This is a genomic window from Vulcaniibacterium gelatinicum, from assembly GCF_008033445.1.
Taxonomy (GTDB): domain Bacteria; phylum Pseudomonadota; class Gammaproteobacteria; order Xanthomonadales; family Xanthomonadaceae; genus Vulcaniibacterium_B; species Vulcaniibacterium_B gelatinicum.
The window spans coordinates 54,176-110,023 of record NZ_VNKO01000002.1 but is presented as its reverse complement, the minus strand read 5'-3'; the positions used below and the strand labels follow the sequence as shown (position 1 = coordinate 110,023).

The following is a 55,848-nucleotide window of genomic DNA, read 5'->3' as shown; positions in this document are numbered from 1 at the left end:
GCTGCTGCTCGGCTTCACCGGGCTGGTGGCGTGGCTGGCGTTCACCCTCGGCGGCTCGCCGCTGTGGGCCTTCGCCAGCATCAAGTTCGGCAGCTTCGGTCTGCTGCTGCCGATGTACATGACGGTGGCGCACCGGATGTTCCCGTTCTTCGCCGGCAACGTGGTGCCCGGCTACCGGCCGTGGCGGCCGTTGTGGCTGCTGGCGGTGTTCTGGCCGCTCGCGCTCGCGCACCTGGCGCTGGAGCTGGTGCACGCCTACCCATGGCTGTGGCTCGCCGACCTGCCGCTGCTGGCGCTGGCCGCGACGCTGTGCTGGCGCTGGTGGCCGCGCGGGCCGAAGCCCGGGCTGCTGACCGTGCTGTTCGTGGGCCTGGCGTGGCTGCCGGTGGCGTTCGCGCTGTACACGGCGCAAAGCCTGACCTATCTGCTCGCCGGGGAGTTCACGCTCGGCCGCGCGCCGGCGCACGCGCTGTTCGTGGGCTTCTTCGGCAGCGTGCTGGTGGCGATGGTGACGCGGGTGACGCAGGGCCATTCCGGGCGCGCGCTGGCGATGCCGAAGGCGGCGTGGTTCGCCTTCGCCGCGATCCAGGCGGTGGCGGTGCTGCGCATCGGCGCCGAGTTCGCCGGGGACGGCCTGCGCTGGCAGACCATCGCCGCATTCGGCTGGCTGCTGGCCCTGGCGCCGTGGGTGGCGCGGATCGGCCGGATCACGCTCGCGCCGCGGGTGGACGGCCGGCCGGGGTAGAGTGTCGGCGGGCGCGGGCGCCCGTGACGGCATTGGCGCGATGCTCGAGTTCTATCCGCAGATCAAGCAGGTCCACGTGTTCCTGGCCCTGGCCAGCGGCGCGCTGTTCGCGCTGCGCGGGGCGTTCGCGCTCGGCGGCGCGCGCTGGCCGCTGGCCTGGCCGGTGCGCTGGCTGAGCTACACCGTGGACAGCGCACTGCTCACCGCGGCGCTGATGCTGCTGACCATCCTGCCGGGGGCGATGTTCGCCAACGGCTGGCTCACGGTGAAGGTGCTGCTGCTGGTGCTGTACATCGTGCTCGGCGTGTATGCGCTGCGGCGCGCCCGCACCCGTCGCGGCCGGGCGGTCTGCTACGCTGCGGCGCTGCTGACCTTCGGCTTCGTGTACACGATCGCGCGCGCGCACCATCCGCTCGGCTGGTTCGCATCCCACCTCTGACGCGTCCCACGCCTGACCCGTACCGGGCGCGGCCTGCGTTGTGTTCCGCGCCGGCACGGACTTGACGTGGGTCAACGCGCCGGCGCCTGGGCGGGCTCACCCTGAGCGCACCCGGCCATCGCCATCCACGCGCAAGGAGACCGCCATGAACTCCCGTTCCCTGACCCTCGCCATCGCTGCCGCGCTCGCCGTCGGCATGGCGGGCTGCAAGGGCCAAGCCCCGGCCGACGGGGCCGATTCCGCCGCCAAGGCGGCCGCCGAGGACAGCGGTGGCTCGCGCAAGGGCGATTTCGGCCCGCCGCAGGGCGAACCGATCAAGGCCGTGCTCACCGCCCCGCCCCAGGTGCCGCCGCCCACCGGCCGCAACCATCCCGCCAAGGTGATCGTCGAGCTCGACGTGGTCGAGAAGGACATGGAGATCTCCGAAGGCGTGACCTACACCTTCTGGACCTTCGGCGGCACGGTGCCCGGCAGCTTCATCCGCGTGCGCCAGGGCGACACGGTGGAATTCCACCTGCGCAACCTCCCGGACAGCAAGATGCCGCACAACATCGACCTGCACGGCGTCACCGGGCCGGGCGGCGGCGCGGCGTCCAGCTTCACCGCGCCGGGGCATTCCTCGCGCTTCACCTTCAAGGCGCTCAACGCCGGCCTGTACGTGTACCACTGCGCCACCGCGCCGGTGGGCATGCACGTGGCCAACGGCATGTACGGCCTGATCCTGGTCGAGCCGCCGCAAGGGCTGCCCAAGGTGGACCGCGAGTACTACGTGATGCAGGGCGACTTCTACACCAGGGGCAAGTACCGCGAGAAAGGCCACCAGCCCTTCGACATGGAGAAGGCGATCGACGAGCACCCGACCTACGTGCTGTTCAACGGCGCCGAGGGCGCGCTCACCGGCGACAAGGCACTCACCGCGAAGGTGGGCGAGACGGTGCGCCTGTACGTGGGCAACGGCGGCCCGAACCTGGTGTCGAGCTTCCACGTGATCGGCGAGATCTTCGACAAGGTCTGGTTCGAGGGCGGCACCAAGTACCAGGAGAACGTGCAGACCACGCTGATCCCGGCGGGCGGCGCGGCGATCGCCGAATTCCACATGGAAGTGCCGGGCAGCTACGTGCTGGTGGACCACTCCATCTTCCGCGCGTTCAACAAGGGCGCGCTGGCGATCCTCAAGGCCGACGGCCCGGAGAACAAGGCGATCTACTCGGGCAAGGAAGTGGACTACGTCTACCTGGGCGACCGCGCGCAGCCGAACCTGCAGGCGGTGGCCACCGCGGCCACGGCGGCCAAGGCCGGCGCGCTCACACTGCAGGAGCAGATCGCGGCCGGCAAGGCGCTGTTCAACGGCACCTGCGCCACCTGCCACCAGCCCGAAGGCCAGGGCCTGGAAGGGGTGTTCCCGCCGCTGGCCAAGTCGGACTGGATCGCGGCCGATCCCAAGCGCGTGGCGAGCGTGATCCTGCACGGCCTGGTCGGGCCGGTGAAGGTCAACGGCAAGGATTACAACTCGAACATGCCGCCGATGAGCCAGCTCACCGACGACGAGGTGGCCAACATCGCCACCTACGTGCTCAACAGCTGGGGCAACCCCGGCGGCCGCGTCAGCGCCGAGGAAGTGGCCAAGCTGCGGCAGCAGAAGCCGGCCAACGCCTCCGGAGGCCACTGAGCGCCATGCGCGCGGTCCTGGCGGCCCTGCTGCTCGCCCTGCCCGTCGCCGGCCTGGCCGGCGACGCGGCCTTGCGCTATGTCGGGCTGCCGGGCGGCACCTTCAAGTCGGCGCTGCAGTACGAGGACGCGAAGCGGGGCGTGCGCATCGCCCCCTTCGCGCTGATGCGCCGGCCGGTCACCAACGCCGAGTTCCTGGCGTTCGTGCGCCGCAATCCGCAGTGGCGGCGCGACCGGGTGTCGCCGGTGTTCGCCGAGCCGCGCTATCTCGCGCACTGGCAGTCGCCCACCGAACTCGGCCCGCACGCGCTGCCGGAGCAGCCGGTGGTGTGGGTGAGCTGGTTCGCCGCCAGCGCCTACTGCGAATCCATCGGCGCGCGCCTGCCGACCTGGACGGAATGGGAGTACGCGGCGGCGGCCGACGAGACGCGCAGGGACGCGCGCCGCGATCCGGCCTGGCGCCGGCGCATCCTGGCCTGGTACTCGCGCCCTTCGAACGAAGTCCTGCCCCGCGCCGGGCTGCAGGCGCCGAACGCCTACGGCGTGCAGGACCTGCACGGGCTGGTCTGGGAATGGACCGAGGATCACGCCTCATTGCTCGTGGACGGCGACAACCGCACCCAGGGCGATCCCGACAAGACCCGCTTCTGCGGCGCCGGCGCGCTGTCCATGGACGACCGCGAGAACTACGCGGTGCTGATGCGGGTGGCGATGCTGTCCTCGCTGGAAGGGCGCGACGCCACCGCCAACCTCGGCTTCCGCTGTGCCCGGAGCGCCACGCCATGAACCGCATCCGCCTCCCGGCCCTGCTCGTGCTGCTGCTGGCGGCGCTGGCCGCCGGCGCCGGCCAGCCCAGGCCCGCGCCGCTGCCGCGCGACTCGGTGTACCAGCTGCCGCTGCCGCTCACCGACCAGGCCGGCCGCCGCTACGACTGGCGCACGCTGCGCGGCAAGCCGCGCGTGGTGTCCATGTTCTATGCCTCGTGCCGCTACGTCTGTCCGCTGATCGTGGATTCGGGCAAGGCGGTGGAGAAGGCGCTCACCCCGGCGCAGCGCGAGCGCATCGGCATCGTCCTGATCAGCATGGATCCGGCGCGCGACGATCCCGCCGCGCTGAAGTCCGTGGCCGACAAGCGCCGGCTCGACCCGGCCCGCTGGGTGCTGGCCGCGCCGCCCGCGGCGCAGGTGCGCCGTGTCGCCGGCGTGCTCGGCATCCGCTACCGCCAGCTCGCCGACGGCGAGTTCAACCACACCAGCGCGCTGGTGCTGCTCGACGCCGACGGCCGCGTGCTCGCCCGCAGCGAGCAGGTCGGCACCGTGCTCGATCCCGATTTCGTGGCCGCGGTGCGCCGCGCCGCCACGCCTCCCTCCCCCACCCCCCACGGAGTTCCGCGATGAACACCAAGACCCGCCGGGCCCTGCTCGGCCTGGCCCTGCTCGGCGCCGCCTCGGCCGTCCACGCCGCGCCCAACTGCACGATCCGGCTCAAGGGCGACGACCGCATGCAGTTCGACCTCAAGACCGTCACCGTCTCGGCCAGCTGCCCGAAGATCACCGTCGAGCTCACGCACGTGGGCAAGCTCGACGCCAAGGTGATGGGCCACAACGTGGTGATCGGCAAGACCGCCGACGTGGGCGCGCTGTCCACCGCCGGCATGAAGGCCGGCGCCGCGTCCCACTACGTGCCCAAGGGCGATGCGCGCGTGATCGCCGCCACCACGGTGGTCGGCGGCGGCGCCAGCACCCGCACCAGCTTTCCCGGCAGCAAGCTGCAGCCCGGCGGCGACTACACCTTCTTCTGCTCGTTCCCGGGCCATGCCGCGATCATGAAGGGCAAGCTCGTGGTCACGAAGTGACCGCGACCGTGCGCCGGGCTCAGCCGAAGGCGAGCCCGGCCGTGAACGCGGCGACCATCGCCGCAACACCCGGCAGCAGGCGCAGGCCGTAGCCGCGGCCGCCGGTGACGAAGGCCAGCACCACCTTCATCAGCGAGTTGGTGGCGAAGGCCAGCAGCACCGCCACGCCTACCTCGTCGGCTCCCACGCGGCCCACGGCCACGAGCTGCGCGGCGGTGGCCGCGGCCGCGTGCACGTCGGCCAGGCCCGAGAACGCCATCGTCCACTCCAGCGCCGCGTGGCCCCAGCGCGCGTGCGCGGCGGCGGAGATCGTCATCACCGTCGCCACCACCGCGACGAACAGCAGCGCGTGCTTGGGCTCGAACGCGCGGCCGACCAGGGACGCGGCCTCGGGCATGGTCTCGCCGCGGCTGCGCCAGCCGGACACCAGGGCGAAGACGAGCACCGCGACGCCGGCCGCCGCCAGCGGCCAGGCCAATCGCAGCAGCAGCGCCGGCGCGAACGCGCCGAGGATGATCGCAAGCTGGATCACGGTGCTGAGATTGGAAAGCACGCCGGCGCTGGCGCTGGCCAGGCGGATCGCCGGATTGCGGCGTGCGCGCATTCCCAGCGAGGCGATGGTGGCGGTGCTGGAGACGAAGCCGCCGGCCACGCCGGTGACCAGCAGCCCGGTGCGGGTGCCGAACATGCGCAGCGCGACGTGGCCGGCCGCGTTGATGCCCATCACCAGCAGGGCCAGGATCCACAGCTGGCGCGGATTGAGCACCTGCCACGGGTCCACGGTGCGGTCGGGCAGCAGCGGCAGCACCACCGCGGCGCCGGCGGCGAGCAGCAGGCCGTCGTGCAGTTCCTGTTCGCTGAGCACGTGGCGCACGAAGCGGTGCATGCGCGTCTTCGCCGCCAGCAGCACGGTCACCACCACCCCGAGCGCAGCGGCGAGCACGATCTCGCGCATCGCCAGCACGCCGAGCAGGAACACCACCACCATCGCGGCCTCGGTGGTCAGGCCGGGATCGCGCGTGCGCGTCCACCGCCAGCTCGCCAGCGCGGCGAGTGCAACGAACGCGCCCACCACCGCCAGGGCGATGCCGCCCAGCATCTGCGCGACCGCGCCGGCCAGCGCGACCAGGGCGAAGGTGCGGATCCCCGCCGTGGCGCGGCGTTCGCCGTCGCCCTTGCTGCGTTCGCGCTCGACCCCGACCAGCAGGCCGATGCCGAGCGCGACCGCGAGGCCCTGCCATGCGCTCATCGGAAGCATGGGCGGAGCTTGGAACAGGCCACGCGTGCGGTAAAGCGCCGGTGCGGCCGGCCCGGCGATGCACCGGACCGCGCGACGCGGACGTCCACGCCGTGCGGCCGGTGCCCCTCCCCTCGGGTCAGTGCCGCATCAGCACCGGCATCGGTGCGTGCCGCAGCATGTGGTCGGTGACGCCGCCGAGCAGGCGCTCGGCCAGGCGCGAGCGCCCGTAGGCGCCCATCACCAGCAGGCCGGCGTTGGCGGCCTGCGCCATCTCCAGGATCGCCGGACCCGGTTCGGCCGCGAGGTCGAGCGGGGCGTACTCGGCGGCGATGCCGTGGCGTGTGCACCAGCGCTCGAGCTGGAACTCCGGCAGCATCGCCGACCGCGGCGGGTTCGCCCCCATCGCCACCACCACCCGGCGCGCGGCCTGCAGCAGCGGCAGCGCCGCATGCAGGGCCCGGATCGCCTCCACCGAACCGTTCCAGGCCGCCAGCACGGTGTCGTAGGCGGCGTCGGCGGCGGCCGTCTCCGGCACCACCAGGCAGGGCAGGCGGGTGTCGAGCACGATCTCCGCCAAACCGGCCGGCTCGGTCCAGGGATCGCCATCAGCGCGGGTCAGCACCAGCAGGTCGTGCCAGTGGCCGGCATAGGCCAGCATCGCGGCCACGTCGCCCTGGGCGACGCTCCACTGCGCGTGCGCCACCCCGAGCGAGCTGGCCCAGGCCTCGAACCGCGGCGCCACGGCCTGGGCCTCGCGCCGCTGCTGCTCGATCAGCGCGGCGTACTGCGCGGTCAGCGCGCCGACGTCGTAGGTGGGCAGCGGCAGGATGCCGATCGGCACCACGTGCACCGCGGTCAGCGCGGCCTTGAGGCTCGCGGCGAGCCGGGCCGCATGGACCAGCCCGGGACTCCAGTCGGTGATCTGGTTGGCATGGACCAGGATGTCGCGCATGGCCGGGTCCTCTCCTTTTCCTTGCGGCGGGTCGCCGCGCACACAGGATTCTCGCTCCGGGCAGGTGAAGCCTTGATCCTGCTCAATGCTCCGGGCTCCCGTGCCTTGACCGGGATCAAGCCTGCGCCCGCGGCGATCGCCTAACGTGGTGGCAGGCCAACGGGAGATCCGCCATGAAAATCCTCCTCGCCGTGGACGGCAGCGCCGCCAGCACCCGGGCTGCCCGCGAGACCATCCGCCTGTTCGAGCATGGTGCGGAGCCGGCCCGGATCACCCTGTTCCACGCCGACGCGCCGCTGATGAAGGCGGTGGCGATCGAGCTCGGCCCCGAGGCCGCGGCCGAGTACCACGCCAGCAACTCCCGCTATGCGATGAAGGGGGCGCGGGCGGCCCTGCGGCGTGCCGGCGTTCCCTTCGTCGAGAAGGCCGTGGTCGCCGACCCCGCGCCCGGGATCGTGCGCGAGGCCAAGGCCGGCAAGTACGACTTGATCGTGATGGGCAGCCACGGCCGCACCGCCCTGCAGGGCGTGCTGCTGGGCTCGGTCACGACCAAGGTGATCGCCCAGACCGAGGTTCCGGTGCTGGTGGTGCGCTGAGCGCCGCGGCCGGCCGGGGGTGACGCCCGTCACGGGCCGGCCGGCGGTGGAACCGCCCCCGCGGCCGGCGACTTGATCCGGATCAAGTCCTCTCCGGCCGGGCTCCGGAAAATTGCGCAGCAACGTTCGCCAAGGGATGCCCATGAACGACCTAGACGCCCTGCCCACGGCAGGCAGGGGCTCCGGCGTGGCCGGTTACTACAACGACAAGGTGGTGCGCCAGTTCGCGGTCGCGACCGTGGTCTGGGGCATCGTCGGCATGGCCGTGGGCGTGCTGATCGCCGCCCAGCTGTACTGGCCGCAGATCGGCGAAGGCATTCCGTGGCTGAGCTACGGCCGGCTGCGGCCGCTGCACACCAATGCGGTGATCTTCGCCTTCGGCGGCTGCGCCCTGTTCGCCACCTCGCTGCACATCGTGCAGCGCACCTGCCATGTGCGCCTGGTCTCCGACCGGCTGGCCGCGTTCGTGTTCTGGGGCTGGCAGGCGGTGATCGTGGCCGCCGCGGTCACCCTCCCGCTCGGCCTGACCCAGGGCAAGGAGTACGCCGAGCTCGAGTGGCCGATCGACCTGCTGATCACGGTGGTCTGGCTGGCCTATGCCTGGCTGTTCTTCGGCACCATCGCCAGGCGCCGGGTCAACCACATCTACGTCGCCAACTGGTTCTACGCCAGCTTCATCATCGCCGTGGCGCTGCTGCATGTGGTCAACAACCTGGCCCTGCCGGTCGGCCTGGCCAAGTCGTACCCGGTGTACACCGGTGCGGTGGACGCGATGGTGCAGTGGTGGTACGGGCACAACGCGGTCGGTTTCTTCCTGACCGCGGGCTTCCTCGGGATGATGTACTACTTCGTGCCCAAGCAGGCCGGGCGCCCGGTGTACTCCTACCGGCTCTCGATCGTGCACTTCTGGGCGCTGATCGCGGTCTACATGTGGGCCGGCCCGCACCACCTGCAGTACACCGCCCTGCCCGACTGGGCGCAGTCGGTGGGCATGGTGTTCTCGCTGATCCTGCTCGCGCCCTCGTGGGGCGGCGCGATCAACGGCATCCTCACCCTCTCGGGCGTGTGGCACAAGCTGCGCACCGACCCGATCCTGAAGTTCCTCATCGTCGCGCTCAGCTTCTACATGATCGCCACGTTCGAGGGGCCGATGATGTCCATCAAGACGGTCAACTCGCTGTCCCACTACACCGACTGGACCGTGGGCCACGTCCACGGCGGCGCGCTGGGCTGGGTGGCGATGATCTCGATCGGCTCGATCTACGCGCTGCTGCCGCGCCTGCTCGGCCTGCCGGCGATGTACTCCACGCGCTGGGTGGACTGGCACTTCTGGATCCACACCCTGGGCGTGGTGTTCTACATCGCCTCGATGTGGATCGCGGGCGTGATGCAGGGCCTGATGTGGCGCGCCACCAACGCCGACGGCACGCTCACCTACACCTTCGTCGAGGCGCTCAACGCCACCTATCCGTACTACCTGGCGCGCCTGGGCGGCGGGCTGCTGGTGCTCGCCGGCATGGGCCTGATGGCGCTGAACACCTGGAAGACCTACGCCATGGCGCGCTCGCCGGCGCCGCAGCCGGTGCTGGCGCCCGACCCGGCCTCCGCGCGCGCCTGAGGAACGACGATGAGCAACTCGCACGAGAAAGTCGAAAAGAACGTCGGCCTGATGGCGGTGCTGGTCGCGGTGGTCGTCTCCTTCGGCGGCCTGGCCGAGATCGTGCCCCTGATGCACCAGGCCGAGGCGGTGCAGCCGCTGCCCGGGGTCAAGCCCTACCCGGCGCTGGAGCTGGCCGGCCGCGACGTGTACGTGCGCGAGGGCTGCTACAACTGCCACTCGCAGATGGTGCGCACGCTGCGCTTCGAGACCGAGCGCTACGGCCACTACTCGCTGGCCGGCGAGTCGGTGTACGACCGGCCGTTCCAGTGGGGCTCCAAGCGCACCGGGCCGGACCTGGCGCGCGTGGGCGGGCGCTACTCCGACGACTGGCACCGGGTGCACCTGATCAATCCGCGCGACGTGGTGCCCGAGTCGAACATGCCGTCCTTCCCGTGGCTGGCCGAGCGCGAGGTGGACGGCGCGCAGGTCGCCGAACGCATGCGCGCGCTGCAGGCGCTCGGCGACCCGTACACCGACCAGGAGATCGCGCAGGCGCCGGCGGCGGTGGCCGGCAAGACCGAGCTCGACGCGATCGTGGCCTATCTGCAGGGACTCGGCCGCCACGCGCCGAGGGGAGGCTGACATGCTGTCCGGAATCGTGACCGTGGTGCTGCTGGCGGCGTTCGTCGGCGGCTGGATCTGGGCCTGGCGGCCGGCGCGGCGCGCCGAGTTCGACGCCGCCGCGCGCCTGCCGCTGGCCGACGGGGAGGACGCGGCATGAGCGGCGCCTGGTCCTGGTTCGTGATCGCGCTGGTCGCGTCGAACGTGATCGGCTGCGCGTGGCTGCTGTGGTGGACCGCGCGCCGGCGCCCGGGCGATCCGGCCCCCACCGACACCAGCCACATCTGGGACGGCGACATCACCGAGTACAACAAGCCGCTGCCGCGCTGGTGGATCAACCTGTTCTGGCTGACCATCGCCTTCAGCATCGGCTACCTGCTGTGGTATCCGGGCCTGGGCGGCTTCGCCGGTTTCGGCCGCTGGAGCTCGCAGCAGGAGCACGCGCGGGCCAAGGCCGCGCAGGACGCCAGGCTCGCGCAGGTGTTCGCGCGCTACGAAGGCCAGCCGATCGACCGCCTCGCCGCCGATCCGGAGGCGCTGCGGCTCGGCCGCTCGATCTTCGGCAACACCTGCGCCACCTGCCATGGCTCCACCGCGCAGGGCGCGGTCGGCTACCCCAACCTCGCCGACGACATCTGGCACTGGGGCGGCGCGCCCGAGCAGGTGCTCAAGACCGTGCTCGACGGCCGCGAGGGCGTGATGCCGGCGTGGGGCACCGTGCTCACCGGGCTGGGCGGCGAGCATGCGGTGGACGACGTGATCGCCTACCTGCGCAAGCTGCCGAAGGGCCCGGAGGCGCTGTACAACGACTACGGCGCCGCGCGCGGCAAGAAGCTGTACGAGAGCGTGTGCGTGGCTTGCCACGGCGTGGACGGCAAGGGCAATCCCGAACTCGGCGCGCCGAACCTGGCGGACGACTACTGGCTGTACGGCGACTCGCGCGAGGCGCTGCGCAAGACCATCGCCGAGGGCCGTCGCGGGGTGATGCCGGCGCACCGCGCGCTGCTGGGCGAGACCCGCGCGCGGCTGGTGGCCGCCTACGTGTGGTCGCTGTCCAACGGCCAGCCGCAGGCCGGCAGCGGGGCGGCGAAGGCGACGCCGTGAACACCCCCGTCTTCGACCACCCGCCGCGGCCGCAGGCGCAGCGCATCGGCGCGATCGTCTGGCCGAGCTTCTTCGCCGCCGGGGTGGCGACGATGGTGTGCTTCGCCTTCGTGGATCCGCTGGAGCTGCGCGACCTCACCTTCCCGGGCCTGCCGATGACGCGCGGGCTCGGGTACACCCTGGGCTTCTTCGCGTTCTGGCTCGCCACCGCCTCCTCGAGCCTGTTCACCTGGTGGCTGCTGCGCCCGGCCAGCCGTTTCAACCGGCCGTTGCGCTGAGCGGAAACCTCCCGTGAGCAAGCGGATTGACATCGCCCTGGCGGACGACGCCTCCGGCTCCTACTACGTCAGCGAAGCCAAGGTCTATCCGCGCGAGGTGCACGGCATCTTCGACCGCCTGCGCCGGCTGGCGGTGGTGTGGCTGCTGGGCATGTTCTACCTGTTCCCGTGGCTGCGCTGGGACGGGCGCCAGGCGGTGCTGTTCGACCTGCCGGCGCGCAAGTTCCACGTGTTCGGCCTGACCTTCTGGCCGCAGGATTTCCCGCTGCTGGCGCTGCTGCTGATCATCGCCGGCGTGGCCCTGTTCTTCTTCACCGCGCTGGCCGGCCGGCTGTGGTGCGGCTACGCCTGCCCGCAGACGGTGTGGACCGAGGTGTTCCTGTGGATGGAACGCTGGACCGAGGGCGACCGCAACGCGCGGATGAAGCTCGACGCCGCGCCGTGGAGCGCGCACAAGCTGCTGCGCAAGGGCGCCAAGCACACGCTGTGGGCGGCGTTCGCGCTGTGGACCGGCTTCACCTTCGTCGGCTTCTTCACCCCGATCACCGACCTCGGCGCGCGCCTGGTGCCGTTCCGGTGGGGCGGCTGGGAGACGTTCTGGACCCTGTTCTACGGCTTCGCCACCTGGGGCAACGCCGGCTTCCTGCGCGAGCAGGTGTGCAAGTACATGTGCCCGTACGCGCGCTTCCAGAGCGCGATGTTCGACCGCGACACCCTGCTGATCGCCTACGACCCGATGCGCGGCGAGCCGCGCGGCCCGCGCAAGCGCGGCCTGCCGAGCGTGCTCGAGCGCGCGCGCGGCCTGCTCGACAAGGCCACCGCCTACGACTACGTGTTCCGCACCACCCAGCACCCGACCGCGGCCGACAACCGGGTGCAGGCCAAGGGCACCATCACCTTCGACCGGCGCGAGGCCGAGCCGCTGCCGAAGTTCGCGCCCGAGGAACTGGGCGACTGCATTGACTGCACCATCTGCGTGCAGGTCTGCCCCACCGGCATTGATATCCGCAACGGCCTGCAGTACGAGTGCATCGCCTGCGGCGCGTGCATAGATGCCTGCGACGAGGTGATGGGCAAGCTCGGCTACCCGAAGGGCCTGATCCGCTACACCACCCAGCACGCGCTCGACGGCCAGCGCACGCGGGTGCTGCGGCCGCGGGTGCTGATCTACGGCACCCTGCTGCTGGCGCTGCTGGCGGCGTTCGTCGCCGGCGTGGCCCTGCGCAGCCCGCTGATCGCCGAGGCGCTGCGCGACCGCAACGCGCTGTACCGCGAGACCGCCGCCGGGATCGAGAACGGCTACTCGCTCAAGCTGGTCAACAAGACCGAGCGCGCGCAGCGCTACGCGATCGCGCTGCGCGGCGAGGTGCCGGGGCTGGCGCTGCTCGCCCCGGCGCAGGTCGAGGTGCCCGCCGGCGAGGTGCTGAGCCTGCCGCTGACGGTGCGCGCACCGGAAGGCGTGCGCGGCCGGCACGCCATCGTCTTCGACGTGCGCGCGGTGGACGGCTCCGCGCACGAGGCCGTTCCCAGCACCTTCTTCGGGCCGATGTGATGGACACCCCGCGCACCGACTCCCGCCCCGCCTGGCGCGAGCCCATGGTCTGGCTGCTGTGCGCGCTGCCGCTGGCCGCGGTGGTGGCCGGCATCGCCATGGTGTTCGTCGCCGGCGGCGCCGGCAGCACCGACGCGGTGGCCGAGCCGGTGCGCCGCACCGCGCAGGTGCAGGTCGCCGATCTCGGTCCCGACGCGCAGGCCGCGCGCCTGGGCCTGCGCGCGGTGGTGCGCCATGCCGCCACGTTCGTCGAGGTGTTGCCGGCCGGTGGCACGTTCGACCGCGACCGGCCGCTGCGGCTGGCCTTGCGCCACCCGACCCGTGCGGCGCTGGACCGCGACCTGACCCTGGCGCCCACCGCCCTGGGCTGGCGCGCGCAGGTCGCGTTCGATGTCGGCCACGCCTGGAACCTCGAACTGACCGCACCCGATGGGCGCTGGCGCCTGTACGGCCGGCTGCCGGCCGGGCAGCACGCGGCGCTGGTGCGTCCGGCGCTGGGGGACGACCCGTGACTGCCGCCGCGCCCGCCCTCGCCCCTGCCACGACGCACGCCATCGGCGCGGGGCAAGGGGTGGACGCGGGCTGCTTCCACTGCGGCGAACCACTGTCCGCCGCGCCGGTGCGCCTGCGCCTGGACGCTGCAGAACGCGCGTTCTGCTGCACCGGCTGCGCCGCCGCCGCGCAGTGGATCCGCGACGCCGCGCTGGAGGACTACTACCGCCTGCGCCAGGCGCATGGCGCGCGGGTGGAGGCCGAGGGCGAAGACCTCGCGTTGTGGGACCGCCCCGAAGTGCTGGCCGAACACGCGCGCACGGTGGACGGCGGCCGCGAGATCACCCTGCTCGCCGACGGCATGCGCTGCGCGGCCTGCGCCTGGCTGATCGACCGCGCGCTGAGCCGCGAGCCGGGCGTGCGCGAAGTGGCCGCGAACGCGGTCACCGGCCGCGTGCGGCTGGTGTGGGATCCGGCGCGCACGCCGCTGTCGGCGCCGCTGCGCCGGCTGCTCGCGCTCGGCTACCGGCCGTGCCTGGCCGCCGGCGAAGCGCAGGAACGCGCGCGGCGCAGCGAACGCAACCGCTGGCTGCTGCGCCTGGGCGTGGCCGGCCTGGGCGCGATGCAGGCGATGATGTTCGCCGAGGCGCTGTACCTCGACACCGCCGGCACCATGGCCACGGCCACGCGCGATTTCCTGCGCTGGTTCACCTTCCTCGCCTCCACGCCGGTGGTGTTCTACGCCGGCTGGCCGTTCCTGGCCGGGATGGCGCGCGAACTGCGCGAGCGCCGCTTCAGCATGGACACGCTGATCGCCGCCTCGACCCTGCTCGCGTACCTGGCCAGCGTGGTCGAGACCGTGCGCGGCGGGCCGCACGTCTGGTACGACGCGGCGGTGATGTTCGTGTTCCTGCTGCTGGCCGCGCGCATGCTCGAGCAGCGGGTGCGCGCGCTGGCCAGCGCGCGGGTGGACGCGCTGGCGCGCGCGCGGCCCGCGTTCGCGGTGCGCGAGCGCGGCGACGGCACCCGCGAATGGGTCTCGCCCGGCCTGCTCGAACCCGGCGACGTGGTGGCCGTGGCCGCCGGCGCGCCCGCGCCCGCCGACGGCGTGCTGCTCGACGCCGCGGCCGAGTTCGAGGAATCGCTGCTCACCGGCGAGCCGCACGCGGTGCGCAAGGCGCCGGGCGAGCCGGTGTACGCCGGCACCTTCTGCCGCACCCGGCCGGCGCGCGTGCGCGTGACCGCGGCGGGCGCGGCCACCCGGCTGTCGGAACTGGCGCGGCTGGTCGAGCGCGCGCAGGAGGAGCGCCCGCAACTGGCCCGGGCCGCCGACCGCATCGCCGCGCGCTTCGTGCCCGCGCTGCTGCTGGCCGCGCTCGGCGTGTGGCTCGGCTGGCGCCTGACGGCGCCCGAGCGTGCGTTCGAGGTCACGCTCGCGCTGCTGGTGATCAGCTGCCCGTGCGCGCTGTCGCTGGCGGTGCCGGCGGCGCTGGCCGCGGCGCAGGGCACGCTGGCCCGGCTCGGCCTGCTCCCGCTCGGCGCCGGCGCGCTGGAACGGCTGGGGCGGGTGACCGACGTCGTGTTCGACAAGACCGGCACGCTCAGCGACGGCAGCCCGGAACTGGTGGAAGCCACGCCGTTCGGGGATCTCGACCGCGCCGGCGCGCTGCGCATCGCCGCCGCGCTCGAGCGCGACAGCGGGCATCCGCTCGCGGCGGCGTTCGCCCGCGCCGACGCGGCTTCCGCGAGCGAGGTCGTGCTCCACCCCGCCCAGGGCCTGGAAGGCGTGGTGGACGGCCGGCACTGGCGCATCGGCCGGGCCGGCTTCGCCGCCGGCGGCGTGGACGACGGCGCGCTCTGGCTCGGCGACGGCCACCGCGCGCACGCCCGTTTCGTCATCGCCGAACGCGGGCGCGAGGACGCCGCCGCCGCGCTCGCGCAACTGCGCGCGCAAGGGCTCACCCTGCACCTGGCCAGCGGCGATGCGCCGGCGCCGGTGGCGCGGTTCGCCGACACGCTCGGCATCGGCCACGTGCGCACCCGGCAGACGCCGGAGGACAAGCTGGCCTACGTGGCGGCGCTGCAGCGCGAGGGGCGCGTGGTGATGATGGTCGGCGACGGCCTCAACGACGCGCCGGTGCTGGCCGGCGCCGACGTCTCGGTCGCGATCGGCGACGGCGCCGCGCTGGCCCGGCGCGCGGCCGACTTCGTCCTGGTCTCGCCCTCGCTGCTGCGCATTCCGGCGGCGGTCGCGCTGGCCCGGCGCACGCGCCGGATCGTGCGCCAGAACTTCGCCTGGGCGATCGGCTACAACGTGGTCGCGCTGCCGCTGGCCGCGGCCGGCCTGGTGACGCCGTGGCTGGCCGCGCTCGGCATGGCCCTGTCCTCGCTCACCGTCACCCTCAACGCGCTGCGCCTGGCGCGGGAGCCGCGCGCATGAGCATCCTGCTGCTGCTCATCCCCCTGAGCGTGATGCTGCTGGCGGTGGCGATCGGCGCCTTCGCCTGGGCGGTGCGCGGCGGCCAGTTCGAGGAACTGGACACGCCCGCGCTCGACATCCTGGTGGACGACGACGGCCCCGCGCCGCGGCCCGCGGAGGGAGCGCCCGATGCCGGTTGACCTGCTGGTGCTCGCGGCCGCGCTGCTCAGCGGCCTGCTCGGCGGCGCGCACTGCGCGGCGATGTGCGGCGGCATCGCCACCTCGCTGTCGGTGCGCCAGCGCGGCGGCTGGTGGGTCGCGCTGCAGCCGAATCTCGGCCGCGTGCTCGGCTACGTGCTGGCCGGTGCCGTGGTGGGCGGCCTGGGCGCGGGGCTGCTGGGGGTGGTGCGGGTGCCCTGGCTGGCCACGGCGGTGCGCGCCGCGGTCGGTCTGGTCCTGGTCGTGACCGCGCTGCGCCTGCTCGACCGCGGCGGCCGGCTCGGCTTCCTGGCCCGCCCCGGGCAGCGCCTGTGGCAGTGGCTGCGCCCCCTGCAGCGCCCTCTGCTCCCCGCCGACAGCGCCGGCCGCCGGGTCGCGCTCGGCCTGCTGTGGGGCTGGATGCCCTGCGGCCTGAGCACCACGCTCCTGGCGGCGGCCTGGCTGCAGGCCAGCACCCTGCACGGGGCATTGACCATGGCCGCGTTCGGCCTGGGCACCCTGCCGGTGATGCTGCCGCTGACCTGGGCCGGCGCGCGCCTGGGCCAGCGCCTGCAGCGCAGCGGCTGGCGCACGGCCGGGGCCTGGCTGGTGCTGGCCTCGGGCCTGGTCACCCTGGCCGGGCCGTGGCTGTGGCACGCCCCGGTCCTGCACGGCGCGCTGGCCGCGCTCGGCTGCCGCAGCCTGCCGGTGTGAGCGCCCGCCGGCGCCGGGTCAGGCGCGCCCGCGCCGCCGCGGTTCGTCGGTCTCGGGCGCGTGCGCGAGCCGGTTCAGCTCGGCCATGTCGAGGATCTCGACCCGCCGCCCGGTCACCGCGATCACCCCGTCCTCCTGCAGGCGGGTGAAGCCGCGGCTCACCGTCTCCAGTGCCAGGCCCAGGTAGCGGGCGATGTCCTCGCGGCTCATCGGCAGCCGGAACTGGGTGCCGGACTGGCCGAGATGGCGGAAACGCTCGGAAAGCCCGTGCAGGAACGCGGCGATGCGCTCGCCGGCCTGGCGCCGCTGCAACACGGCCATGTGGTCCTGGTCGCGGCCCACGCTCTGCCCGATCACGCGCAGCAGCTGCTGCTGCAGCCCCGGCACCTGCGCGGCCACGGACGAGAGCTGGTCGAACGGCACCTCGCACACGTTGGCCGTGGTCAGCGCGATCGCCTCGCAGCGGTGCTGGTCCGCGGCCAGCGCGTCCAGGCCGATCAGCTCGCCGGGCAGGTGGAAACCGAGCACCTGCTCCTCGCCCTCTTCCGTGATCGTCACGGTCTTGAACGCCCCGTCGCGGGCCACGTACACCGCGGTGAGCGGGTCGCCGATGCGGAACAGGCGGTCTCCGGCCGTGACCGGGCGGCGGCGGCGGACGATGTCGTCCAGCCGTTGCAGTTCGTCCGCCCCGATCCCGGCCGGCAGGCACAGCTGCTGCAGGGAGCAGTGTGCGCAGCCGCGGCGCAGGCGGTTGAGGTCCAGCACGTTGGGTTCGGCCATCGCGCATATCTTCGCACGAACCGCGCCCGGCTCCGGCCAAACCGGGACATGCCGCCCCGCCGGGCGCGTCGTTCATGCGAAAATCTCCCCCTGTCTGGCCTCGTAGCTCAGTTGGATAGAGCGTCCCCCTCCTAAGGGGAAGGTCGCACGTTCGAATCGTGTCGGGGCCGCCATCACGGCCAGGAGCGAGTGCACTCGCTCCTGGCCCTTCGCCATTCAGGAGCCCTCATGACCCACCCCGTCCTCACCGCCCTCGGCCTGTCGGCCACCGAATCCGGCACCTACCTCGGCCACGGCGAGTGGTCGAAGACCACCGATGCCGGCGTGCTCGAACCGGTGAACCCGACCAACGGTGAGGTGCTGGCGCGGGTGCATGCGTCCTCGCAGGCCGACTACGAGACCATCGTCGAGCGCGCCCAGGCCGCGTTCCGGGTCTGGCGCATGACCCCGGCGCCGAAGCGCGGCGAGGCGATCCGCCTGTGCGCCGAGTCGCTGCGCACGCACAAGGACGCGCTCGGCTCGCTGGTCGCGCTGGAGATGGGCAAGTCCAAGCCGGAAGGCGACGGCGAGGTGCAGGAGATGATCGACATCGGCGACTTCGCCGTCGGCCTCTCGCGCCAGCTCTACGGCCTGAGCATGCACTCCGAGCGCCCCGGCCACCGCATGTACGAGCAGTGGCATCCGCTGGGCCTGGTCGGGATCATCTCGGCGTTCAACTTCCCGGTCGCGGTCTGGGCCTGGAACTCGTTCATCGCCGCGGTCTGCGGCGACATCTCGATCTGGAAGCCCTCGCCCAAGACCCCGCTCTCGGCGATCGCGGCGATGCGGATCTGCAACGAGGCGCTGCGCAAGGGCGGCTTCCCCGACCTGTTCTTCCTGTTCAACGACGCCGGCACCGAGCTGGCGCAGACCTTCGTGGACGACCGCCGGATCCCGCTGATCAGCTTCACCGGCTCGACCAGGGTCGGCCGCATCGTCGGCGAGCGCGTGGCGCGGCGCCTGGGCCGCTCGCTGCTCGAGCTCGGCGGCAACAACGCGATCATCGTGGACCCGAGCGCGGACCTGAAGCTCGCGATCCCCGCGATCGTGTTCGGCGCGGTCGGCACCGCCGGCCAGCGCTGCACCACCACCCGCCGCCTGTTCGTGCACGAGTCCATCTACGACGAGGTGCTGGCCAGGCTGGTCGCGGCGTACAAGCAGGTCGAGCAGCGCATCGGCGACCCCACCGACCCGAAGAACCTGATGGGCCCGCTCAACAGCCGCGACGGCGTGCAGGCCTACCTGGACGCGATCGAACGCGCCAGGCAGCTCGGCGGCAAGGTCGAGACCGGCGGCGCCGCGCTCGACCGCCCGGGCAACTTCGTCCTGCCGACCATCGTCACCGGCCTGTCCAACGATGCCGACATCGTGCAGCACGAAACCTTCGCCCCGATCCTGTACGTGATGAAGTACAGCCGGCTCGAGGACGCGATCGAGATGCAGAACGCGGTCCCGCAGGGCCTGTCCTCGGCGATCTTCACCCAGAACCTGAAGGCCTCCGAGCTGTTCCTGTCCGCGGCCGGCTCCGACTGCGGCATCGCCAACGTCAACATCGGCACCTCCGGCGCCGAGATCGGCGGCGCGTTCGGCGGCGAGAAGGAAACCGGCGGCGGCCGGGAATCGGGCTCGGATGCGTGGAAGGCGTACATGCGCCGCCAGACCAACACCATCAACTGGTCCGATGCGTTGCCGCTGGCCCAGGGCATCAAGTTCGAGCTGTAAGCGGCCCGGATGTACGGCCTCGCCCGCCCGCTCCTGTTCGGCCTGGACCCCGAGCGCGCGCACGAGCTCGCGCTCGAGGCGCTCGAGGCCGCCTGGCGCTGCGGGCTCAACCCGCTGCTGGCGCGGCGCCCCGCGCCGCTGCCCACGCGCGCGTTCGGCCTGACCTTCCCGAACCCGGTGGGCCTGGCCGCGGGGCTGGACAAGAACGGCGCCCACGTGGACGCGCTGCTCGGGCTCGGCTTCGGCTTCGTCGAGGTCGGCACGGTCACGCCGCGGCCGCAGCCGGGCAACCCCAGGCCGCGCCTGTTCCGCCTCCCCGAGCACCGGGCGATCATCAACCGGCTCGGCTTCAACAATGCCGGCGTGGATGCGCTGGTGCGCAACGTCGAGCGCGCGCGCCGCAAGGGCGGCCTGCTCGGCATCAACATCGGCAAGAACAAGGACACGCCGAACGAAACCGCGGAGCAGGACTACCTGTTCTGCCTGGAACGCGTATACCCGCTCGCCGACTACGTCACCGTCAACATCTCCTCGCCCAACACCGCCGGCCTGCGCGAGCTGCAGGAGGAACAGGCCCTGCGCCGGCTGGTCGGCACCCTGCGCGAGGCGCAGGAGCGGCTCGGCGCGCGCCACGGCAAGCGCGTGCAGATGCTGGTCAAGATCGCGCCGGACCTGTCCGACGACGACATTGACGCCGCCGGGCGGGTGCTGAGCGACCTGGCGGTGGACGGGGTGATCGCCACCAACACCACCGTCTCGCGCATCGCGGTGCAGGGCGCGCGCCACGCCGACGAACAGGGCGGGCTCTCGGGCGCGCCGCTCATGGGCAAGGCCACCGCGGTGCTGCGCCGGTTGCGCACGCGGCTGCCCGAGTCCATCCCGATGATCGGCGTGGGCGGGATCCTCTCCGGCGCCGACGCCGCGGCCAAGATGGCTGCCGGCGCGACCCTGGTGCAGACCTACACCGGGCTGGTCTATCGCGGCCCGGCGCTGATCGCCGAATGCGTGGACGCGATGCGCCGGCGCAAGGAGGCACCGAGCCGGGGGCACCTGCCGCCGCATGACTGAGCCCTTCCGCATCGTCGAGAACGCCCGCCTCGACGGCCGCAACACCTTCGGCGTGGCGGCGCGCGCGCCGATGCTGGTCGAGGTGCGCGACAACGCTGTGCTGCCGGAGCTGTTCGGCTACTCGATGCTGCGCGACGGCCCGGTGCTGGTGCTGGGCGGCGGCAGCAACCTGCTGTTCGCCGCCGATCCCGAGGGCGTGGTGCTCGCGCTCGGCAGCCAGAGGATCGAGCTGCTGGCGGACGACGGCGAACGCAGCATCGTGCGCGCCGACGCCGGCGTGGAATGGCATGCGCTGGTGCTGTGGACGCTCGGCCGCGGCTGCGCCGGGCTGGAGAACCTGGCCCTGATCCCCGGCACCGTCGGCGCGGCGCCGATCCAGAACATCGGCGCCTACGGCGTGGAGGTGTGCGAGCGCATCCACGCGGTCGAGGCCTGGGACCGCCAGGCGCACGCGCTGCGCCGCCTGCGCGCCGACGAATGCGCCTTCGCCTACCGCGACAGCCTGTTCAAGCGCGAACCGGACCGCTACGTGGTCACCGCGGTGGAGTTCGCACTGCCGCACCATGCCCCGTTGAAGCTCGACTACGCCGGCATCCGCGAGGAGCTCGCGGCGATGGGCGTGGACACGCCGCGCGCCTCGCAGGTGGCCGAAGCCGTGTGCCGGATCCGGCGCCGCAAGCTGCCCGACCCGGCGGTGATCGGCAACGCCGGCAGCTTCTTCAAGAATCCGATCGTGCCCGCCGCGCTCGCCGAGGCACTGCAACGCGAACACCCGCGCCTGCCGGTGTTCCCGGTCGCGCCCTTCCCCGCCGATGCTGCCGCGAAAATGGGGTCAGGGTCCCATTGCATCACCAGCGATGCGGCATCCCGCCGACCGGACGGGAAACGGGATCCTGACCCCTGTTTCGTCAAACTCTCCGCCGCCTGGCTGATCGACCAGTGCGGCTGGAAGGGCCACCGCGACGGCGACGCCGGCGTGGCCGACTCGCACGCGCTGGTGCTGGTCAACCACGGTCACGCCACCGGCGCGCAACTGCTCGCGCTGGCGCGCAGGATCGCGGCCTCGGTGCAGGAGCGGTTCGGCGTGGCGCTGGAGCCGGAGCCGCGGATCGTGGGGGCGACATGGTGAGCGCATGGCGCCGTCGCATCGCGATCCCGATCGTTCCCGGAGCGGACGCAGGGGCCGGATGAAGGACCGGAGCACGAGCCGATGACGACCCACCTGCGCGCCGCACTGCTGATGCTCGGCAGCACCGTGTTCTTCGGCCTGATGGCGGTGGCGATCCGGCTCGCGTCCGACACCCTGCACACCTTCGAAATCGCGTTCTTCCGCAACCTGTTCGGCCTGCTCGCGGCGCTGCCGCTGCTGCTGCACCACGGCCCGTCGCTGCTGCGCACCACCCAGCTGCCGCGCTACTTCGTGCGCTGCGTGATCGGCGTGCTGTCCATGTTCGCCGGCTTCTGGGCGATCGGGCACCTGCCGCTGGCGCAGGCGGTCGCGCTGTCCTACTCCACGCCGATCTTCGTCACCATCGCCGCGGTGCTGTTCCTGCACGAGCAGGTGCGCGCGCGGCGCTGGGCGGCGGTGGGCGTGGGCTTCGTCGGCGTGCTGGTGATCGTGCGCCCGGGCACGGAAGGGTTCAGCGCCGGCACCCTGGTGGCGATCGCGGCCGCGCTGCTCAGCGGCATCGTCTCGATCCAGATCAAGCAGCTCTCGCGCACCGAGCCGGCCGACCGGATCGTGCTCCTGACCACGCTGCTGTGGGTGCCGCTCTCGCTGCTGCCCGCGCTGGCGGTGTGGGAATGGCCGCGCGGCATCGCCTGGCTGTGGGTCGCCGCCGCCGGCACGCTCGGCACCGGCGGGCACATGCTGTGGACGCGCGCGCTCAAGCTCGGCGACGTCTCCGCGCTGACCCCGATCAGCTTCATGCAGCTGCCGATCGTGGCCCTGTCCGGCTGGCTGCTGTTCGCCGAACCGCTCGACCGCTGGACCGCGCTCGGCGCGGCGATCATCTTCTCCGCCAACGCCTACATCGCCCACCGCGAGGCGCAACTCGCGCGCCGGCGCGCGACCGCGGCGCCGGTGGAGGCCGCCAAGCCGGGCGAGTGACGGCCGCGGGGATGCGACCCGCACACGACAGGCCCCGGGCGTCGCCACCCGGGGCCTGCACGATGACGGCACCGCTCAGAGATCCACGCCGAAGCCGATGCCGCCCGAGGTCTCCGAGCCGCTGAACGCGGCGCCGATGCTCAGCGAGAGGTTCTCGTTGATGCGGCGGCCGTAGCCCACCGACAGCGCCGATTCGCCGTTCTGGAAGCCCGCGCCGACCGCCAGGCGTCCGCGCCCCGGCTTGGCGTAGGCGCTGTTGACCGCCATCTGCATCATCGCCGCGGACATCGCGCCGTTGCGGTCGATGCGGCGGTCGGTGCTGCGGAAGCGGTCGTCCATCACCGTGTACACACCGGCGAACCCGGCCTGCATCTGGCCCAGGTTGACGGCATCGGTCGCGGCCGTGCCGGCCGCCACGTTGGTGATCTGGCGCTCGGCGCCCGTGCTGCCCACCGACACCGAGTTGGCGCGGTTGGCCACCGAGCCCGCGCCCAGCGCCACGCTGTTGCCGGCACTGGCCGAGGCATTGGCGCCGATCGCGGTGCTGTTGGCGGCGCTGGCGACGCTGTTGTAGCCGTGCGCGGTGCTGGACGTGCCGCTGGCGACACTGAAGCTGCCCACGGCAGTGCCGTTGGAGCCGGAGGCGAGGCTGCCGGCGCCATGGGCGGTGCTGTACGCGCCGCGCGCTTCCGCCGCCACGCCGGTCGCCGTGGCGCCCTCGCCGCTGGCGAGGCTGCCGCTGCCGAAAGCGCTGGCGCCGAATCGGGTGGCGCGGCTGCCCTGGCCGACCGCGGTGCTCTGGTCGCCCGAGGCCTCGCTGCCGTCGCCGACGGCGACGCTGCCGGTGCCGCTGGCCGTGGCGCCGCGGCCACACGCGGTGGCGCCGCTGCCGCTGGCAACCGCGCCGCCGGTGGTCTCGTCGTCGAGGATGCAGGCGTCGCCCGCGCGGACAGGCAGCGCGGCCGTCAGCGCGATCAACAGCGCGGCCGCGAGGGTGGTGCGATGGAACTTGTTCATGAGACTCCTCCGTGATGGGTGAGGACGCGCCTTGCGGGCGCGTCCTGCTCGATCTGGACTGGACACCGGGATCCGCGCCGACCCCGGCGGGACGGCGGGCGCGCCCAACGGCACGCTCGCCTGTGACGTCACGGCGTGACCGTCAGCGACACCCGGCCGGCCACCTTCGGCTGGTACGGGTCGTTGCTGGCGAAGCACGCGTAGCCGGTGTAGCTGCCCGCGCTCAGGCCGGTCGCATCCAGGCGCACTGTCACCGGCGTCACCGCGCCCGGCGCCACGCGGCCGAGCGGCGGCGCGGCCGCGGCGATCCACGACGCGCCGCAGGCGACCTGGCCTTCCACCACCATCGCCAACCCGTTGAAGGCGGACGACACCGCCCAGTTGCCCGTGCCGGTCGAACTGATGCTGATGGTGGCGAACCGGCCGTCGCCGCCGTTCGAGCCGAACCAGACCCAGCGGTTGGCGAACGCGGTGCGCGCGCTGACCACCAGCCAGTACCTGCCGGGCGGGAGCACCACGTTCTGCCCCGCCGCGACCAGATCCAGGCCGATGTCCTCACCGGCGGTGAACACGCCGGGCGCGGTCGGCGCGGCGGTATAGCGCCACACCGCCGCCGTCGGCGAGGTCAGCGGATTGCCCGCCGGCACGCCGCCGCTGTCGGGGAAGATGCTCCAGTTCAGGCTCAGCGCCGTCGAGGGCAGCGAACCGCCGCTGACGGTGAAGCCTTCGACGAACAGCGTGGTCAGGCGCGTGGTCTGCTGCACCTGGAAGTCGTCGGCGGCGTACTGCGCGGCCGGATTGGCCCCGGCGTCGGTGTAGAGCGTGCTGCGGAAGCCGCTGCTCACGCCGTCGCTGTTGGTCTCCGCCCACAGCCAGCTGCCGGTGCCAGTGTTGTCCACGCTGAACGCCAGCGGCGAGCCGCCGGCGTTGGCCACGCCGAAGCTGACCGCACCGTTGCCGCCGGCGCGCAGCGAGGCGGCGGTGGCGCGCGGCACCAGCGCGATCGCCGGCGAAGGCACCGACACCGCCACCGGCATGCGCAGCACCGGCTGGTTCGGGTTGCCCAGCGACTGCGGACGCAGCACCACGGTGCCGAAGTGCCACGAGTCGTCGGCCGGCAGGTTGTCGGTGAAGATCGTGAACCGCACCGTCCGGGTCTCGCCCGGATTGAGCACGAACACCGCCGGCGACACCACCGCGCGCAGGCCCTCGACCTTCACGCTCCAGGCCTGGCGATGGGAGAGCGTGCTGCGGAAGGTGCGCACGAACTCGCAGCGCTCCACGCACGCGCCCTTGGCCAGGCTGGGCTGGTTCAGCGCCGACGGATCGCCGCCCGTGGCCGGGTCGGCCGCGAGGTAGTTGGCCTTGGTCTCGTGCAGCACCAGGCCGGCCTGCACCGCGCGGTCCACCTGGATGCGTCCGCCGCCGCGGGCGAACGGATCGGCCGGGGTGACCCCGTCTTCCTTGAACACCTCCTGCACCGCGGTCATGACCAGCGCCGACTTCACCTCGGGCACGGTCCAGCCCGGCCGCGCCTGACGCACCAGCGCTGCCGCGCCGGCATGGTACGGCGAGGCCATCGAGGTACCGCTCATCAGGCCGATGGCGGTTTCGAACCCGGTCAACGTGTTGCCGGAGACGGCCGCCAGCACGCTCACGCCCGGCGCGGTCACGTCGGGCTTGACCAGGTCGAGCGAGCCTGCCGGACCGCGCGAACTGAACGCCGCCAGCACGTCCGGCTTGTTGGACAGCGGCACGGCCGGATGGGCGATCCCGGCAGTGGTGGTGTTGCCGTTGGCGGCGGCGAAGTCGCGGATGGCATTGCCGTCGGCCTGGGTCACCGAGAACACCGGGATGGTGGTGCCCGGCACCGACGGCGCCACCACGCCGGCCTGGTTGTTGGCCAGCACCACCGCACGCGCGCCGGCGGCGGCGGCGTTGTTGGCCTTGACCGAGAACGCGCAGGTGCCGCGGCGGATCACCGCGATGGCGTCCCGGAACGCATTGGCCGGGAACGCCGCGCATCCGTCGTCGGCACTGTTGATGCCCGCGCTCACGCGCAGCGGCGTAGTCGGCGGCAGCGTGGCCGAGAACGCCACCCCGCCCGAACCTTCGGTCAGCGAGATCGCCTGCAGCGCCGCCGGCACCGTGCCCGGGCCGCTGACGCGCAGCAGGTAACCGAAGCCGGCGCGGCCGTGCTGGGACGCGGCGGTGGCGCCCGTCCAGGGCTCGAGATGGCCGAGGGTGAACGGGCCGGGGCCGCTGTTGCCGGCGGACGTGGCGACGTAGATGCCGGCGTCCACCGCATTGAGGAAGGCCAGCGAGACGGCCTCGCTCCACGGCTGGGTGCCGCCGCTGATGGAGTAGTTGATGACGTCCACCACGCCATCGGCCACCGCCTGGTTCACCGCCGCGAGGGTGGCCACGTTCGGGCACAACCCGCGCTCGGTGGCGACCTCGGTGTAACACACGTCGTAGGCGACGATGTTGGCGCGCGGCGCGACGCCCGAGATGCGCACGGGCGTCCCGCGGAAGGAGGCGTTGCGCTTGTTGCCGGCCGCGGTCGAGGCGACATGGGTGCCGTGGCTGCCGGTATCGCCGAACCCGGGCTCCTCGCGATAGAGCGAGGTCAGCGAGCAGATCGTGTCCGGCCTGCCCGGATCCGGTCTCACGCCGCAGACGAAATCGTAGCCGCCGATCAGCTTGTCGTTGCAGCGGCCGGCATCCACGCCGCCGGCCGCGCAGGTGCCGAGGTAGCGGCCCGCGCCCAGCGGATTGACGTGCCGGTAGCCGTCCACCGGATCCACCGCGGCGAACGACGGGCTGCCGAAATTGATGCCGGAGTCGATGATGCCGACGACCATGCCCTCGCCCTGCACCGCAGGCGTGCCGCCGACCGCGGTGCCGTTCCACAGCGGTTCGACGCCGATCAGCCTCGGCCCGACGTCGGTGTCCAGCTCGTACTCGCGGTACTCCTCGACGAAGGCGACCTCGGGCAGCGAGGCCACGCGCGCGGCCTCCGCCTGGCTCAACTCGGCCACGACCGCGTTGATGGCGTGCTGCATGCGGTGCTGGATCCTGGGCGCATGCCCGAGCAGGCGGGCCATCTCGGCCACGTGCTGCAACTGCCGCTCCTCGAGATGGTCCACGTAGCGCTGCGCCTGCGCGCTGGCCATGTCGATGCGCTTGCCGCCCTGCGGATCGGGCACGCGCGGCGGCGCCGGATACCCGGCCTGCTCTCCGCGGTACGAGGCCAGCGCCGCTTCCCGGTACACCACGATGTACGGCCGCCGGTACTCCTCGCGCCCGTCGTCCGCCGCGGCGGCCGCCATCTGCGGCGGCGCGGCGCCCGCACCGCCTCCGGCCGCGCCGAGCGGCACCGGTGCGCGTTCGGCACCCGCAGGCGCGGAAGCCAGATTCAGCGCCGCGGCGCCGGCGACGGCCACTGCGGTCGCCAGGCCGATCGTCGTCCACTTCCAGACTGCTCTCGACATCCCCTCGCTCCTTGTCAAAGCCACACGACGGCGCACGGCCCGAGGCCGTGCCCCGCGATGCTCATGGTGGTTTTAGGTGGTCCCCCTTGGGCCGGACGGAGTGCGCCCGTGCCGTCCCGCACTGCCCGCCGTTGCGGCAGCCAGCATCGCCGCAGGCTAGCAGCCTGCGCGCGCGCCCGCAAATGACCGGCCGTCATCCGCGGGCCGGTGCCGTCCGGCCGGCTTCAGCCGGGCTGCGCACGCCCGTACCTGCGCTCCACGTAGTCGTCGATGATGGCCAGGAACTCGCGGGCGATGTCGTCCCCGCGCAGGGTCACGGTCTTCTCGCCGTCCACGAACACCGGCGCGGCCGGCGCCTCGCCGGTGCCGGGCAGGGAGATGCCGATGTTGGCGTGGCGCGACTCGCCCGGGCCGTTGACCACGCAGCCCATCACCGCGAGGGTCAGGTTCTCCGCGCCGGGATGGGTGATCTTCCACTCCGGCATCTTCGCCCGCACGTGCTCCTGCACGGTCTTGGCCAGTTCCTGGAAGAAGGTGCTGGTGGTGCGGCCGCAGCCCGGGCACGCGGTCACCATCGGCGTGAACGCGCGCAGGCCCATGGTCTGCAGCAGCTCCTGCGCCACCACCACCTCGGTGGTGCGCGCCTGCCCCGGCTCGGGCGTGAGCGAGATGCGGATGGTGTCGCCGATGCCTTCCTGCAGCAGCACCGCCAGCGCCGCCGCGGAAGCGACGATGCCCTTGCTGCCGATGCCGGCCTCGGTCAGCCCCAGGTGCAACGGGAACTGCGAACGCATGGCCAGGCTGCGGTACACCGCGATCAGCTCCTGCACGCCGCTGACCTTGGCGCTGAGGATGATCCGCTCCGGCGGCAGGCCCAGCTCCACCGCGCGCTGCGCGGAGTCGAGCGCGGAGCGGATCAGCGCCTCGCGCAGCACCTCGGCGGCGTCCTTCGGCTCGGGCAGCCGGTGGTTCTCGTCCATCAACTGCGCCGCGAGCGCCTGGTCGAGCGAACCCCAGTTGGCGCCGATCCGCACCGGCTTGCCGTAGCGGATCGCGAACTCGATCAGCTGCGCGAACTGCAGATCCTTCTTCTTGCCGAAACCGACGTTGCCGGGATTGATGCGGTACTTGGCCAGCGCCTCGGCGCAGGCCGGCTCCTTCGCCAGCAACTGGTGCCCGTTGTAGTGGAAGTCGCCGATGATCGGCACCTCCACGCCCATCATCGCCAGCCGCTCGACGATCCGCGGCACCGCGGCCGCCGCCTCCGGCGTGTTCACCGTCACCCGCACCAGCTCCGACCCCGCCCGCCACAGCTCCGCGACCTGCTTCGCGGTCGCGGCGACGTCGGCGGTGTCGGTGTTGGTCATGGACTGCACCACGACCGGCGCGTCCCCGCCCACCGCCACCCCGCCCACCCGCACCTGGCGCGTGGGCCGGCGCGGCGCGGGCCCGTAGGCCCAGTCGGACAGGGGTGCGGCGGCGACCGCGTGGCGATGCGGAGCGGAGGAGGCAGTCATGCCCGCAATTGTACGGCCGCCCCCTCTCTCCCACCTTGCCGCACGGGGCTGCCCAGCCAAGCCACATGGCCCTGAGGATGGGGTCTCCCTGGCCGGGACTGTCGGCGGCGGGGATGCCGCCGACAAGCCCACAGGGATGTGTTCACGGCGTGTCCCGGCCAGGGAGACCCCGTCCTCAGGGCCCACAGGAGGATCCACGCTTCGCCCCCCACCCTCGGGACCTACGACGCAGCCCGCAACCCGTTGTCGAGACTTTCCCTGCACCGCCCGGAGCGTTACGGTGTCCCGCCGTCCCGCCACCGCCATGCCCGCCGACCGCCCCCGCGAGATCCTCACCCCCAGCCAGCTCAACACCCTGGCACGCGACCTCCTGGAAGGCGCGTTCCCCCTCGTGCTGGTGGAAGGCGAACTCGGCAACGTCGCCCGTCCCGGCTCCGGCCACCTCTACTTCACCCTCAAGGACGAACGCGCGCAGATCCGCTGCGCCATGTTCAAGCCCAAGAGCCAGTGGCTGAACTTCGTCCCCCGCGAAGGCCTGCGCGTCCTCGCCCGCGGCCGCGTCACCCTCTACGAAGCCCGCGGCGACTACCAGCTCGTGGTGGACGCCCTCGAGGAAGCCGGCGAAGGCGCCCTGCGCCGCGCCTTCGAACAGCTCAAGGCCAGACTCGCCGCCGAGGGCCTGTTCGACACCGCGCGCAAACGCCCCCTGCCGCCGTGGATCCGCCGCCTCGGCGTGCTCACCTCGCCCACCGGCGCCGCCGTGCGCGACGTGCTCAGCGTGCTCGCCCGCCGCTTCCCCCTGCTCGAAGTGGACGTGCTGCCCGTGCCCGTGCAGGGCGACGCCGCGGCCCCGCAGATCGTGGCGATGCTGCAGCGCGCCGCGCGCTCGGGCCGCTACGACGCCCTGCTGCTGGCGCGCGGCGGCGGCTCGCTGGAGGACCTGTGGGCCTTCAACGACGAGGCGCTGGCGCGCGCGATCGCGGCCTGCCCGGTGCCGGTGGTGTCCGCGGTGGGCCACGAAACCGACTTCACCCTCGCCGACTTCGCCGCCGACCTGCGCGCGCCCACGCCCTCGGTCGCCGCCGAACTGCTGGCCCCCGACCGCACCGACCTCGCCCAGCGCCTGCACGGCCTGCAGCGCCGCCTCTCGGCACTGTGGACGCACCGCCTGCACCAGGCCGCGCAGCGCGCCGACCGCGCCTTCCTGCGCCTGCACGCGCTGCGCCCGCAGGCCCGGCTCGACCTGCTCGCCCGCCGCGGCGTCGAGGCGCAGCGCCGCCTGCATGCGGCGATGCAGCGCCTGCTCGAACGCCACCGCGCGCGCCTGCGCCACGCCGACGCGGTGCTGCGCGCGGCGCATCCGCAGCGGCGCCTGGAGCGTCTGCGCGAACGGCTGGCCACGCTCGCCCCGCGCCCGCAGGCCGCGATCGCGCGCCGCCTGCAGCACGAGGCCTTGCGCCTGCGCGGCCTGGCGCGTTCGCTGGAAGCGGTGAGCCCGCTGGCGACCGTGGCCCGCGGCTACGCGATCCTGCTGCGCGAGGACGGCCACGTGCTGCGCCGCGCCGCCGACGCCGTGATCGGCGAACGCCTCTCGGCCCGGCTGAGCGATGGCACACTCGGGGTTCGGGTCGAATCAAAACCATGAGTTGGCCACGGATGAAATCCGTGGCAATAAACGCTTTCCGGAGCCCACATGCTGCGCAAGTCGTATCCGTACTATCTGGCGGGCAAGCCGGTCGCGGCCAACGCCGATCTGGAAGTGTTGGACAAGTACACCGGCGAATGCGCCACGCGCGTGGCCTTCGCCGACGCCGCCACGGTGCGCCGCGCCATCGCCGCCGCCCACGACGCGCGCCCGGCGATGGCCGCGTTCCCGCCCGACGCCCGCCGCGACGTGCTCGAACGCTGCGTGGCCGCGTTCCGGGAACGCAGCGAGGAGCTGGCGCAGGCGCTGTGCATCGAGGCCGGCAAGCCGATCCGCGACGCGCGCGGCGAGGTGGCGCGGCTGGTGGACACCTTCCGCATCGCCGCCGGCGAGGCCACCCGCATCGGCGGCGAGGTGCTGAACCTGGAGATCGCGCCGCGCGCGCGCGGCTACCGCGGCATGACCCGGCGCGTGCCGATCGGCGCCTGCGCCTTCATCACCCCGTTCAACTTCCCGCTCAACCTGGTCGCGCACAAGGTCGCGCCCGCGATCGCCGCCGGCTGCCCGTTCGTGCTCAAGCCGGCGCCGCGCACCCCGGTCGGCGCGCTGATCATCGGCGAGGTGCTGGCCCAGGCCGGCCTGCCCGAGGGCGCGTTCTCGATCCTGCCCTGCTCGAACGAGGACGCCGGCCTGCTGGTCGAGGACGAGCGCATCGCCCTGCTCAGTTTCACCGGCAGCCCGCTCGGCTGGGAGCTGAAGGCGCGCGCCGGGCGCAAGAAGGTCACCCTCGAGCTGGGCGGCAACGCCGCCTGCGTGGTGGACGCCGACCCGGGCGCGCCGCTGGCGCACGTGATCGAACGCCTGGTGTTCGGCGCCTACTACCAGTCCGGGCAAAGCTGCATCAGCGTGCAGCGCATCTACGCCCACGCCGCCGTGTACGACGCGTTGCGCGACGGCCTGGCCGCCGCGGTCGCGGCGCTGCGCATGGGCGATCCGCGCGACGAACGGGTGTTCATCGGGCCGATGATCGACGAGGCCGCGGCACAGCGGGTCGAAGCCTGGATCGCGGACGCGCTCGCGCGCGGCGCGCGGCGCCTGGCCGGCGGCCCGCGCCAGCGGCAGATGCTGCCGGCGGCGCTGCTCGAGGACGTGCCGCACGACTGCGACCTGTACCGCCAGGAGGCGTTCGGCCCGGTCGCGTGCCTGGAGCGGTTCGAGGACTTCGACGAGGCGCTGGCACGCGTGAACGACAGCGATTTCGGCCTGCAGGCCGGCGTGTTCACCGGCTCGCTCGCGCACGCCTTCCGCGCCTGGGACCGGCTCGAGGTCGGCGGCGTGATCGTCGGCGACGTGCCCAGCTTCCGCGTGGACAACATGCCCTACGGCGGAGTCAAGCGTTCCGGCCTCGGCCGCGAAGGGGTGCGGTATGCGATCGAGGACATGACCGAACCGCGCCTGCTGGTGCTGGCCGGCGCGGGCTGAGGCTCACGCCCCGCGCGAGAGCGCTTCCGGCCGCGCGAACAGGTAGCCCTGGCCGTGGACGCAGCCGAGCTCGAGCAGGGTGCGGCGCTGCGGCTCGGTCTCGATGCCCTCGGCAATGGTCTCGATGCCGAGCGTGCTGGCCAGGGCCAGGATCGCGCGGATCACCGCCACGCTCTCGCCGCGGCTCTCGTTGCCCAGCCCGGCGACGAAGGTGCGGTCGATCTTCAGGCACTCGATCGGGAAATGGTGCAGGTACGACAGCGCCGAGAACCCGGTGCCGAAGTCGTCCAGCAGCGCCAGCACGCCGTGGTCGCGCAGCAGGCGCAGGGTGCGCTGCGCGCGCGCGGCGTCGTCGAGCAGCGCCACCTCGGTGATCTCGATGCGCAGCCGGGCCGGATCCACGCGCGCGGCGTCGAGCAGGCCGAGCAGGCGGTCGGCGAAGTCCGGCGAGCGGAAATGGCGCGGCGAGACGTTGACCGAGACGTAGCCGCTCGGGTGCCGGCCCAGTTCGGCGATCACCCGCGCGTACAGCAGCCAGTCCACCTGCTCGATCAGGCCGCTGTCCTCGCCCACGCCGATGAACGACTCCGGCGCCAGCAGTCCGCCGCGCTCGTGGCGCCAGCGCAGCAGCGCCTCGTGCCCGACCACCGCGCCGTCGGCCAGACGCACGATCGGCTGGTAGTGCGGCTCGAAGGCATCGTTGTTGATCGCGCGGCGCAGGTCGGCCTCGAGGTCCAGGATCCGCGTGGCCTCGTCGCGCATGGCCTCGTCGAACACCGCGCTGCGGTCGCGGCCGGCGGCCTTGGCCCGGTACATCGCCGCGTCGGCGTCGCGCAGCAGTTCCTCGCCGCTGGTGTAGCGCGGCGCCCACACCGCGATGCCGATGCTCGCGGTCGGGAACAGCTCGCGCCCGGCCACCCACATCGGCGCGCCGAGCGCGGCCAGGATGCGGTTGGCCAGTTCCTGCGCCATCGACAGGCCGTCTATGGACTCGACCAGCACCGCGAACTCGTCGCCGCCGAGGCGCGCGACCATGTCGTCGGCGCGCACCGCGGCCACGATCCGGCGCCCGGCCTCGACCAGCAGCTCGTCGCCGACCGCGTGGCCGACGCTGTCGTTGACCAGCTTGAAGCGGTCCAGGTCCAGGAACAGCACCGCGAAGGTCCGGTCCCCTCCCTGCCTGGCGCGCGCGATGGCGAGGGACAGGCGCTCGAGCAGCTGCAGCCGGTTCGGCAGCCCGGTCAGCGTGTCGTGCTGGGCCTGGTGGGTGAGCCGGCGCTCGGCGCGCAGCCGTTCGCCGATCTGTGCCACCAGCTCGGCGTTGGTGGCGGCCAGCTCGCGGGTGCGTTCCTCCACCCGCCGCTCCAGCTCGGCGTGCGCCTGCACCAGCCGATCCTGCGCCTGCTTGCGCGCCAGGCCGCTGCCGATGTGGAAGCCGACGAAGGTCAACAGTTCCTGGTCGCGGGCGCTGAACACGACCGCCGGCGAATAGCTCTGCACCGCGATCACGCCGACGACCGTCTCGTCCCGCAGAAGCGGCACGCCGAGCCAGCAATGGGCAAGCGAGCCGTGGCTGCGCACCTTGCCCTGCGCCTCCAGCTCGGCGATCCGGGCGCGGTCGGCCAGCAGCGGCCTGCCGGTGCGGATCACGTACTCGGTCAGGCCCATGCTGAACCTGCGCGCCGGGCGTTCCAGGTCGCGCTCGTCCACCGAGTACGGGAACTCCAGCATCGAGCCGTCGGCCGAGGCCAGCGCGATGTAGAAGTTGCGCGCGTACAGCAGCTCGCCGACGACCTTGTGCACCTCGGCGTAGAACCGCTCCAGGGTCTCGCTGGTGATGGACAGTTCGGCGATGCGGAACAACGCCCGCTGCAGCCGCTCGGCGCGCTGGCGCTCCACGATCTCGGCCTGCAGTTCGCGGTTGGCCTCCTGCAGCTCGCGGGTGCGCTCGGCCACGCGCCGTTCCAGCTCGGCGCGGGCCTGGCGGCGGTCGAGCGCGGTCAGGATGTGCTGGGCCACGAACGCGAGCAGCGCGCGCTCCTCGTCGCCGTAGCTGTCGGGCCGGTCGTAGCTCTGCACCACGATCGCGCCGACCACCCGGTCCTCGCGCCGCATCGGCACGCCCAGCCAGTCCAGGCTGTCGGGGCCATGGCTCGGATCGCGCGGGATGCCGAACCGCCGCCGCAACGCTTCCGACGGCCCGCGCAGCGGCTCGCCATGCCGCAGCAGCGCCACCGTCAGGCTGTTGGGCAGATCGGCGACCGACAGCTCGCGCTCGGGGTCGGCGACGTACGGGTCGCTCTGGTCGGCGAAGTACAGGAACCGCACGCACTCGCGCGCTTCGTCGTAGGTGACGATGAAGAAGTTCTCGGCATACATCAGGCCGGCGACCACGCCGTGGATGCGGCGCAGCATCTCCTGCATCTCGAGCGTGGAGCCGGCCAGGTCGGCGATCTTGTACAGGGCCTGCTGCAGCCGTTCGGATTTCTGCAGCGAGGCGATCCGCGCCTGCGCCTGCTGCGCCTGCAGCGAGGCCAGGATGGTGCGGCGCGCCAGCGTCTTCCAGCTCTCGGCCCAGGCCGGCGCCAGCGGCAGCGGACACTCGACCACCAGCGCGACCTCGGTGCCGTCGTCGCTGCGGAAGCGGTCCAGCAACAACCCGCCCGCGTCCGTCTCCACGCCGTCGAAGGCGGACACCGCGGCGGCCAGCAGGCTCGGACGCGCATCGGGCACGACCGAAGCGCCTTCGCCGAGCAACGGATCCTGCCAGCGCACCGCAACCTGGGCGCCGGGCGGCAGCGAATCGCGCAGGGAAACGGCCAGCCCCGCGGCGGCCTCGACCGTCGGCGGCGGCGGCGCGAGCCGATCCTGGCTGGACACGCTGGAACCCCCTTTCATCGGCAGCAGCATAAAGCGCGAAGGGCGGTCATGGGCAATCCCCCGCCGACCCCGCTGGTCGGGCCGGGACGTTCTCCCCTGCATGAACGCGTCCCGCCCCTGCCCCGCGCTCGCCGGCTTCCCGTGCTTCGCGCCGTCCCGTACCCTGCGCGCGATGAACGACACCGCCGACGCGGGCGACGAGACGCTGATGCTGGCCTGGGCGGCCGGCGACGCCGTCGCCTTCGAGCGGCTGTACGCCCGCCACCGTGCGCGCCTGTACCGGTTCCTGCTCCGCCAGTTGCGCGACCCGTCGCTCGCCGACGAACTGTTCCAGGACATCTGGCAGCGGGTGATCGCGGCGCGGCGGGACTGGCGTCCCGAAGCACGTTTCAGCACCTGGCTGTACCGGATCGCGCACAACCGGCTCGCCGACCACTGGCGCGCGCAGCGGCACCGCCCGCCGGCGCCGGAAGACGCCGACGAGCGGGCCGCGCGCATCACCGACCCCGACACGCCGGAGCATGCGCTGTCGGAGTTCGAGCAACGCCGCCGGCTGCAGCTCGCGCTCGATGCGCTGCCGCCGGAACAGCGCGAGGTGCTGCTGCTGCGGCTGGAACAGGACCTGAGCCTGGAGGAGATCGGCGCGATCACCGGCGTCGGGCGCGAGACGGTGAAATCGCGCCTGCGCTACGCGATGGACAAGCTGCGCGCGAGGCTGCCCGAATGAGCACCGAACCGCTGACGCCGGAAGAACGCGCGCTCGCCGAACGGCTGGCGCGGCTGGGTCCGCACGGCGAGCCCTCGCCGGCGCTGGACGCGCGCGTGCTGGCCGCGGCCCGCGCCGAACTCGAGGCCGCCGCACCGCCCGCGCGGCGGCGCCGGCGCTGGCCGTACGTGGTCGGCATCGCCGCCTCGTGCGCGCTCGCGGTCGGCGTGGCCTGGCGCCTGCGGCCGTTGCCGGAACCGCCGGCGATGGCGCGCAAGGAGGCGGCCGCGACGGTCGCCGAGATGGCCCCGGTCGAAGCCGCGCCCCCCGCCGCAGCCATGCAGGCCAAGCCGGTCGCACCGCCGCAGCCCGTGCCGCCTCCTGCCCAGGCCCCGGCACCGGCCGTGGATGCGGCGGCCGCCACCGCACGCGAAGCCGATGCCGCCGCGCCCGCCGCCGCGGCCAAGGCCGCGAGCGAAGTCGCCCCCGAAAACGCCGAGGCCGCCCCGGCCTTCGTCGCCGAACCGCCGGCGACGCTCGCAGCCCCTGCGCCGGCTCCGCCCCCGCCCGCGGCGGCCACGCGCACGGACCGGAACGGCGCCTCCACGGGTCAGCCGGTCCGGCAGGAGGCCGGTGCCGCGGCGCAGGCCCGCGAATCCCGGCTGGCCGCCCCGCTGCCGGAAGAAGACGTCGAGGACATCCCGCCCGCCACCGCCGACAACCCCGAGGTGCGCGATGCCTGGCTGCAGCGCATCCGCGAGCTGATGGCCGCGGGTGAACTCGATCTCGCCCGCGAAAGCCTGGCCCGCTTCCGCGAGCGGCATCCGCAGCATCCGATCCCCGACGACCTGCGGCCGTTGCTGCAGCAGTGACCGGCGGGCCCGGCGCGCGCATCTGCGACAATTCGCCGATGCCCACGCCCGACCCGTCCGCCAAGGCCCCGCTCGGTTCGCTGCGCGCGCTGTGGCCGTTCGTGCGCGCCCATCGCGGCCTGCTGGTCGCCTGGCTGCTGGCGCTGGCCTGTTCGTCCACCGCCACCCTGAGCCTGCCGGTCGCGTTCCGGACCATGATCGACCACGGCTTCGCCGGCGGCGGCGGAGCAGCCATCGACCGCGCGTTCCTGTTCCTGTTCGCGGTCGCGGTGGTGCTCGCGCTCGCCACCGCGGCGCGCTTCTACTTCGTGTCCCTGCTCGGCGAGCGGGTGGTGGCCGACCTGCGCCGGACCCTGTACGGCCACCTGCTCGCGCTCGATGCGGGGTTCTACGACCGCACCCGCAGCGGCGAGCTGGTCTCGCGCCTGACCGCCGACGCCGAACTGCTGCGCAGCGTGGTCGGTTCGAGCATGTCGGTGGCGCTGCGCAGCGCGGTGACCCTGCTCGGCTCGCTGGCGATGCTGTTCGTGACCAGCCCGCGGCTGGCGGCCTTCGCCCTGTTCGGGATCCCGCTGGCGGTGGCGCCGATCGTGCTCGGCGGGCGCCGGCTGCGGAAGATCGCGCGCGCCAGCCAGGACCGCATCGCCGACGCCAACGCGCTCGCCGGCGAAACCCTGGGCGCGATCCGCACCGTGCAGGCGCACGCCCGCGAGCCGTACGAACAGGCGCGCTTCGCCGAGGCGGTGAAGGTCGCGGTGGCCGCGGCGCGGCGCCGGATCCAGGCCCAGGCCTGGGTCACCGCGGTCGCGATCGTGCTGGTGTTCGGCGCCATCACCCTGGTGCTGTGGTCGGGCGCACACGACGTGGTCGCCGGGCGCATGAGCGCGGGCACGCTCGGCCAGTTCGTGCTGTACGCGCTGATCGGCGGCGGCTCGGTCGGCGCGCTGGCCGAGGTCTGGAACGAATTGCAGCGCGCCGCCGGCGGCATGGGCCGGATCAGCGAACTGCTGGCCGAGCGCGCGCAGGTGGCCGCGCCTGCACGGCCGGTGCCGCTGCCGCGCCCGCTGCGCGGCGGGATCGTGTTCGAGGACGTGCGTTTCCACTACCCCATGCGCCCCGACGCGCCGGCGCTGGAAGGCTTCTCGCTGCGCGTGCGCCCGGGCGAGACGGTGGCCCTGGTCGGCCCCTCCGGCGCCGGCAAGAGCACCGTGTTCGCGCTGCTGCTGCGCTTCCACGACCCGCAGTCGGGCCGGATCACGCTCGACGGCGTGGACATCCGCGCGCTCGACCCGGCCGAACTGCGCGGCGCGATCGCGCTGGTGCCGCAGCAACCCACGATCTTCGCCGCCAGCGCCGCCGACAACATCCGCTACGGCCGGCTCGAGGCCAGCGACGCGGAGCTGGTCCGCGCCGCGCAGGCGGCCGAGGCGCACGAATTCATCGCCGCCCTGCCCGAGGGCTACGCCAGCGAGCTGGGCGAACGCGGCGCGCGCCTGTCCGGCGGCCAGCAGCAGCGGATCGCGATCGCGCGCGCGCTGCTCAAGGACGCGCCGGTGCTGCTGCTGGACGAGGCCACCTCCGCGCTCGACGCGCAGAGCGAACGCGCGGTGCAGCACGCGCTGGAGAACCTGATGCGCGGCCGCACCACGCTGGTGATCGCCCACCGCCTGGCCACCGTGCTCAAGGCCGACCGGATCGTGGTCATGGACCGCGGCCGCATCGTCGCCGAGGGCACCCACGCCGAACTGCTGGCCCAGGGCGGCCTGTACGCCGACCTGGCCAGGCTGCAGTTCCTCGACTGACCCCTGCGCCGCCGGCGCGGGATCACCCGATGATCCCCTCCCCCGCTTGCGGGGCAGGGTCAGGGTGGGGGCAGCACGCGCCCGATCAACGCATCGAACGGCGCATCCACCGGCAAGGTGCCGAAACCCAGGCCATGCCCGCCGCCCAGGCGGCTGCGGCAGAAGGCCTCCGCGGCGGGACTTCGCGCGCGCAGCAGCAGCGCGGCCTGCAGGACCAGGGCGAGGCGTTCGGCGAGCAGGCGCGCGCCGGCTTCGTCATCGGCCTGATCCGGCGCGAGCGCGGCGTCCAGGCGCGCGATCGCGGCATCGAGGGCCGGATCGAGCCCCCGCGCGGCCTGCCATTCGGCGCGCAGGGCCTCGGCGCTGGCCGGTTCGCGCCGCAGCGCGCGCAGCACGTCCAGGCACTGGATGTTGCCGCTGCCTTCCCAGATCGAGTTCAGCGGCGCCTGCCGGTACAGGCGCGCGAGCATGGATTCCTCGACGTAGCCCGCGCCGCCCAGGCATTCCTGCGCCTCGTGCGCGAACGCCGGCGTGCGCTTGCACACCCAGTACTTGCCGAGCGCGGTGGCGATGCGGGCGAAGGCGGCCTCGCGCGGGTCGCGCGGGGCGGCGTCCACCGCACGCGCCAGGCGCATGCCCAGCACCAGCGCCGCCTCGGCCTCGAGCACGAGGTCGGCGAGCACGTTGCGCATCAGCGCCTGCTCGACCAGGCGGCGGCCGAAGGCGCGCCGGTGCCGGCAGTGGTGGACCGCCTGCGCCAGGGCCATGCGCATCAGGCCGGCCGAGCCGAGCACGCAGTCCAGGCGGGTGAGCATCACCATCTCCAGGATGGTGGCGATGCCGCGCCCCGCCTCGCCCACGCGCCGCGCCCAGGCGCCGCAGAACTCGACCTCGGCGGAGGCGTTGGACCAGTCGCCGAGCTTGTCCTTCAAGCGCATCAGGCGCAGCGCGTTGCGTCGTCCGTCCGGACGCCAGCGCGGCAGCAGGAAGCAGGTCGGCCCCTCCGGCGCCTGTGCCAGCACCAGGAACGCATCGGACATCGGCGCGGACAGGAACCACTTGTGCCCGGTCAGCGCGTACTCGCCCGCAGCCGACAGCGGCGCGGCCACGGTGGTGTTGCCGCGCACGTCGCTGCCGCCCTGCTTCTCGGTCATGCCCATGCCGAGGGTGACGCCGCGCTTGTCCGTGGCCGGCAGGTCGCCGCCGTCGTAATGCGGCGCCGCGGCCTTCTCCGCCCATTCCGCCAGCGCCGGTTCGCGCCGCAGCACCGGCACCGCGGCGTGGGTCATGGTCAGCGGGCAACTGGTGCCCGGTTCGGCCTGGTAGTGCAGGTAGGCCAGCGCCGCGCGCGCCACGTGCGCGCCGGGCCGGCCGTCGCGCCAGGACAGGCCGGCCACGCCGTGCTCGATCGCCGCCTGCATGACCGCGTGGTAGTACGGATGGAACTCGACCGCATCCATGCGCTGGCCGAAGCGGTCATGGGTGCGCAGGCGCGGCCGGTCGCGGTGCGCGTCCCAGCTCCAGCGGTACAGCGCATCGCCCGCCAGCCGCGCGTACCCGGCCACCTGCGCCTCCCACGCCGCGCCGCCCTCGCGCGCCAGCGCCTCGCGCAGCACCACGTCGTCAGCCCACAGATCGCGCGGGGCGAACTCGGGCGGCTGGTTCTCGACCGCGTGGGTGTCGAATCCGGAGCTGGACATGGCGTACGCTCCCGCAAGGCCCGCGCCGACTGTACGACGAAAAAAGCCCCGCCGAAGCGGGGCTTGGGAATCCTGGATTCCGAAATCGGGAAACGGGTTCGAGCGACGGTTCAGGCGGCCGGCGTCACGCCTGCGGCCTGGGCGCCCTTGGGGCCCTGCACCACCTCGTAGCTGACGCGCTGGCCTTCCTGCAGGCTGCGGAACCCCTTGGCGTTGATCGCCGAGTAATGCACGAACACGTCCGCGCTGCCGTCCTCGGGGGCGATAAAGCCATATCCCTTGGCGTCGTTGAACCACTTCACTGTGCCGTACTGCATAGCCTGTGTGACCTCATCTGGATGCGGTGTGCGTGCACCGGCGCGTGGGCCGCCTCGGCGCACGGGCCGAGTATGCAAAGGGCCGCCGGCGCTGACAATCACTCCGCCGGCAGGGCCAGCAGCGCCTGGAGCAGGGCCGGCAGGCGGGCGCTGGCGGCCTCGACCGTGGCCAGCACCGCTTCCAGGGTGATCTTCTCGTCCGGATCGGGGCCGGCGCCGGCGGCCCAGTTGGCGACGATGGCCAGGCAGGCGTAGTCCAGTCCCAGTTCGCGCGCCAGGGCCGCCTCCGGCATGCCGGTCATGCCCACCAGGTCGCACCCGTCGCGGCGCAGGCGCGCGATCTCGGCCTTGGTTTCCAGCCGCGGCCCCTGGGTGGCGCCGTAGCAGCCGCCGTCCACCACCTCGATCCCGGCATGCTGCGCCGCGGCAAGGATGCTGCGCCGCAGCGACGGCGTGTACGGGTCGCCGAAGTCCACGTGCAGCACCTCGCTGCCCGGTTCCTCGCAGATGGTCGAGATCCGCCCCCAGGTGTAATCAATCAGCTGGTCCGGGCAGCCGAGCGCGCCCGGCGCGTAGCGCGGGGTGATCCCGCCGACGGTGTTGAGCGCCAGCACGCGCGAGGCGCCCGCCAGCTGCAGCGCGGCGAGGTTGGCGCGGTAGTTGATGCGGTGCGGCGGCACGCCGTGGCCCTCGCCGTGGCGGGCGAGGAAGGCGACGCGGTGCCCGGCCAGGGTACCGATGCGCACCGGCCCCGAAGGCAGGCCGAAGCGCGTTTCGGGGAAGAAGCTCTCCACATCCTCGAGCGCGGCCAGCCGGTACACGCCCGTGCCGCCGACGATCGCCAGCGCAAGGTCGCTCATGCGCGGCTCATTCCTTCAGTGCGTAGATCTGCGGCAGGTTGCGGCCCTGCTCGTGGTAGTCCATGCCGAAGCCGAACACGTAGCGGTCGGGGACTTCCAGGCCCACGTAGTCCGCATGCAGCCCCGGCACGCAGCGCTCGTGGCGCTTGACCACGAGCGTGGCGATGCGCACCTCGGCCGCACCCTCGCTGCGGCACCAGTCGCGCACCGCGGCCAGGGTGTGGCCCTCGTCGAGGATGTCGTCGGTGATCAGCACGCGGCGGCCGCGCAGCGGGGTGGCGGGCCGGTGCTTCCACAGCAGCGCGCCGCCGGAGGTGTCGCCGCGGTAGCGGGTCGCGTGCAGGTAGTCGAACTCGAGGTCGAGCCCGCGCGCGCCGAGTTCCAGCGCGAGCTGGCCGGCGAACAGCATGCCGCCATGCATGATGGTCAGGTACACCGGCCGGCTGCCGGCGTAGTCGTTGCGGATCGTGTCGGCCATGCGCGCGATCGCCTGCATGATCGCGGTGCGGTCGTGGACCAGCTCGGCGTGGGCGAGCGCGCGGGCGAGGTCGCTCATGCCAGTCCTCCCTCGAGCCGGCCGCGCGCCGCGCCGTGGCGCGCGTCCGCGATCAGCCGCTCCCAATCGATCGCACTGCGGCCGATCAGGCCGGAGAGGACATCGGGCTGCAGCGCGCGCCCCGCCATCGCCGCCAGCGATTCCTCGACCAGCTGCGGATGGCACACCAGCACCACGTCGCAGCCGGCGTCCAGGTGCGCGTGGATGCGCGCGGCGACCCCGCCGGCGGAAAACGCCGCGGCCATGCCGATGTCGTCGGAGAACACCACGCCGCGGAAGCCGAGCTCGCCGCGCAGGATCCCGCCGATCCAGCGCCGCGAATAGCCGGCGGGTTCGGGCGCGACCTGCGGGTAGACCACGTGCGCCATCATCACCGCGTCCGCGCCGGCCTCGATGCCGGCGGCGAAGGGCACCAGGTCCTGGGCGCGGATCGCCTCCAGCGGCCGGTCGTCCACCGCGTCCTCGTGGTGGGTGTCCTCCGGCACCGAACCGTGGCCGGGGAAGTGCTTGAGCGTGGCCGCCATGCCGGCGGCGTGCATGCCGCGCACGTAGGCGCGGGCGAAGTCGGCGACGATGCGCGGATCGTCGGAGAAGGCGCGGTCGCCGATCGCGCGGTTGCCGCGGCCCAGGTCCACCACCGGCGCGAAGCTCAGGTCCACGCCGGTGGCGCGGACCTCGCTCGCCATCAGCCAGGCGTGCTCCTCGGCCAGGCGCAGCGCGGCCTCGCGGTCGCGCGCGTACAGGCGGCCGAAGCCCTCCAGCGGCGGCAGCGCGCTGTAGCCCTCGCGGAAGCGCTGCACGCGCCCGCCTTCCTGGTCCACGCAGAGCAGTTGCGGACGGCCCGCGGCCTCGCGGATCGCCTGCGCCAGTTCCGCCACCTGCATCTTCGAGGCGAAGTTGCGGGAGAACAGGATCACGCCGCCGCAGGCCGGATGCCGCAGCCAGTCGCGCTCCTGCGCGGTGAGTTCGGTGCCGGCGACGCCGATCACGAGCATGGGACATTCACTCCGTCAGGTCCGAGGCGGCGCGCTCGGCCCCGCTCCATTGCGAGTACGGGCGCGAGGCCAGGGCCAGATTGTAGTAGCGCGGGACCTCGGTCACCTCGCGCCCGAGCCAGGCCGGGCGGGCGAACGGCGCGTCGGCCCGTTCCAGCTCGATTTCGGCCACCACCAGCCCGGCGTTGTCGTCGAGGAACTCGTCCACCTCCCACAGCCGGCCGGCATGGCGCACCTGGTGCCGCCGCTTGCGCACCACGCCGCCCACGCACAGCGCCAGCAGCGCGCGCGCATCCTCGACCGGGATCGGGTAGTCGAACTCCTGCCGGGTATGCCCCAGCTCGCGCGACTTGATGTTGAGGAAGGCCGCGCCGCCGGCGATGCGCACCCGGACCGAGGCGCGCATGGCGCCGCTGTCCACCGCGGCCAGGTCGTTGAGGTAGCCCTGCGCCATCTCCTCGACCTCGTGCGCGGCCTCGCGCCAGCCTTCGGCAGCGACCAGGAACTTGCGTTCGATCTCGATGGGCATGGCGGCAAGGCTCCTCGTGTCCGGATGTCCACGCGCGCTCGGGCGCGTCGCGAGGCGGTCGCGGCCGGGCTCAGCCGCGGCCGGGCTCGAACAAGGCGATGGACTCCACGTGCGCGGTGTGCGGGAACATGTCCATCACCCCCGCCGCGCGCAATGTCCAGCCGCGCTCGTGGACCAGGAACCCGGCGTCGCGCGCCAGCGATCCCGGATGGCAACTCACGTACACGATCCGCTTCAGCCCCTTCAGCGACAGCTGCCGGAGCACCCCGTCGGCGCCGGAGCGCGGCGGATCGAGCAGCAGGCGGTCGAAGCCGCCGCGCATCCACGGATGGCCGCCGAGGTCCTGGGCCAGGTCCGCGGCATGGAACTCGACGTTGCCGAGCGCGTTGTGCGCGGCGTTCTCGCGCGCGCGCCGCACCAGGCCGGCGTCGCCCTCCACGCCCACCACCTCGCGCGCCAGCCGCGCCAGCGGCAGGGTGAAGTTGCCCAGGCCGCAGAACAGGTCGAGCACGCGCTCGTCGGCCTGCGGTTCGAGCAGCGCCAGCGCGCGCGCGATCATCTTCTCGTTCAGGCCGCGGTTGACCTGGATGAAGTCCAGCGGGCGGAAGTGCAGCACCACGTTCCACTCCGGCAGGGTGAAGGCGAGCTGCGGATCCTGTGGCCACAACGGGTGCACCGAATCCACCCCGCCCGGCTGCAGGAACACGGCGAAGTCGTGCTCGCGGGCGAAGGCGACCAGCGCCGCGCGGTCGGCTTCGTCCAGCGGCGCCAGGTGCCGGAACACCAGCGCCACGGTGTCGTCGCCGGCGATGAATTCCACCTGCGGGATCTCGCGCCGCGCCTTCAGCCCGTCGATCAGCGCCGCCAGCGCGGCGATCCTCGTGCCGATCCGCGGGATCACGGTGTGGCATTCGGACAGGTCGGCGACGAAACGCGGATCCTGCTCGCGGAAGCCGACCACGGTCCGGTCCTTCTTCTCCACCCGCCGCACCGAGAAGCGGCCCTTGCGGCGGTAGCCCCAGGCGGCGTCGGTGAGCGGCGGCAGCACCTCGCCCGGGACGACCTTGCCGATGCGCTCCAGGTTCTCCAGCAGCACGCGCTGCTTGGCGTGGATCTGCCGGTCCTCCGCCAGATGCTGCAGCGCGCAGCCGCCGCAGGTGCCGAAATGCGGGCAGCGCGGCGGCACGCGGTCGGGCGAGGCCTGCAGCACCTCGACCGTGGCGGCCTCGTCGAAGCTGCGCGAACGCGCGGTCTGCCGCGCCAGCACGCGTTCGCCCGGCAGCGCGCCGGCGACGAACACGGTCTTGCCGGCGTGGGCATGGCCCGCGGGCCAGCGCGCCACGCCGCGGCCGTCGTGGGACAGGTCGAGGATGTCGAGGGGGATCGGGGTCGGGTCGGAACGGGCCACGGTGCGGACCGGCGGCGGGGAGCCGGCTATTGTCGCAAATGCCCGCAAGACGCGACGGCCCGCGGATGCGGGCCGTCGTTGCCGCGCGGCGGCCGGCGCATGGCCGGCCGCACGCTCACTTCTGCTTCCACGCGCCCGAGGCGTCCTGGTACCACCAGCCCGGGCGCGCGCTCTCGATCCACTGCCGCGCGAACACCTCGCGGATCCGGCCTTCCCACTCCGGATGCCCGTTGGCGACCGCGATCTCGGCGTACACCGCCTTGCGGTCGCGGTTGTCGTCGGCCACCGCCTGCTGCATCGCCACCCGCTCCTTGAGCGGCAGCAGGCTGGCGTCGCGGACCACGACCAGGCCGTCGTTGCCGAAGCCGAGCGCGCCGCTGTCGAAGCCCGCGCGCAGGGTCGCGTCGAAGCGCGCCGCCATGCGCGCCTGGATCGCCTGGATGGTCGGGGTCTTGAGCGTGATGTCGGGCGTCTGCGCATGCGCGGCGCCGATGCCGAGCAGGCTCCACGGATCCAGCCGCGGCAGCAGCGCAGCCATGCCGCCGGCGCCACCGCCGCCTTCGTCCTGTTTCGGATCGGGCTGCGGCGCCGGCGCGGCGTCCTCCCCGATCACCTTCTCGACGAACTCGCGCGCCGCCTCGCGGGCCTCGGCCGCGGGGAAATACACGTTGATGGTGACGCAGGCGGTCAGCGCCAGCGTCGCGATCGGCAGTCCCAACCAGCGTTTCATCCTGCTTCTCCTGTGCGGGTGATCATTCGAATTCGGCACGGACCTCGCCGCGGGCCACCGCCGCCAGCCGCTCCACCAGTGTCGGCCAGTCCACGCGCCGGTTGTGTCCGATCACGGTCAGGCGCGGCAGGCCGGCACCGGCGACGATAGTAAAGCCGCCGGAGTCTGAACCCTCCGCATCGGGCAGGCCGTCCATCACGCAGACCTCGTTCGCCAGCCGGCACGAGATGCCGATCGCACGGTAACCGAAATCGTCGAACAGGCCGATCAACCGCGACTGCAGCCCGGTGAGCAGGCTGCCGTCGCCGACGCTGGAGATGTTCTGCACCGCACGCTGGCTGATGCGCTGGCGCACGCCCGGATGCGGATCGGTGCGCAGGCGGGCGTCGAACGCGGTCGCCTTCCAGTCCACCAGGCGCAGGTCGTGGATGCGGCCGTCGAGGCGGCCGGTGATGCTGCCGAAGTCGAACACCTCGGTGAGCGCGAGCAGGTCCACGTCCTCGAAATCGATGTCCGCGGTCAATGTCGGCGCCACGCCGAACGGGCGCTCCATCGCCAGCGCGGATACCGTGACCTGGCCGCCGAACAGCGCCACGCCCAGGCCGCCGTCGAAATCGAGGCGGTTGTCGGCATAGCGCGCATCGGGAATGTGGCCGCTGAGCTCGCCGCGGAACGCCGGCCAGTCCAGCGCCCTGGCCAACTGGCCGATGTCGAGGCGGTCGAGGGCCAGGCCGAAGCGCGCCTCGAAACCGCGCTCCCCGGCGGGCGGCCGCAGGCGCATGCCGTCCACGCGCAGGCGGCCGCCGAACGCGGGCACGGTCACCGCCTCGCGCAGGCGCAGCTCGCCGTCGGCGCTCGCCATCGGCAGCGTGGCCGCGCCGAACCCCAGGCCGTACAGCGCGCCTTCGCGCCAGCGCAGCACGCTCGTCACCGGTGCGCCGGCCGAGAAACGCACGTCGCCGTCGAGGCCGGCGAAACGGAAGCGCTGCTGCGGGTCGTCGAGGTCGAGGCCATGCAGCTGCAGCGACGCCGCGTGCACTTCGCCCCCGGCCACGCGCAACGCGCCGTCGAGCGCGCCGCGCATGCGCAGCTGGTCCAGGCCGGCCAGGCCCAGCCAGCCGGAGAGGTAGCGCGCGCCGAGCGGGGCGGCGTCGTCGCTGCGGAAGGCGAGTTCGAGCCCCGGCCGCTCCGGATCGAGCACGGCGCCGCCCTCGACCCGCAGCACGCCGGGGTCGTCCCACAGCAGCCGCGGCAGCCGCCAGGGCCCGGCAGCATCGCCTTCGGCCGAGAGTGACACGCGCACGGGCGCCGCGGGCAAGGCCACGTAGGCGCTGCCGGCGAGGAATTCGCCTCCCTCGAGCGCGCCGTCCACCTGCACCAGGTCGCGCAGGCCGTGCCGGCGCCAGCCGATGTCGAATGCCCCGCCCAGTCCCTGCCCCGCGATTCGCCCGTCGGGCGTGTCGAACCCCAGCCCTTGCACCCGCAGCCGGCCGTCGAGCCGCAGCGGACGGTCGGGGGGCGCGCGCAGGGCGAAGCGGCCGTCGAGCGTGCCCGCGTCCAGCCGCGCCTCCGGCCAGGCCGCGGCCACCAGCGCCTCGGCCCAGGCAGCGGGGATGCGGGTGAGCACGACCGTGGTGAGGTCGGGCGTGGCCGCGACCCGGTGCACGACCAGGCGCGCCCCGCGCGGGCCGCCGAGCACGGCGTCGGTGGCCGCCGGGCCGAGCGCCAGCGAAAGCGGCAAGGGCCCCTTCCCGGCCGCACGCACCGGTCCCCGGCAACGCCAGCCGTCCTTCCCGTCGCGTTCCAGCGTGCAGGCCCAAGCCAGGTCGCGCCAGCGGTAACCGAGGTCGGGGGCCTCCGCCCGCGCCGCCCGGATTTCCAGCCGCCCCGTCGCCGCATCGGCCGGCCACTCGAGCCGGATCCGCACGTCCTGCAGCACGGCCACCGGCGTGCTCACCCGGGCGATCGCTGCCCGCAGCGTCCGCGCGTCGGCCGTCCCCGCCGCTACGAGCAGGAGCAAGGCCAGCGGCGGTAAGATTGCGCGCATTCAGGAAGAGCATAGCGAGGGAGCGCGCAAGTCTCGATGAATCCCCCGATCCCCCGGATCCTGCTGGTCGAGGACGATCCGCCCACCGGCACCTTCCTCGCCTCCGCGCTCGAGGCGATCCCCGCCGAGGTCACCCTCGCCCGCGATGGCGCAGCCGCCCGCGCCTGCGTGCGGAGCGCGCGCTTCGACCTGTGGCTGGTGGATGCGAACCTGCCCGACGGCGACGGCGCCACGCTGCTCGCCGAGTTGCACCACGACGCGCCCGGCGTGCCCGCCCTCGCCCACACCGCCGATCCCGACCCTGCGGCCCATGCCGCCTTGCGCCGCGCAGGCTTCGCCGCCGTGCTACCCAAACCCCTGCCGGTGCGCGCGCTGCAGGACGCGGTGCGGGTGGCGCTGGACCTGCCCTTGCCGGCCGATCCGGTCGGCGGTCTGCCGGTCTGGGACGATCCGGCCGCCGCGCGCGCGTTGCACGGGCGCCTGGCCCATGTGGCCACGCTGCGGGCCCTGTTGCGGGCGGAACTGGGCCGGCAGCGCGACGGGATCCTGGCCGCGCTCGACCGCCGCGACACCGCCGCGGCGCGCGCCGAACTGCACCGGCTCAAGGCCAGTTGCGGTTTCGTCGGCGCGGCGCAGCTCGCGGCGGCGGTGCAGCGGCTCGATGCCGCGCCGGAGTGCCCGGCCGCGCGCGCCGACTTCGAGGCCGCCGTCGCCGGCGTCCTGGCTTCAGCCTGAGCGCGGCACCAGCCGGCCGAGTCCGGCCAGCAGCTCCCACGACTTCAAGCCACGCCCGCCGAGGTGGTGCACGAGCACCGGCCGCAGCGCGCGGCGCAGCCCGGCCAGGTCGTCGTCGTCGGGGCGCACGTCGGCGGCCAGCGCCAGCAGCGCGCGGCCGGTGGCCGCGGCCTCGCGCGCCTGCCCGCCGCGTTCGCTGAGCAGCCGGCGCGGGCCATGTTCGGGATCGAGCAGGTAACGTGCGGCCGGATCCAGCGGGCGGCCATCGCCATCGGTGTCCAGCGGCAGGCCGAATCCCAGCGCCTCGAGCAGGTCGCGTTCGAACCGGCGCAGGCTCCAGGCCAGGTCCGCGCCGCCCAGCCGCGCGCGCGCCTCGCGGTAGGCGGCATACAGCTGCGGCTGCGGCTCCCCGCGCGGCGCCAGGCGCAGCACCAGTTCGTTGAGATAGAAGCCGGCCAGCGCCGCCTCGCCGTGCAGCGCCGGCGCCAGGTCCAGCGCCTCGACCGCACGCAGCTGCGCCAGCTCGCCGCGCTGCACCGCCTCGATCCGTACCCACTGCAGCGGCTGCAGCGCCACCCGCTGCGCGTGCCGCTTCGGCCCGCTCATGCCGCGCGCGACCAGCCCGATCCGCCCGTGCGCCTCGCCCAGCACCTCGACCAGCAGGCTGGTCTCGCGCCACGGCCGCGCATGCAGGACGAACGCGGACTCGGACAGCGGCGGCATCCGCTACTCGTGATACCCCAGCGCGCGCAGCGCGGCCTCGTCGTCGGACCAGCCCTCGCGCACGCGCACCCAGGTCTCCAGGAACACCTTCGCGCCGAACAGGCGCTCCATCTGCGCGCGCGCGCGGCTGCCGATCTCGCGCAGGCGCTCGCCGCCCTTGCCGATCACGATCGCCTTCTGTCCCTCGCGCTCGACCCAGATCACCGCACCGATGCGCAGCAGGTTGCCCTCGACCTCGAAACGCTCGACCTCGACCGTGGTCGCGTACGGCAGCTCGGCCCCGAGCAGCCGCATCAGCTGCTCGCGCACCAGTTCGCCGGCGAGGAAGCGCTGGCTCTTGTCGGTGATCTCGTCCTCGGCATACAGCGGCGGCTGCTCGGGCAGCAGGGCCAGCAGCGAATCCACCAGCCCCTCCAGCCCCTGCCGCTTGAGCGCCGAGACCGGGTGCACCGCGGCGAACTCGCGCCCCTCCGCAGCCCGCGCCAGGAACGGCAGCAGGCTCGGCTTGTCCTTGATCCGGTCCACCTGGTTGACCACCAGCACCACCGGCACGCCGGCCGAACGCAGGGTGTCGTAGGCGAGCGTGTCCTCGTCGTCCCAGCGCCCGGCCTGCACCACCAGCATCGCCGCGTCCACGCCCTCGAGCGCGCCGCGCGCGGCGCGGTTCATCCACCGGTTCATCGCCCGCTTCTGCTCGCGGTGGATGCCGGGCGTGTCCACCAGCAGCAACTGGCCGTGCGGGAAGGTGGCGATGCCGAGCAGCCGATGGCGGGTGGTCTGCGGCCGCTTCGAGGTGATGCTCACCTTGGCGCCGACCAGGGCGTTGACCAGGGTGGACTTGCCGACGTTGGGCCGGCCGATCACGGCGACGTGGCCGGCGCGGTGGGGAGGATCCTGCGGGGAAGGCGCGGTCATGCGCGCATTGTCGCGCCCGCGGCGAGGGCGCGGCAATTTCGGGCGACTGGACGCCCCGGTCCCGCGGCACATAGCGCGCCGCTCAGCTCTCGCCTCCGGCGCCGCCCTCCAGCACCCGCAGCACCGCTTCCGCCGCCACCTGTTCGGCCGCGCGTCGGGAAGCGCCTTCGCCTTCGCGCCGCAGCGGCGGCTGGACGGTCTCGCAGGCCACGCGGAAGGTCCTTGCGTGCTCGTCGCCCTGCTCGGCGAGCAGGTGGTACACCGGCAGCGGGCGCTGCCGCGCCTGCAGCCATTCCTGCAGCCGCGTCTTCGCGTCCTTGCCGACCCGGCTCGGCGGCGGCAGCGCGGCGATCGCCGGCTCGAACCACGGCAGCACCGCGCGCCGGCAGGCCTCGAAGCCACCATCGAGGTAGATCGCGCCGACCAGCGCCTCGAGCGCGTCGGCCAGCACCGAATCGCGGCGGTGGCCGCCGGTCTTCATCTCCCCCGGGCCCATCGTCAGCCGCGCGCCGAGGTCGAGCGCGCGCGCGATCGCGGCCAGGGACGATTCGCGCACCAGTTCCGCCCGCGCCCGGGTCAGCGCGCCCTCGTCGGCCTTCGGCCAGTGCGCGTACAGCGCCTCGGCGACGATCAGGTTGACCAGCGCGTCGCCGAGGAACTCGAGCCGTTCGTTGTGCGGCGCGCCCGCGCTGCGGTGGGTCAGGGCCTGGGCGAGCAGGCCCGGGTCGCGGAAAACGTGGCCGATCACTCGCGCGCCGGGATCATTCCGGTCCGCCGCGGACCAGGTTCTCGGTGGCCTTGAACTTGCCGATCACGTCGAGGTTGGCGATCAGCGGACGCCGCACCTCGTACTCGACCGTCATCACCCAGCCGCGATCACTGCGCTCGATCTTGACGTTCTCCTCCTTCACGTTCTCGGCATAGCTGACATACAGCCGGCGGAAGAAGGTGTCGGCGATTTCCTTCGGCGACTTGTTGGCCACGCCGGGCTCGGCGGCTACCTGCTTCATAGCCTGCCTGACCGAATAGAACTCCGAGTACATCGGCACCAGCTTCATGCCCACGTACACGAACAGGCCGACGACGGCGAGGACGACGATGAACCCGATCAGGGTCATGCCACGCTGTGTACGCTTCATCTGCCCCTCCCCAGGGTGGGTGTCAAGGAATGCCGCTGCCGATACGCGAGAAATCGATCCCGATGCCCCCGGTGCTGCGGTCGAAGTTCATCCAGATCAGGAACGCCTTGCCGCGCAGGTTGGACTCGGGCAGGAAGTGCGCCTGCCAGAACCGGCTGTCCTCGCTATTATCACGATTGTCGCCCATGACGAAATAGTGGCCCGGCGGCACGGTCCATTCGCCCTCTCCCTGGATGAAGAACGGGACGTCGTCGCGTTCCAGGACGGGGTGGGGCCGTCCGGGCAGGCCTTCCTCGAGCAGCATGGCCCCGGTCATGTCCGCCCCGCGCCCCTTGCCCACGTAGCGGCCCAGGGGGCGGTACGAGAGCGGCTTGCCGTTGAGGTAGACCACGTTGTCACGGTAGGCCACGGTGTCCCCCGGCAGCCCGACCACGCGCTTGATCCAGTCCTGGTCCGGCTGGTGCGGCGGCCGGAACACCACCACGTCGCCGCGCTGCGGCTCGCCGATCTCCAGGATCTTGGTGTTGGTGATCGGCAGCCGCAGGCCGTAAGCGAACTTGTTGACCAGGATGAAGTCGCCGATCAGCAGCGAGGGCATCATCGAGCTGGACGGGATGCGGAACGGCTCGGCCACGAAGCTGCGCAGCACCAGCACCGCCGCGAGCACCGGGAAGAATGCCCGCGAGTAGTCCACGAGCACCGGCTCCTTCTCCTCCAGCAGCCCGGCCCGCTCGGCGCGCCGGCGGGCGAAGAACAACCGGTCCAGCAGCCAGACCAGCCCGGTGACGGCGGTCAGGGCGACGAGTGCGATTTCGAACCAGCGCATGCGCGTTCCTTGGTTGTCACTTGTTGTCCACCTGGAGCACGGCCAGGAACGCCTCCTGCGGGATCTCGACCCGGCCGACCTGCTTCATCCGCTTCTTGCCTTCCTTCTGCTTCTCCAGCAGCTTCTTCTTGCGTGTCACGTCGCCGCCGTAGCACTTGGCGAGCACGTTCTTGCGCAGCGCCTTGACCGTGCTGCGGGCGATGATCTGCGAGCCGATCGCGGCCTGGATCGCCACGTCGAACATCTGCCGCGGGATCAGCTCGCGCATCTTCTCGCACAGGTCGCGCCCGCGCCGGTCGGCGTGGCTGCGGTGGGTGATGATGGACAGCGCGTCCACCTTCTCGCCGTTGATGAGCATGTCCACGCGCACGAACGGGCCGGCCTGGAAGCGCAGGAAGTGGTAGTCCAGCGAGGCGTAGCCGCGGCTGACCGACTTGAGCTTGTCGAAGAAGTCCAGCACCACCTCGGCCATCGGCAGCTCGTAGGCGATCTGCACCTGGCTGCCCATGTAGGTGATGCCGATCTGCACGCCGCGCTTCTCCTCGCACAGCTTGATCACGTTGCCGACGTAGTCGGGCGGAGTGAGGATGTTGGCGCGGATGATCGGCTCGCGGATCTCCTCGATCTGGTTCACCGGCGGCAGCTTGGCCGGATTGTCGAGCTTGAGCACGGCGCCGTCGGTCCTGAGCACCTCGTACACCACGGTCGGCGCGGTGGTGACCAGGTCGAGGTCGTACTCGCGCTCCAGCCGCTCCTGCACGATCTCCATGTGCAGCATGCCAAGAAAGCCGCAGCGGAAGCCGAAGCCCATCGCCTCCGAGCTCTCCGGCTCGAAGCGCAGCGCGGCGTCGTTCAGGCGCAGCTTCTCCAGCGCCTCGCGCAGGGCGGGGTAGTCCTCGGCGTCCACCGGGAACAGGCCGGCGAACACCCGCGGCTGCATCTCCTGGAAGCCGGGCAGCGGCTTCGGCGCGGGGTCGCTGGCCAGGGTCAGGGTGTCGCCGACCGGGGCGCCGTGCACGTCCTTGATCGAGGCGGTGATCCAGCCGACCTCGCCCGCACCCAGCTTCGGCAGCACCTTGCGCTTGGGCGTGAACACGCCGACCTGGTCCACCTGGTGGGTGCGGCCGGTGGACATCACCAGGATCTTGCTGCCGGGCGCGATCTCGCCCTGCATCACCCGCACCAGCGACACCACGCCGAGGTAGTTGTCGAACCAGGAGTCGATGATCAGCGCCTGCAGCTTGTCGGTGTCGCGCGGCTGCGGGGGCGGGATGCGGTGCACGATCGCCTCGAGCACCTCGGGCACGTTCAGGCCGGTCTTGGCGCTGATCGCCACCGCGTCGGAGGCGTCCAGGCCGATCACGGCCTCGATCTCCTTCTTCACCCGCTCCACGTCGGCGGTGGGCAGGTCGATCTTGTTCAGCACCGGCACCACTTCCAGGCCCTGCTCCACCGCGGTGTAGCAGTTGGCGACCGACTGCGCCTCCACGCCCTGGGCGGCGTCCACCACCAGCAGCGCGCCCTCGCAGGCGGCCAGCGAGCGGCTGACCTCGTAGCTGAAGTCCACGTGGCCGGGGGTGTCAATGAAGTTGAGCTGATAGACCTGGCCGTCGCGCGCCTTGTACGGCAGCGAGACCGATTGCGCCTTGATGGTGATGCCGCGCTCGCGCTCGATCGGGTTCGAGTCGAGCACCTGGGCCTCCATCTCGCGCTCCTCGAGGCCGCCGCAGAGCTGGATGATGCGGTCGGCCAGCGTGGACTTGCCATGGTCCACGTGGGCGATGATGGAAAAGTTGCGGATGTGCTTCATGGATCCGGCGGCAGGCGTGCGAACGCGTCTAAACGCAACATTATCGCACGGCCACGCCCGGTCCCGCCGGGCGTGGCCGCCGCCGGGGCGGTCACTGCTCCTGCGCGCGCGGCGTGACCGCGACGTACTGGGTGGCGTTGCCGCGCCGGATCAGGAGCATGGTCGGCTGCCCGGGGCGCAGTGCGCGCAGCTCGGCATCCAGCTCGGCCACGCTACCCACGCTCTTGCGCCCGACCGCCAGCACCACGTCGCCCGGCTGCAGGCCGGCGCGGCGCGCGGCCAGGCCCTCGATGCGGGCGATCGCCACGCCTTCCTTCGCCCCCAGGCCGAGCCGGCGCCGCTCCTCGGCGGTCAGATCCTCGCCGACGATGCCGAGCGGGTTGGCGTGGCGGCCCGCCGGTTCGGCGGCGGGCGCGGCGGACGCCGTCCCTTCGTCGAGCTCGCTCAGGACCACCGACAGCGTGCGCTCGCGGCCGTCGCGCAGCACCGTCACCGTCGTGCGCGACCCCGGCGCCATCGCGCCCACCAGCGGGGGCAGTTCGGCCGAGCCGCCGAGTTCGGTGCCGTTGAAGGCGACGATCACGTCGCCGCGCTCGATCCCCGCGCGTTCGGCCGGGCTGCCGGGCAGCACCTGCGCGACCAGCGCGCCGCGCGGACGGCCGAGCCCGAGCGCCTCCACCATCTCGCGCGGCACGTCCTGCACCTGCACGCCCAGCTGGCCGCGGCTGACCCGGCCGGTGGTCTTGATCTGGTGCACGGCGTTCATGGCCACGTCAATCGGGATCGCGAAGCTCACCCCCATGTAGCCGCCGGAATTGCTGAAGATCTGCGAGTTGATGCCCACCACCTCGCCGCGGGTGTTGAGCAGCGGCCCGCCGGAGTTGCCGCGGTTGATGGCGACGTCGGTCTGGATGAAGGGCACGTAGCGCTGTCCGCTGTAGGGATTGGCGCGGCCGACGGCGCTGACGATGCCGGCGGTGACCGAATGGTCGAGCCCGAACGGCGAGCCGATCGCCACCACCCACTGTCCCGGCTTGAGCGCCCTGGAATCGCCGATGCGCAGGGTCGGCAGGTCGCGCGCATCGAGCTTGAGCAGGGCCACGTCGGACTGCTCGTCGCTGCCCACCACCTTCGCGGTGAGCTCACGGCGATCACTCAGCCGCACCCGCACCTCCTCCGCGCCGGCCACGACGTGATGGTTGGTCAGCACGTAGCCGTCGGCGGAGATGATGAATCCGGTGCCCTGCGAGGTGCCGCGCGGCGCCTCCGGCAGCGGCAGGCCGGGGCCGAAGAAGCGGCGGAAGAACTCGGGCATCTCCTCGAAACCGTCCGGCATCGCGCCGCGCGGGCGGCGGGCGGTGATGTCGGCCTCGACGTTGACCACGGCCGGCACCACCTGCTCCACCAGGCGGGTGAAGTCGGGCAGGCCCACCACCATCTGCGGCGCGGGCTCGGACGAGGGCGATTGCGCGGTCGCGACCGACAGCGCCACGGCGGACGCAGCGACCGCGGTGACCGCGACCAGGGCGAGCGAACGGAAGGCGGGATGCATCGGCGATGGATCCTCTCGATCTGGATGGAATTGGGGAAGAACTGGCAGAAACCTTCAGCGCGGCGTGCCGGAGTCCACGTCGTCCTCGGCCGGCCGTGCCGGAAGCCGCGGTGCGAACGGGTCGAACCGCGGCGCATCCTGGGCACCGAAGCCGGCGGCATAAGCGCCATTGCCATTGCCGTACTGCGGCAGCGTGGCGCGCGGCCACGGCCGCGGCGTGATCGGCTGCGCGCCGAGCGCGAACGGGTCGTGGGGCTGTGGCGCGATCGGCGCCTCGGGAAGCGACGGCGTCTGCAAGGCGGCCACGGCCGCCGGGGCGGCCTCGGTGCGCGGCGCGCGTGCGGTGTGCGGCCGACGGGCAGGCTCCCTCGCCGGCGCGAGCGCGGCCACGGCCTCGGTACGGCGCGCCTCGGCCGGGGCAGGCCTGGCCGGCGCGGGTGCTGCCGGGGACGATGCGGATGCGGGGGCTGCGGCCGACGGTGCCTGCACCGCCACCGCCGGCGTCGCGTCATCGCCGCCGGACCCGCCGGCCGGCCGCACCAGCCACAACGCCACCGCGGCCAGCGAGGCGGCCGCGGCGAAGCCGGCCACCGCGCGCCAACGGCGGCCGTGCCCGGACGCGGCCGCGACGGGCGGTTCCGCGGCGATCCGCGCCTGCACGCGCGCGGCGAAATCCGGCGGCAGCAGCCGCTCCTGGCTGCCGCGCAGGGTCTGCCCGGCGATCTGCCAGCGCTCCCAGGTCTCCGCCAGTTCGCGGTCGTGGCGCAGCCGGCGCAGCAGGAACCGCGCCTGGTCCGGCGCCAGCGCGCCGTCCATCAGCGCCGACAGCTGCTGCAGATGGTGGTCCAGGATCCGGTCGCTCATCGCGTCACCCGCTCACGTACCGGGCCGGCTTCGAGCACCGGCCGCAATTCGGCGTCGATCGCCTCGCGCGCACGGAAGATGCGCGAGCGCACCGTGCCGATCGGGCAGCCCATGCGCGCGGCGATCTCCTCGTAGCTCAGGCCCTCCACCTCGCGCAGGGTGATCGCCTCGCGCAGTTCCTGCGGCAGGCGCTCGACCGCGCGCATCACCGTGCGCTCGATCTCCTGCCGCATCAGCTCGCGCTCGGGCGTGTCGGTGTCGCGCAGGCGCGCGCCGGCGTCGAACAGCTCGGCTTCGCCCGCTTCCACGTCCTCGGTGGGCGGGCGGCGGTTGTGCGCGACCAGGTGGTTCTTCGCTGTGTTCACGGCGATCCGGTGCAGCCAGGTGGAGAACTGGGCGTCGCCGCGGAAGCTCCCGATCGCGCGCCAGGCGCGCAGGAAGGTTTCCTGGACGACGTCCTGGACCTCGCCCCAGTCGTGGATGTAGCGCCCGACCAGCGCCGCCGTCCGGTGCTGGTACTTGCGTACCAGCAGGT

At 72.9% G+C, this 55,848-nt stretch carries 52 protein-coding genes and 1 tRNA gene (2 of these 53 only partly in view); 28 read left to right on the top strand and 25 right to left on the bottom strand.

Annotated elements, in window-relative coordinates; all coding sequences use genetic code 11:
• From FPV26_RS02010 to azu, 6 genes are all read left to right on the top strand, one after another.
• On the top strand, positions 1–745 hold the 3' portion of the coding sequence (locus FPV26_RS02010) for an NnrS family protein (RefSeq protein WP_147651978.1). 488 nt of this gene lie to the left of the window's left edge; 745 of the gene's 1,233 nt are visible here — the last part of the coding sequence; its start codon lies off the left edge, out of view; it ends in the stop codon at positions 743–745.
• A gap of 40 nt (positions 746–785) precedes the next feature.
• Positions 786–1,184: a SirB2 family protein gene (locus FPV26_RS02005; protein ID WP_147651976.1), complete on the top strand. Its 399-nt coding sequence runs from the start codon at positions 786–788 to the stop codon at positions 1,182–1,184.
• Positions 1,185–1,329: 145 nt separating this feature from the next.
• Positions 1,330–2,853, top strand: coding sequence for a copper-containing nitrite reductase (nirK, locus tag FPV26_RS02000; protein WP_147651974.1), 1,524 nt, complete (start codon positions 1,330–1,332; stop codon positions 2,851–2,853).
• Positions 2,854–2,858: 5 nt separating this feature from the next.
• Positions 2,859–3,638: a formylglycine-generating enzyme family protein gene (locus FPV26_RS01995; protein ID WP_147651971.1), complete on the top strand. Its 780-nt coding sequence runs from the start codon at positions 2,859–2,861 to the stop codon at positions 3,636–3,638.
• A complete protein-coding gene (locus FPV26_RS01990; protein ID WP_147651969.1) occupies positions 3,635–4,249 on the top strand; it encodes an SCO family protein in 615 nt (204 codons plus the stop codon). Before FPV26_RS01995 ends, FPV26_RS01990 begins: the two co-directional genes overlap by 4 nt.
• Positions 4,246–4,707, top strand: a complete 462-nt coding sequence (gene azu, locus FPV26_RS01985; protein ID WP_147651966.1) for an azurin — start codon at positions 4,246–4,248, stop codon at positions 4,705–4,707. The genes FPV26_RS01990 and azu overlap by 4 nt, the downstream gene beginning before the upstream one ends.
• Before the next feature lie 19 nt (positions 4,708–4,726).
• Here the strand turns inward: azu and FPV26_RS01980 are convergent, their stop codons facing one another.
• Together FPV26_RS01980 and FPV26_RS01975 are read right to left on the bottom strand one after the other, a co-directional pair.
• Positions 4,727–5,956 (bottom strand): MgtC/SapB family protein, encoded by a 1,230-nt coding sequence (locus FPV26_RS01980; RefSeq protein WP_220429061.1) that lies wholly within the window; start codon positions 5,954–5,956, stop codon positions 4,727–4,729.
• A gap of 127 nt (positions 5,957–6,083) precedes the next feature.
• Positions 6,084–6,899 (bottom strand): universal stress protein, encoded by an 816-nt coding sequence (locus FPV26_RS01975; RefSeq protein WP_147651962.1) that lies wholly within the window; start codon positions 6,897–6,899, stop codon positions 6,084–6,086.
• A gap of 173 nt (positions 6,900–7,072) precedes the next feature.
• Between FPV26_RS01975 and FPV26_RS01970 the strand changes: the two genes are divergently transcribed.
• The 11 genes from FPV26_RS01970 to FPV26_RS01920 all read left to right on the top strand — a co-directional run bounded on the left by FPV26_RS01970 (position 7,073) and on the right by FPV26_RS01920 (position 16,473).
• Complete coding sequence (locus tag FPV26_RS01970; RefSeq protein ID WP_147651959.1) at positions 7,073–7,495, top strand: universal stress protein; 423 nt, start codon at positions 7,073–7,075, stop codon at positions 7,493–7,495.
• A gap of 142 nt (positions 7,496–7,637) precedes the next feature.
• Positions 7,638–9,113: a cytochrome-c oxidase, cbb3-type subunit I gene (ccoN, locus tag FPV26_RS01965; RefSeq protein ID WP_147651957.1), complete on the top strand. Its 1,476-nt coding sequence runs from the start codon at positions 7,638–7,640 to the stop codon at positions 9,111–9,113.
• Between the two features lie 9 nt (positions 9,114–9,122).
• On the top strand, positions 9,123–9,737 hold the full coding sequence (gene ccoO / locus FPV26_RS01960; protein ID WP_147651955.1) for a cytochrome-c oxidase, cbb3-type subunit II: 615 nt from the start codon (positions 9,123–9,125) through the stop codon (positions 9,735–9,737).
• Between the two features lies 1 nt (position 9,738).
• On the top strand, positions 9,739–9,876 hold the full coding sequence (locus FPV26_RS01955) for a cbb3-type cytochrome oxidase subunit 3 (RefSeq protein ID WP_147651952.1): 138 nt from the start codon (positions 9,739–9,741) through the stop codon (positions 9,874–9,876).
• Positions 9,873–10,820, top strand: a complete 948-nt coding sequence (gene ccoP / locus FPV26_RS01950; RefSeq protein ID WP_147651950.1) for a cytochrome-c oxidase, cbb3-type subunit III — start codon at positions 9,873–9,875, stop codon at positions 10,818–10,820. Before FPV26_RS01955 ends, ccoP begins: the two co-directional genes overlap by 4 nt.
• The gene (locus FPV26_RS01945; RefSeq protein WP_147651948.1) at positions 10,817–11,098 is read left to right on the top strand and encodes a hypothetical protein; all 282 of its coding nucleotides are present in this window, start codon (positions 10,817–10,819) and stop codon (positions 11,096–11,098) included. The genes ccoP and FPV26_RS01945 overlap by 4 nt, the downstream gene beginning before the upstream one ends.
• Positions 11,099–11,111: 13 nt before the next feature.
• Positions 11,112–12,650 carry a 4Fe-4S dicluster domain-containing protein gene (locus FPV26_RS01940; protein WP_147651946.1) on the top strand — a complete coding sequence of 513 codons (1,539 nt, stop codon included), beginning with the start codon at positions 11,112–11,114 and terminating at the stop codon, positions 12,648–12,650.
• Positions 12,650–13,162 (top strand): FixH family protein, encoded by a 513-nt coding sequence (locus FPV26_RS01935; RefSeq protein WP_147651944.1) that lies wholly within the window; start codon positions 12,650–12,652, stop codon positions 13,160–13,162. The genes FPV26_RS01940 and FPV26_RS01935 overlap by 1 nt, the downstream gene beginning before the upstream one ends.
• Complete coding sequence (locus tag FPV26_RS01930; protein WP_246109178.1) at positions 13,159–15,582, top strand: heavy metal translocating P-type ATPase; 2,424 nt, start codon at positions 13,159–13,161, stop codon at positions 15,580–15,582. The genes FPV26_RS01935 and FPV26_RS01930 overlap by 4 nt, the downstream gene beginning before the upstream one ends.
• Positions 15,579–15,761: a cbb3-type cytochrome oxidase assembly protein CcoS gene (gene ccoS, locus FPV26_RS01925; RefSeq protein WP_147651942.1), complete on the top strand. Its 183-nt coding sequence runs from the start codon at positions 15,579–15,581 to the stop codon at positions 15,759–15,761. Before FPV26_RS01930 ends, ccoS begins: the two co-directional genes overlap by 4 nt.
• On the top strand, positions 15,751–16,473 hold the full coding sequence (locus FPV26_RS01920; protein ID WP_147651940.1) for a sulfite exporter TauE/SafE family protein: 723 nt from the start codon (positions 15,751–15,753) through the stop codon (positions 16,471–16,473). The genes ccoS and FPV26_RS01920 overlap by 11 nt, the downstream gene beginning before the upstream one ends.
• 18 nt (positions 16,474–16,491) lie before the next feature.
• Here the strand turns inward: FPV26_RS01920 and fnr are convergent, their stop codons facing one another.
• Positions 16,492–17,253, bottom strand: coding sequence for a fumarate/nitrate reduction transcriptional regulator Fnr (fnr, locus tag FPV26_RS01915; RefSeq protein WP_147651938.1), 762 nt, complete (start codon positions 17,251–17,253; stop codon positions 16,492–16,494).
• 96 nt (positions 17,254–17,349) lie between these two features.
• Here fnr and FPV26_RS01910 point away from each other — a divergent pair.
• From FPV26_RS01910 to FPV26_RS01890, 5 genes are all read left to right on the top strand, one after another.
• Positions 17,350–17,426, top strand: a tRNA-Arg gene (locus FPV26_RS01910).
• A gap of 55 nt (positions 17,427–17,481) precedes the next feature.
• Positions 17,482–19,014 carry an L-piperidine-6-carboxylate dehydrogenase gene (gene amaB, locus FPV26_RS01905; RefSeq protein ID WP_147651936.1) on the top strand — a complete coding sequence of 511 codons (1,533 nt, stop codon included), beginning with the start codon at positions 17,482–17,484 and terminating at the stop codon, positions 19,012–19,014.
• A 9-nt stretch (positions 19,015–19,023) separates the two neighbouring features.
• Positions 19,024–20,082 (top strand): quinone-dependent dihydroorotate dehydrogenase, encoded by a 1,059-nt coding sequence (locus FPV26_RS01900; protein WP_147651934.1) that lies wholly within the window; start codon positions 19,024–19,026, stop codon positions 20,080–20,082.
• On the top strand, positions 20,075–21,211 hold the full coding sequence (gene murB, locus FPV26_RS01895) for a UDP-N-acetylmuramate dehydrogenase (protein ID WP_147651932.1): 1,137 nt from the start codon (positions 20,075–20,077) through the stop codon (positions 21,209–21,211). Before FPV26_RS01900 ends, murB begins: the two co-directional genes overlap by 8 nt.
• Positions 21,212–21,292: 81 nt before the next feature.
• Positions 21,293–22,192, top strand: a complete 900-nt coding sequence (locus tag FPV26_RS01890) for a DMT family transporter (RefSeq protein ID WP_147651930.1) — start codon at positions 21,293–21,295, stop codon at positions 22,190–22,192.
• Positions 22,193–22,267: 75 nt separating this feature from the next.
• Here FPV26_RS01890 and FPV26_RS01885 read toward each other — a convergent pair whose 3' ends face one another.
• From FPV26_RS01885 to ispG, 3 genes are all read right to left on the bottom strand, one after another.
• Positions 22,268–23,209 carry a YadA-like family protein gene (locus FPV26_RS01885; RefSeq protein WP_147651928.1) on the bottom strand — a complete coding sequence of 314 codons (942 nt, stop codon included), beginning with the start codon at positions 23,207–23,209 and terminating at the stop codon, positions 22,268–22,270.
• Between the two features lie 128 nt (positions 23,210–23,337).
• The gene (locus tag FPV26_RS01880; RefSeq protein WP_147651926.1) at positions 23,338–26,703 is read right to left on the bottom strand and encodes a S8 family serine peptidase; all 3,366 of its coding nucleotides are present in this window, start codon (positions 26,701–26,703) and stop codon (positions 23,338–23,340) included.
• A gap of 224 nt (positions 26,704–26,927) precedes the next feature.
• Complete coding sequence (gene ispG, locus FPV26_RS01875; RefSeq protein WP_425473033.1) at positions 26,928–28,229, bottom strand: flavodoxin-dependent (E)-4-hydroxy-3-methylbut-2-enyl-diphosphate synthase; 1,302 nt, start codon at positions 28,227–28,229, stop codon at positions 26,928–26,930.
• A 295-nt stretch (positions 28,230–28,524) separates the two neighbouring features.
• Here ispG and xseA point away from each other — a divergent pair, with 295 nt between their 5' ends.
• Positions 28,525–29,865: an exodeoxyribonuclease VII large subunit gene (gene xseA / locus FPV26_RS01870; protein WP_147652123.1), complete on the top strand. Its 1,341-nt coding sequence runs from the start codon at positions 28,525–28,527 to the stop codon at positions 29,863–29,865.
• 48 nt (positions 29,866–29,913) lie between these two features.
• Entirely contained in the window at positions 29,914–31,347 is a 1,434-nt protein-coding gene (locus tag FPV26_RS01865) for an aldehyde dehydrogenase family protein (protein WP_147651922.1), read from the top strand.
• A 3-nt stretch (positions 31,348–31,350) separates the two neighbouring features.
• Here FPV26_RS01865 and FPV26_RS01860 read toward each other — a convergent pair whose 3' ends face one another.
• Positions 31,351–34,245 carry a bifunctional diguanylate cyclase/phosphodiesterase gene (locus tag FPV26_RS01860; RefSeq protein ID WP_147651920.1) on the bottom strand — a complete coding sequence of 965 codons (2,895 nt, stop codon included), beginning with the start codon at positions 34,243–34,245 and terminating at the stop codon, positions 31,351–31,353.
• A gap of 154 nt (positions 34,246–34,399) precedes the next feature.
• On the opposite strand from FPV26_RS01860, the gene FPV26_RS01855 reads away from it, so the two are divergent.
• The 3 genes from FPV26_RS01855 to FPV26_RS01845 are packed head-to-tail and all read left to right on the top strand — an operon-like array spanning position 34,400 to position 37,607.
• Positions 34,400–34,954, top strand: a complete 555-nt coding sequence (locus FPV26_RS01855; RefSeq protein ID WP_181952538.1) for an RNA polymerase sigma factor — start codon at positions 34,400–34,402, stop codon at positions 34,952–34,954.
• On the top strand, positions 34,951–35,805 hold the full coding sequence (locus FPV26_RS01850; RefSeq protein WP_147651916.1) for a hypothetical protein: 855 nt from the start codon (positions 34,951–34,953) through the stop codon (positions 35,803–35,805). Before FPV26_RS01855 ends, FPV26_RS01850 begins: the two co-directional genes overlap by 4 nt.
• 38 nt (positions 35,806–35,843) lie before the next feature.
• A complete protein-coding gene (locus FPV26_RS01845) occupies positions 35,844–37,607 on the top strand; it encodes an ABC transporter transmembrane domain-containing protein (RefSeq protein WP_147651914.1) in 1,764 nt (587 codons plus the stop codon).
• Positions 37,608–37,666: 59 nt separating this feature from the next.
• Here the strand turns inward: FPV26_RS01845 and FPV26_RS01840 are convergent, their stop codons facing one another.
• From FPV26_RS01840 to FPV26_RS01800, 9 genes are all read right to left on the bottom strand, one after another.
• The gene (locus FPV26_RS01840; protein WP_147651912.1) at positions 37,667–39,307 is read right to left on the bottom strand and encodes an acyl-CoA dehydrogenase family protein; all 1,641 of its coding nucleotides are present in this window, start codon (positions 39,305–39,307) and stop codon (positions 37,667–37,669) included.
• A 110-nt stretch (positions 39,308–39,417) separates the two neighbouring features.
• Positions 39,418–39,624: a cold-shock protein gene (locus FPV26_RS01835; RefSeq protein WP_147651910.1), complete on the bottom strand. Its 207-nt coding sequence runs from the start codon at positions 39,622–39,624 to the stop codon at positions 39,418–39,420.
• A gap of 98 nt (positions 39,625–39,722) precedes the next feature.
• Complete coding sequence (locus FPV26_RS01830; RefSeq protein ID WP_147651908.1) at positions 39,723–40,484, bottom strand: S-methyl-5'-thioinosine phosphorylase; 762 nt, start codon at positions 40,482–40,484, stop codon at positions 39,723–39,725.
• A 7-nt stretch (positions 40,485–40,491) separates the two neighbouring features.
• Positions 40,492–41,040, bottom strand: coding sequence for a hypoxanthine-guanine phosphoribosyltransferase (locus tag FPV26_RS01825; protein ID WP_147651906.1), 549 nt, complete (start codon positions 41,038–41,040; stop codon positions 40,492–40,494).
• A complete protein-coding gene (gene nagZ, locus FPV26_RS01820) occupies positions 41,037–42,035 on the bottom strand; it encodes a beta-N-acetylhexosaminidase (protein WP_147651904.1) in 999 nt (332 codons plus the stop codon). Before nagZ ends, FPV26_RS01825 begins: the two co-directional genes overlap by 4 nt.
• A gap of 7 nt (positions 42,036–42,042) precedes the next feature.
• A complete protein-coding gene (locus tag FPV26_RS01815) occupies positions 42,043–42,564 on the bottom strand; it encodes a CYTH domain-containing protein (protein ID WP_147651902.1) in 522 nt (173 codons plus the stop codon).
• A 70-nt stretch (positions 42,565–42,634) separates the two neighbouring features.
• The gene (gene rlmD / locus FPV26_RS01810; protein WP_425473032.1) at positions 42,635–44,002 is read right to left on the bottom strand and encodes a 23S rRNA (uracil(1939)-C(5))-methyltransferase RlmD; all 1,368 of its coding nucleotides are present in this window, start codon (positions 44,000–44,002) and stop codon (positions 42,635–42,637) included.
• Between the two features lie 85 nt (positions 44,003–44,087).
• Positions 44,088–44,702, bottom strand: coding sequence for a YdbL family probable chaperone protein (locus FPV26_RS01805; protein WP_147651898.1), 615 nt, complete (start codon positions 44,700–44,702; stop codon positions 44,088–44,090).
• A 22-nt stretch (positions 44,703–44,724) separates the two neighbouring features.
• A complete protein-coding gene (locus tag FPV26_RS01800; RefSeq protein WP_181952533.1) occupies positions 44,725–46,749 on the bottom strand; it encodes a translocation/assembly module TamB domain-containing protein in 2,025 nt (674 codons plus the stop codon).
• A 36-nt stretch (positions 46,750–46,785) separates the two neighbouring features.
• Here FPV26_RS01800 and FPV26_RS01795 point away from each other — a divergent pair, with 36 nt between their 5' ends.
• Positions 46,786–47,484, top strand: coding sequence for a response regulator (locus tag FPV26_RS01795; RefSeq protein WP_147651894.1), 699 nt, complete (start codon positions 46,786–46,788; stop codon positions 47,482–47,484).
• Here the strand turns inward: FPV26_RS01795 and recO are convergent.
• The 9 genes from recO to rpoE form a co-directional block, all read right to left on the bottom strand.
• Positions 47,476–48,207, bottom strand: a complete 732-nt coding sequence (recO, locus tag FPV26_RS01790; protein WP_147651892.1) for a DNA repair protein RecO — start codon at positions 48,205–48,207, stop codon at positions 47,476–47,478. The two genes, FPV26_RS01795 and recO, sit on opposite strands and share 9 nt — an antisense overlap.
• A gap of 3 nt (positions 48,208–48,210) precedes the next feature.
• Entirely contained in the window at positions 48,211–49,122 is a 912-nt protein-coding gene (era, locus tag FPV26_RS01785; RefSeq protein WP_147651890.1) for a GTPase Era, read from the bottom strand.
• 82 nt (positions 49,123–49,204) lie between these two features.
• Entirely contained in the window at positions 49,205–49,870 is a 666-nt protein-coding gene (gene rnc / locus FPV26_RS01780) for a ribonuclease III (RefSeq protein WP_147651888.1), read from the bottom strand.
• Positions 49,871–49,883: 13 nt separating this feature from the next.
• Complete coding sequence (locus FPV26_RS01775) at positions 49,884–50,261, bottom strand: DUF4845 domain-containing protein (protein ID WP_147651886.1); 378 nt, start codon at positions 50,259–50,261, stop codon at positions 49,884–49,886.
• Positions 50,262–50,283: 22 nt separating this feature from the next.
• The gene (lepB, locus tag FPV26_RS01770; RefSeq protein WP_147651884.1) at positions 50,284–51,087 is read right to left on the bottom strand and encodes a signal peptidase I; all 804 of its coding nucleotides are present in this window, start codon (positions 51,085–51,087) and stop codon (positions 50,284–50,286) included.
• Between the two features lie 16 nt (positions 51,088–51,103).
• Positions 51,104–52,897: a translation elongation factor 4 gene (gene lepA / locus FPV26_RS01765; RefSeq protein ID WP_147651882.1), complete on the bottom strand. Its 1,794-nt coding sequence runs from the start codon at positions 52,895–52,897 to the stop codon at positions 51,104–51,106.
• A gap of 91 nt (positions 52,898–52,988) precedes the next feature.
• Complete coding sequence (locus FPV26_RS01760; protein ID WP_147651880.1) at positions 52,989–54,449, bottom strand: DegQ family serine endoprotease; 1,461 nt, start codon at positions 54,447–54,449, stop codon at positions 52,989–52,991.
• Between the two features lie 54 nt (positions 54,450–54,503).
• On the bottom strand, positions 54,504–55,313 hold the full coding sequence (locus FPV26_RS01755; RefSeq protein ID WP_147651878.1) for a sigma-E factor negative regulatory protein: 810 nt from the start codon (positions 55,311–55,313) through the stop codon (positions 54,504–54,506).
• Positions 55,310–55,848, bottom strand: partial view of an RNA polymerase sigma factor RpoE gene (gene rpoE / locus FPV26_RS01750; protein ID WP_147651876.1) — the 3' portion only. Its footprint extends 79 nt past the window's final position; only the last 539 of its 618 coding nucleotides appear in the window; the start codon falls outside the window, past its right edge; the stop codon is at positions 55,310–55,312. Before rpoE ends, FPV26_RS01755 begins: the two co-directional genes overlap by 4 nt.

Excerpts from the sequence above, each read along its gene's own strand:
- FPV26_RS02005 (WP_147651976.1), top strand. The coding sequence starts at position 786 with ATGCTCGAGTTCTATCCGCAGATCAAGCAGGTCCACGTGTTCCTGGCC.
- nirK (WP_147651974.1), top strand. The coding sequence starts at position 1,330 with ATGAACTCCCGTTCCCTGACCCTCGCCATCGCTGCCGCGCTCGCCGTC.
- FPV26_RS01995 (WP_147651971.1), top strand. The coding sequence starts at position 2,859 with ATGCGCGCGGTCCTGGCGGCCCTGCTGCTCGCCCTGCCCGTCGCCGGC.
- FPV26_RS01990 (WP_147651969.1), top strand. The coding sequence starts at position 3,635 with ATGAACCGCATCCGCCTCCCGGCCCTGCTCGTGCTGCTGCTGGCGGCG.
- azu (WP_147651966.1), top strand. The coding sequence starts at position 4,246 with ATGAACACCAAGACCCGCCGGGCCCTGCTCGGCCTGGCCCTGCTCGGC.
- FPV26_RS01980 (WP_220429061.1), bottom strand. The coding sequence starts at position 5,956 with ATGAGCGCATGGCAGGGCCTCGCGGTCGCGCTCGGCATCGGCCTGCTG.
- FPV26_RS01975 (WP_147651962.1), bottom strand. The coding sequence starts at position 6,899 with ATGCGCGACATCCTGGTCCATGCCAACCAGATCACCGACTGGAGTCCC.
- FPV26_RS01970 (WP_147651959.1), top strand. The coding sequence starts at position 7,073 with ATGAAAATCCTCCTCGCCGTGGACGGCAGCGCCGCCAGCACCCGGGCT.
- ccoN (WP_147651957.1), top strand. The coding sequence starts at position 7,638 with ATGAACGACCTAGACGCCCTGCCCACGGCAGGCAGGGGCTCCGGCGTG.
- ccoO (WP_147651955.1), top strand. The coding sequence starts at position 9,123 with ATGAGCAACTCGCACGAGAAAGTCGAAAAGAACGTCGGCCTGATGGCG.
- FPV26_RS01955 (WP_147651952.1), top strand. The coding sequence starts at position 9,739 with ATGCTGTCCGGAATCGTGACCGTGGTGCTGCTGGCGGCGTTCGTCGGC.
- ccoP (WP_147651950.1), top strand. The coding sequence starts at position 9,873 with ATGAGCGGCGCCTGGTCCTGGTTCGTGATCGCGCTGGTCGCGTCGAAC.
- FPV26_RS01935 (WP_147651944.1), top strand. The coding sequence starts at position 12,650 with ATGGACACCCCGCGCACCGACTCCCGCCCCGCCTGGCGCGAGCCCATG.
- ccoS (WP_147651942.1), top strand. The coding sequence starts at position 15,579 with ATGAGCATCCTGCTGCTGCTCATCCCCCTGAGCGTGATGCTGCTGGCG.
- FPV26_RS01920 (WP_147651940.1), top strand. The coding sequence starts at position 15,751 with ATGCCGGTTGACCTGCTGGTGCTCGCGGCCGCGCTGCTCAGCGGCCTG.
- fnr (WP_147651938.1), bottom strand. The coding sequence starts at position 17,253 with ATGGCCGAACCCAACGTGCTGGACCTCAACCGCCTGCGCCGCGGCTGC.
- amaB (WP_147651936.1), top strand. The coding sequence starts at position 17,482 with ATGACCCACCCCGTCCTCACCGCCCTCGGCCTGTCGGCCACCGAATCC.
- FPV26_RS01900 (WP_147651934.1), top strand. The coding sequence starts at position 19,024 with ATGTACGGCCTCGCCCGCCCGCTCCTGTTCGGCCTGGACCCCGAGCGC.
- murB (WP_147651932.1), top strand. The coding sequence starts at position 20,075 with ATGACTGAGCCCTTCCGCATCGTCGAGAACGCCCGCCTCGACGGCCGC.
- FPV26_RS01890 (WP_147651930.1), top strand. The coding sequence starts at position 21,293 with ATGACGACCCACCTGCGCGCCGCACTGCTGATGCTCGGCAGCACCGTG.
- FPV26_RS01885 (WP_147651928.1), bottom strand. The coding sequence starts at position 23,209 with ATGAACAAGTTCCATCGCACCACCCTCGCGGCCGCGCTGTTGATCGCG.
- FPV26_RS01880 (WP_147651926.1), bottom strand. The coding sequence starts at position 26,703 with ATGTCGAGAGCAGTCTGGAAGTGGACGACGATCGGCCTGGCGACCGCA.
- xseA (WP_147652123.1), top strand. The coding sequence starts at position 28,525 with ATGCCCGCCGACCGCCCCCGCGAGATCCTCACCCCCAGCCAGCTCAAC.
- FPV26_RS01865 (WP_147651922.1), top strand. The coding sequence starts at position 29,914 with ATGCTGCGCAAGTCGTATCCGTACTATCTGGCGGGCAAGCCGGTCGCG.
- FPV26_RS01860 (WP_147651920.1), bottom strand. The coding sequence starts at position 34,245 with ATGAAAGGGGGTTCCAGCGTGTCCAGCCAGGATCGGCTCGCGCCGCCG.
- FPV26_RS01855 (WP_181952538.1), top strand. The coding sequence starts at position 34,400 with ATGAACGACACCGCCGACGCGGGCGACGAGACGCTGATGCTGGCCTGG.
- FPV26_RS01850 (WP_147651916.1), top strand. The coding sequence starts at position 34,951 with ATGAGCACCGAACCGCTGACGCCGGAAGAACGCGCGCTCGCCGAACGG.
- FPV26_RS01845 (WP_147651914.1), top strand. The coding sequence starts at position 35,844 with ATGCCCACGCCCGACCCGTCCGCCAAGGCCCCGCTCGGTTCGCTGCGC.
- FPV26_RS01840 (WP_147651912.1), bottom strand. The coding sequence starts at position 39,307 with ATGTCCAGCTCCGGATTCGACACCCACGCGGTCGAGAACCAGCCGCCC.
- FPV26_RS01835 (WP_147651910.1), bottom strand. The coding sequence starts at position 39,624 with ATGCAGTACGGCACAGTGAAGTGGTTCAACGACGCCAAGGGATATGGC.
- FPV26_RS01830 (WP_147651908.1), bottom strand. The coding sequence starts at position 40,484 with ATGAGCGACCTTGCGCTGGCGATCGTCGGCGGCACGGGCGTGTACCGG.
- FPV26_RS01825 (WP_147651906.1), bottom strand. The coding sequence starts at position 41,040 with ATGAGCGACCTCGCCCGCGCGCTCGCCCACGCCGAGCTGGTCCACGAC.
- nagZ (WP_147651904.1), bottom strand. The coding sequence starts at position 42,035 with ATGCTCGTGATCGGCGTCGCCGGCACCGAACTCACCGCGCAGGAGCGC.
- FPV26_RS01815 (WP_147651902.1), bottom strand. The coding sequence starts at position 42,564 with ATGCCCATCGAGATCGAACGCAAGTTCCTGGTCGCTGCCGAAGGCTGG.
- FPV26_RS01805 (WP_147651898.1), bottom strand. The coding sequence starts at position 44,702 with ATGAAACGCTGGTTGGGACTGCCGATCGCGACGCTGGCGCTGACCGCC.
- FPV26_RS01800 (WP_181952533.1), bottom strand. The coding sequence starts at position 46,749 with ATGCGCGCAATCTTACCGCCGCTGGCCTTGCTCCTGCTCGTAGCGGCG.
- FPV26_RS01795 (WP_147651894.1), top strand. The coding sequence starts at position 46,786 with ATGAATCCCCCGATCCCCCGGATCCTGCTGGTCGAGGACGATCCGCCC.
- recO (WP_147651892.1), bottom strand. The coding sequence starts at position 48,207 with ATGCCGCCGCTGTCCGAGTCCGCGTTCGTCCTGCATGCGCGGCCGTGG.
- era (WP_147651890.1), bottom strand. The coding sequence starts at position 49,122 with ATGACCGCGCCTTCCCCGCAGGATCCTCCCCACCGCGCCGGCCACGTC.
- FPV26_RS01775 (WP_147651886.1), bottom strand. The coding sequence starts at position 50,261 with ATGAAGCGTACACAGCGTGGCATGACCCTGATCGGGTTCATCGTCGTC.
- lepB (WP_147651884.1), bottom strand. The coding sequence starts at position 51,087 with ATGCGCTGGTTCGAAATCGCACTCGTCGCCCTGACCGCCGTCACCGGG.
- lepA (WP_147651882.1), bottom strand. The coding sequence starts at position 52,897 with ATGAAGCACATCCGCAACTTTTCCATCATCGCCCACGTGGACCATGGC.
- FPV26_RS01760 (WP_147651880.1), bottom strand. The coding sequence starts at position 54,449 with ATGCATCCCGCCTTCCGTTCGCTCGCCCTGGTCGCGGTCACCGCGGTC.
- FPV26_RS01755 (WP_147651878.1), bottom strand. The coding sequence starts at position 55,313 with ATGAGCGACCGGATCCTGGACCACCATCTGCAGCAGCTGTCGGCGCTG.